Origin of the sequence: Fluoribacter gormanii (assembly GCF_900156395.1) — a bacterium.
In the GTDB taxonomy this organism is placed as follows: domain Bacteria; phylum Pseudomonadota; class Gammaproteobacteria; order Legionellales; family Legionellaceae; genus Legionella; species Legionella gormanii.
The window spans coordinates 81,732-129,752 of sequence record NZ_FTNL01000008.1; the positions used below are offsets into that span (position 1 = coordinate 81,732).

Here is a 48,021-nt window from a genome sequence, read left to right on the forward strand (position 1 = left end):
GTGTTGGTTATGATTCCACCATCCCAGTAATGCTTATTATTAATTGTTGTCCATGGAAATCCCGGAGGCAGGCTTCCACTGGCAAGTATATGATCGGGAGTGATGTCATCCGTATAACTGTCAAAGGTTTCAAATTCAGATGTTTCAACGTTAACTGCCATCACCAGCAGGCGGACGGGACTGTCTTTTAACTTATCAAAATCGATATATTTGCGTAAGAGATCTTTAACATATGAAGTATCGTAAAAACTTGTCCAGTGAATTGGTAATTGATCTGCACTAAAAACTGGCATAGCCCATCTTGGAAGGAAAAAGTTGGGCGCCCCCCAAATCATAGCATGCCAGGAAGAGAGAAGACGTCGAGCTTGTTCATCGGAGACACTAATATCCAGAGCGAGATCATTCCAAAAGCCCTCCAAGGCTTCGGTAGCATGTTTGGGATTTCCGGCAATAATTGCCGAATTAAATGCACCTATAGAAATTCCAGAAACAATATCCGGGTAAATTCCATGTTCCTCCATTGCTTTAACAACGCCGCACTCAAAAGCACCAAGAGCTCCCCCTCCTTGCAGGGTAAGGATGGTTTGAATTGCAATTTTTTCGAGAGAGAAGTTAATATCAACAAGCTTTTTCTTATGAGGTTCTATATTAACTCGGTTGATAATCAGTGATTCTGCCGCTTTAATTTCTTCTATAGGGCGTCCAGAAAAAAAGGCACCTTGCAACAATCCATCTTTTAGATAAAACAAGGCACAGTTTTTTTCTTCAATTGAACCTCTTACTATTCGTTCCGTGGCATCAACTGTATCACCGATTATTACAATGTAATTATCAAATGCGTGAAGATTAAAATAAGAGGCGCTGATGTAGCTTTTTCTCATTCCCATCATATTTAATGCTGCAATTTTTCCTTGTTTGATGGCGTTATCTACTCCTCCATTTCGGTGACATCTCCTAAATACTGGATCGTAAAAATTAGCAACATCACCGGCAGCGTAAATCCCTTCTTTATTGGTTTGCAGGTATTGATCGACAACAATGCCATCATCGATTTGAATTCCACTGTCTTGAAGGAATTCTGTAACAGGGAAGTATTTATCGGTAATGACTACAAAGTCACACGCTAGAATTTTTCCTGTATTTGTTTCTACGGATTGAACATGCTTTTTACCATTAAATTGTTTTATTGTTTCATGAAGAAGTACTTCAACCCCATTGTTGGATATAAAAGCAGCTACCTCAGCAGAAGAACTTACATTATACAAATGGAACTCTTCTGCGATGATGGTTACTTTTAGATTTTTTTTAATCAATAAAGATGCGATCTCAATGCCAATATAACTTCCTCCCACGATAACTGCATTTTTTGCATGTTCTATTTCATTAATAAGTGGCTGTGCATCAAGGAGCGTTTTAAGATAATAGATTTTATCGAGTTTGCTTCCAGGCAGGTCAACTCTTCTAGGGGCGCAGCCTGAAGCAATAAGCAATTGCTTAAAATAAAAATTTCCAGCATGGTCTGTTCTGACAATTTTGTTTTTGGGATCAACGGACAAAGCGTTTGTGTTGAGCAAAACATCAATATCATTTTTTTTATAGTAACTCTCATTGAATATAGTGAATTGTTCTTTTTTGCGCTTTCCAGTCAAGTATCCTCTGGCCAGCTGAGGGCGCAGGTAGGGAAGGTAAGGCTCATCTGATAGCATGGTAATGCTGCCAGTAGCGCCTTCTTTTCTCAACGTATCGGCGGTAAGTGCTGAAGCAAGGCCGCCACCAAGAAGTAAATAATCGACTGTTTTTGTCATCTGTTGTTTCCTTTTAGTCAATGACAAGTATGCGGTTTATGTCAGCGAAACTACCTGCTACCTGCTATTTTTTTTAAATATAATCAATAAGCTCTGAAATAAGTATTACCTTAAATTATATACCTTGGAAATATGAGTAAAGCGAATTCCAAGAGAATTTTTATTTTCAATTGATTAAGGAAATAAAGAAAATTCGATCATAGAAAAGTGAATGGAGCAACGTACTGTCTTTATGAGTAAATACCAGGATTACTCAAAAGACAGTATTAATGATGCGTTTTAGGCGTGTAAAGTAAGGCTCAAAAACAATCCCTGGAACGAGAAGTTATTTGTCTCATTACCTGCAATACGTTGAGGACCTAAATTGGCTACACCCGTTGGACCTGCTGTAAGACCAGTAAACCCTCTTAGCGTGTCCATTGCGCTTAGATATTCACTAATTTGATATCCGACTGCAGCAGTCCATGTTGCTGTATTCGTAAGTGCGTGGGTATAGTCCAATCCAATCTTGCCGGTGATGTTATTCACAACACGGTTACGTTTAGGCCAATTAAAACTAAAGTTATTGCCTAGAAAAACCTCTGAGAATGACTGCATGGAACCGGCCATAAGCGCGTAATCAAAATAACCAAGCAAACCAAAGCCATGGCCCAATTCGTAATGGCCATCAAGGCTGAATAAAGGACCAGCACCACTAAATTTGCTTGTAACCTGTCCTGGTGCTGCAAAAGATAAGTTATGCTTAATTTGTGCATAACGAACCCCTAGTGAGGGACGTATTTTAAACACCCCGGAGGTATCGCTGTATTTCCTGCCGGCACGAATATCGGCTTGATCTACTCTGTAAGTTAAATAAGCATCACTGACTAAGGTAGGAAGAAAGTCTCTAGGGATAAAAGCATCAGGGAATAAGATGCTTCCAAATAAAGCTGATCCGTTGGCAAAAGTATTTATTGCGTGTGTTTTATTCTTTAAATAGAGATAATTGACTTCAATATTATTTGCAGACATTGGTATATCATAACCAACAGATACGCTGCCAGCCCATTGATAATGGGGATCAAATGGTTTGCTTTCAGCTTGAGCGCCACCAGGGACATTAAATAACCAGCTGTCAGTGACTAATCCAAGGCCTGTTTCGCTTGGTTGCACGTAATAACCAGTACCGCTTACATAAAGACCACCAGGGTTTTTAAAAGCACAAAGCATACTGGTACAAACAGGTCCATCTTTATCAATGTATTTGGGAAGAGGGGCGGAAGTAGAATAAACTGTATTTACAACACAAAATCCGGCTAAAACTAATGGTAAAAACTTCAATGTCATAATTCACTCCTGTAAGATTGACGCAATACCTTACTTTTTTTATTCGCCAAACTCAAGAGGGATTTATTAATATAAATAAAAATTAATTGAAATCAATAGAATAAGAACTTGTGTTGGAGAAAATGGGGAAAAACAATCCACTTAATCGAGATGGTCTAGCGGAAGTGTAGTTGTTTCACAAATGGTTCTTAGTATAAAGCTTGATTGAACACTAGTAACCCCATTGATTCGTGTCAGTTTGTCTAATAAGAACAATTGGTATGCGTTTAGATCGGGCACGATTACTTTTAAAACGTAATCTGCAGATTGGCCTGTAATTAAATAACACTGAACTACTTCAGGAAGAAAACGAACTGCTTCTTCAAATTGACTCATGACTGCAGGCTGATGACTATTTAATCCAACTAAAACAATCACAGATAACTTTAAACCCAATTTTTCGGGTTCAAGAAGAGCAACTTTTTTCTTAATATAGCCATTATCTTCCAACAATTTGACGCGACGAAGGCAAGGAGAAGGGGATAACGCTACCATATCTGCAAGTTCTTGATTGTTAATTTGACAATTTGATTGAAGAATGTCTAATATTTTCTTGTCTGTACGGTCCATAATTTTTTAAAAATAACATGAATATTTTAAATATTAGCATTTTAATTCAAAAATTGTTATTAAATTAAAATTAAAATCTAAATAATTAAAATAAAACCCTATATTTGCAATAAAATTTCAAAACAAATGCATTAAAATGTTTTCTAATGCATAGGTTGTAATCAATATGCGTATATTAGCTGCTTGTTTTCGAGGATTTTTATGTCTACATCACGTGTTGTTGCCTGGTTTGTGTGGCTTATTGCATCAATATTTTACGCATACCAATATGTTCTAAGAGTGATGCCCAATATCATGATGGATGATATTACGTCGAAATTTCATATTGATGCGACGGAATTTGGGCAATTTTCTGGTGTTTATTATCTTGGCTACTCTTTAATGCATTTGCCAATTGGGATTATGTTGGATCGTTTTGGCCCAAGAAAAGTAATGACTTTATGCATTCTACTTCCTGTTCTTGGTTTGCTGCCGCTTATTTTTGCTGATCATTGGATGTATCCTCTCATAGGAAGGGCACTTATTGGCATTGGATCATCAGCTGCAATTTTGGGCACATTTAAAATTATACGTATGACATTTAAAGAGGAACACTTTTCTCGAATGCTTAGTTTTTCAGTGATGATAGGACTCATCGGTGCTGTTTATGGTGGCGGTCCAGTGAGTTATATGTGCAATGCGGTGGGTTATAAAATGGTCATTGAAGTATTTATCGCGATTGGCCTCGTGCTTGCATGCGTGACTTATTTTATTGTCCCAGATGAGAAGCCTACTTATCACACATCTGTCCTTGCCAATATCAAAACGGTTTTTACCAACAAGAAAGTCATTTTGATGTGCTGTTTTGCAGGATTAATGCTTGGTCCTCTGGAAGGTTTTTCTGATGTATGGGGTTCTGGCTTTTTAAAACAGGTATATGGTTTGAATACATCAACAGCAAACTACTTACCTTCAATGATTTTTATTGGTATGTGTTTTGGCTCCCCAGTTTTAAGTCTGATTGCAGAAAAATCAGGATATTACCTGGGAACAATCACCGCCGCAGGAATAACCATGTGTGTGGTTTTTACGGCACTTGTTGGAGGCATGTTAAACGTATCCAGTATCACGATATCTTTTATATTGGTCGGTATGTGTTGTGCTTATCAGATTCTGGCTATTTATAAAGTTTCTACTTATGTTCCAGAGCACCTTGCAGGCCTCACTACGGCAATTGCTAATATGATCATCATGATTTTTGGTTATGCGTTCCATACAATTATAGGCTTTGTAATCAATGTGAATGGCGGCATTCGTGAAGCCGGAGCTTTTGTATATGGAATTGGCGTTATCCCTGCGACCCTAGCTATAGGCGTTATCGGTTTTCTACTTCTAGCATATCGAGAAAAAAGCACTGTAAAAAAACTTTACCCTGTAGAATCCCTAAGTTAAGGTGATTATCCAATCCTCAAAATATCAAGATTTTGCAACTGCCATGAATTTTACTTCAAGGCAGTTGGTCAAATAGTTGGAAAATTTCTCGATATCAGCTACTATTTTAACAGTTAACAATCGATTACAAATGTTAACTGTTATCATTCAAATGGGCCGTTAGCTCAGCTGGTAGAGCAGGAGACTCTTAATCTCTTGGTCATAGGTTCGAACCCTATACGGCCTATCAACTTTTTACTAACTTGCTTTGATAATCTCAAGAAAAATTTAAGGATCATGGATTTTTATTTAACCAGACAGTTTTAAGACTGGCTGAACTGTTGTGCCTATTCATGTGAGTTATGCTTGCAGAAAATAATCATAAAAATTCTATGACTATCTACTGCAAAATCTTCGTTGTGAATTTTAATTTGTCTTTGATTTTAGAGGTAAAGACGTTTGAGAGGTTTCATTTATGGAAGATTGATCAATAGGCTCTCTGCCTAGATCATCTTGAGGAATCTCAGAAATGCATATTCGTATACTGTTTCCTTTAGATGATAGAGGTATCTGTAGGTCAATTTCAGGCAAATTATCAGCAGAAGTTGGTGCCATTGCAGGTGACATTTTCTGATCCCTATAAAGCGCATAAAGAGAACTAAGGACTCCATTAGTCAATGCCTCTTGATGTGATTTTAGATCGAGTTCAGCTCCATCTAAAGAAGCAAGAAGAGCTCGTGCTGCAGCAACTTTTTGATCTCTGTGGATGCCTAAATTTAAAAAATTCAAATATTCTGGACCTGATTTTCGATCATCAATATAGGTATTTAGAGCTTTTTTTAGAAAATCATTTTGAACATTTTTATTACAGCATGGGATTAATCGAGCTAACGGAGAATCAGGTTCAATTTCTTTTCTTGTTAGTTTTGTTCTGCCTAATAACGATGGGATTAATTCGTGGTGATCATTGAGGCAAGCTAAATCCAAGGGAGTAAAACCTCTCTCGGAGCGTATATTACAACTTGCAGAATGAGCAAGAAGTTTTTCCACGGCATCTTTTTTGCCGCTTAAGCAGGCGAAATGCAACGGAGTTTCATTACTGCTATTAGCCTGGTTACAATCTAATCCTTCATTCAAAAGCAATTCGATTAAGTCTGAATTGCCGCTTAATGCGGCTCCATGAAGCGCGCTGTGATTATTTGCATTGAGTTCGTCTATTTTCGCGCCATTTTCTATAAGCAGTTTTGCTAATTCAATGTTTCCTGTAACACAGGCCTCATAAAGCGGGGTATTACCCATACTATTTTTTTTGTTGATATCAACGTTGGGATAGTTTTGAAAAAAATCTTGCGCAAACAAAAGGGTTTCTGGAGTGGAATTTTGTACATTGGCAAGGCAGTGGAGTACATTTCCCAACGCAAAAGTATTATTCGGATCAAAAGATGGGTGTTGTGAAATGTCCTTGGCAAGGTCGAAATTTTTGTTCAAGATGGCGTTAAAAATTGCAGAGATTGGATGTTGGGGTTTATTCACATTCATTCCTGGGATTGTAAGCAAATATTTAGCCGCATCAACACTATCTATCGCTGCGGCGGTAGACAAAGCTTCGCCAAGGGCCAGATCCAGATTCAGATTGGAATGTTGGAAATCGATGCGCTTTATTACTGCTACATCGTTGGTTTGAGCCGCCGTTCTTAATAAAGAAAAGTTACTCTTGTCAGTGACTACATGGGTTATGGAGCTAGTAGCCCTTAATTCTTCGAGATCCAGAGGATTGTTTTGGTTAGTAAAAATTGAGGTAGAAAGAACAAGTGGTTCCGGTTCAGTGAACCAGTCCTGCCAAGAGTCATTTATAAAAGAACTATTTAATTCTTTTGCGAGTTCTTCGCTAGTATATTTTCTCCCCATCTTATCCAAATGATTGGTATCGATCAGTTGAAATTCATCATTTCCAAGGACACGAACAGCCACAGAGTGTGAATTTGCACCGAAATTAATTGCAACATCAGTTCGGTCTTTAAGTTTATCACTTATGTTTTTAAGGTAAGAGGTTAATTCTGCACGCGTATATTGGTCGGTAGTACGGAAAGCGAGATCAAGACCACCAAGATCTTCCAATTTTTTAGATTGTATATATTGACTTACTTCCATTTCATGATGCTGGCCCAGGAACTTACCTCCCAGTGCCTCCTTTGCCACATAGGGTTTTAAATAGAAGGTGATGTTATCGAATAATGCTGGAATCTCAACTAAAGCTTCTAGATTGTTATTGATTTGCACCCCTTGTTTTATCATATCACGTACTTGATTAATTCTCTTTAACAGATCATCTGGCATATCAGCATATGTTTGGAGAATTCCCAATCTTCGATTGAATGTGTTCAAATCTCCACAGCATACGGCCTGGGTCCACATTGCAGTAAAGCCCTTGCATAATCCTCTGTCGGAAATTGAGGTATAGCCGAGACGGTGGGCAATATTGATTAACTGAGAATGCTTCATTGAAACTTTTCCAGCTTAAGATATATTAATTATAGGAGATTATTGTCAAATTTTTTTATGTGAGTCATAGTAGTCCATGACTACCTATCGCCAAATAATCTTTGGTGAATCTTAATTAAATGTCTTTGGTTTAAAGACGATGGCATTGTGGCGTGTGCGGATCTCAGTTATAGGTTGCATACTAAAAAATGTGCTTTACATGATGTAACGGCTTATTTTATCTGTTATTTCATTATTTTCATCCAACCAACCCATTGTTTTCATGATTTCTTTACTACGTTTGCCATTACCATGCATAGAACGTCCTTGAGCATGTTCCACCAATTGTTTTAAACTCATATTTTTATTAACATAACTTTTAGCAAAAAACGAATAAATACCACACCAAGCGCTTTTGTCATCGGTCAGTTTTTCATCGTAGCATTGCAAAAAATCGTTCTTCAATTGTTCAGATTCTTTGCGGTGTTTTTCTTCTGCTTCTACTTTTTCTGCTTCATTTTTGGCTTTCTCTTGGGCAAGACGAATATTTCTTTCTGCTTCTCTATTTGCTTTTTCTTCAACAAGATGAATATTCAGATAGTCAATGATGGGTTGGGCCTTATATTTTTTGGCGATAGCTATAATTTTATCAACGTCTTCTTGAGGCATATCAGCAGGATGCTCAAATACTTGAAAGGCGCGTAGGAATAAATCAAATTCACCTATCGAAATAACAGATTGCATTAATAGAATAAAGTCTTCATTATCTATTTTATTATGCTCATTTTCTTTTAATAGGTTATTAATGAATTTGGAGGCTAATTTTCTTGCATGGACCAAGGCTTCATTGAGAATATCATCGTCGTTTAAAGCGGCGAGCAGATCTACTGCTAAAGAATCCACATTGAAATCTGCGATTTGAGGGGAGCTCATTTTAACTATGGGAGACGCAACCTGATAAGCAAGGTTGATTAATCCTTTAAGAGGAGCTTGAGAAGAACTGTTTGGATGTTCTTCTCTTGAACCGAACTTTAACTCATTTAATGTGGGAACTATAGGAATACCTACCCCATGAAAATCAGATAAAACATCCCAAAACATATATCGTGCAACGGGAGGTTCTGTAGCGTCCTTGGGTAATTCAAAACAAAAATGTTCACTGTCATCAAGAACATATAGAATGCTTGTTGGTAATGTGAATGTGAATGCAATTGCATATTCGGTTATAATTTTTTTTATTACTTTTTGAGCAAAATATTTCTCCTTGAATTGTTCTTTCATCGCAAAGAAATTAGGAGGATTACCAATGATTGTTTGCTCTCCTTTTCTATTATAAATGACAAGAGACTCTTCTTCGCATAGGCTATTAAAATCTTTTGTAACAAGAACATTAAGGGTATAGGTAGATTTTCCTGGATCTTCAATTTTTAGGGGTAAGATTTCGAATCGTTGTGTTTTTAAGCCTAATGCACTGATTTGATCGAGTAAAAACTTTTCCCCTTCAATTTTACTATTCCAAAAATCTTCACTCGTGTGTATTTTTTCACCCCATACTACCTCTCGATCAATTCTATGGGGAATAAAAAAACATTGGTTTGTCCCTTTAATTTGATACACATCTTTCTCAGCCCCACCACCTAACCATTGACAATCTGATTTTTTAAATGTTTTGCCATTTAGTGTTAAGAGTATAGCGTCATTTTTTGCAAAAAAGAGTTTTAACCAATCTTTCATTTTTTAATAGAATGGATCAATTAGTGTCTGCAATATTATCACTGTGTACATAATTGATCAATTATGACGAATATTGTCCATATTGGTTTTTTGAAATTTGATATCAATATCTTTGCTGGCAAAGAAGTGAGGGAACGTTGTCATTTTTTTTGTCTTTCATCTCATCTCTATTCTGTTCTTGATGGCTCGTCTTTATTTTCCTCATTTGCATCAATTGTTCATGATATGCTTTTTTTCTGCTTTGAAAGTAAGCATCAATGTGCTTTTGTTTGGCATCTGAAAAAAAATTATGCATCGTTAATGTCTTAATATCCATTTTCTCAACTGAATCGAGGTAGGTTTCCATGCGTAAGGTTTTTCGTACCCTTGAGCTTCTATACCATTGGCCATGATAAAGTGAATACTTTTTATTATTGTTTGAAGGACTAAAAACTGTCCCGGCATAGTAATTAATGGACGCATCAAATAAGACCAGATTTTTGTGGAACAGTTCTGCTATCGCTTTCTGATTTCCTTGATTATTGCAAAAATAAAGCTTTATATTTCTAACTCTAAAATGTAAATGGACAAAATCAGAGTTAAAACGATCTGCTATTTGATTAACACCAAGACAGGTCGTTTGACTGGTAACAGGATAATTGCTGGTCAGACGAAAATGTTCCAATAAATGATTAACACCATGAGCGAGGATATAGATGTTGAGGTGTTCCTGATTCAGTAAGTCATAATCAATTGGATTACCGTGTTGTAAGATGAGTATTTTTTGATCTTTAAGGGTATTTTTCCAATGGATTGCACGGACAATGAGATCATTATTCTCATGGAATGGGATATAGAGGATTATCATTTTATTTTCTCATTTTATTGGTACTGAACTAGGAGCCGTAACTATTTTTTCATTCAGCATTTCTAAGAAATGGTGATTGTACCATATTGAGTATAAATTGATCACAACGATCTAATTGTTCAAGCGTAACGAATTCATTAGCACGATGAGCTTGTTCAATACTACCTGGGCCACAAACAATAGTGGGTATTTCTGCTTGTTGGAATAATCCTGCTTCGGTGGCATAAGCGACTTTTAATTGTTTTTCATTCTGACAAATTGACTGGGCAGCACGCACAATTGGTTCAGATAACGGTGTATCCAATCCAGGTGCCTTAGCAAGTCGTTCCAGAATCACGTTTGTGTTTAATTGTTCCTTGTGCAGAGCAGGAAGTAGTTGGGCATCCAGGTAATCCAGTATTTTTTGATGTAGCTGTTCTGGGTTATCTGAAACTAAGTTTCTAATTTCAAATACAAATTCACACAAACTAGGAATTGTATTATACGCGATTCCCCCCTGAATGAGGTTGGTGGAAATTGTAGTGTAGGGCACATCATAAGATGCATCATGATGTCCTTGCAATTTAAACTGATGCGCCATGTTGCGCAGATAAGTAATAAATGATGCAGCATGTTCTATCGCATTACACCCTTGAGGCGTTAGTGATGAGTGAGCAGCGACTCCGTGAATTTGGCAGCGATAGCATTGTATGCCTTTATGCCCAATCACCGGCTGCATTGAGGTTGGTTCACCTACAATGCACGCCTTGGGTTTATAATTTAACTTCATCATTTTCTCAATAAGGCGTGGTGCACCAATGCAGCCGACTTCTTCATCATAAGAAAAAGCAAAATGTATTGGGAAATCGAGATTAAGTGCTTTCAGTTGTGGAACCAGGCTCATAACTACGGCAATGAAACCTTTCATATCACAAGTACCTCTGCCATATATTTTTTCGTCTTTAATCGTTGCTTGAAATGGATTACTGTCCCAGGCTTGTCCATCAATAGGTACTACATCCGTATGGCCGGATAAAATAAGACCACCATGGAGTTGCCCATGGCGATCTGGGATGGAAGCAAGTAAATTTGCTTTAAGGCCTTTATCGTCATGGATTAAAATGGAATCAATATGATAATCATTTAATGCATTAGCGATCGTTTCTATTAGCGATAAATTGGAATTGCGTGAGGTAGTATCAAATGCGATGAGTTTTGTTAGCCAATCCAGAGTATTCATAATATTCCTTTAATTCAAGTTAGGCTGCTGTTATCCCTGCAGCGGTTAAAAAATTATAATCGTTCTCAATGTGTAAAACATCTCAAAACATGCACTCAATTTTTTGTCAAATTCTGGGAATAATCGCAATTGCTATAATTAACAAAATAAATATTCACCGTGAAATCTTGCACGAATTGTCTAAAATCAGGATAGTGGATTGAACCAGTTGATTTTAGAGTATGTACGTTTCTACATCTATTATTGACTTACATAAGGATATGAGCAATGAAAACAATGAAGGCAGTACAAGTGAATAAATCAGGACAATGGGAAACTGTTGAAAAAAACTTGGTGATGCCGGCAGTAAATCAAGTACGAATTAAAGTTGAAGCATGTGGTGTATGTCATTCAGATGTATTTGTGAAAGAAAATTTATGGCCCAATCTTCAATTTCCAAGAATTCCAGGCCATGAAGTAGCTGGGGTAATCGATGAGGTTGGGACGAGTATTACAAAATGGAAACCAGGTCAGCGTGTTGGAGTAGGTTGGGCAGGGGCTCGTTGCGGACAATGTCTTCCTTGTCGACATGGCGACTTTATTCTATGTGAAAACCATCAAATTACAGGATTACATTATGATGGAGGATATGCACAATATATGATAGCTCCAGTTGAGGCTCTTGCTGCGATTCCCGATGAACTCTCTTTTGCCGAAGCTGCACCATTAATGTGTGCAGGTATAACAACTTTTAATGCGCTACGAAATAGCGTTGCCCGTGCCGGTGAATTAGTTGCAATACAGGGGGTAGGGGGCCTGGGGCATTTGGCGATTCAATTTGCAAACAAAATGGGATTTAAAACGGTTGCCCTTTCTTCGGGAGTTGACAAGGAATCACTGGCTAAAAAGTTAGGTGCTCATATTTATTTAAACTCTGATGTTCACGATGTCGTGGTCGAATTACAAAAATTAGGTGGTGCCCGAGTCATTTTGGCAACTGCTCCTAGTGGAAAATCAATTACCCCTTTAATTAATGCTCTGGGAAATAAGGGAGAACTTCTTATTGTAGGGGCTTCTAATGATCCAATAGAAGTCATATCAACTCAGCTTATTGGGGGTAATCGCTCGATTAAGGGCTGGTCATCTGGAAGTGCGATTGACATAGAGGAAACATTGCAATTTTGTGCATTAACAGGTATCCGTCCCATGATTCAACAGTATCCACTTGCTCAAGCGGAACAAGCCTTTGATGATATGATGTCTAATAAAGCTCGATTTCGCTCAGTAATCGTAATGCAATGAAATTAAGTGAATATTATTGTTCTATACTTAATCAGGATCGTTCAAATCATTTCAAGGAGCGAAATTATTATGAAAAAGTTATTATTAATTATTTTTTCGCTTACGATGCTCGATGCAGTTTCGTATGCTAACAAAATTGTAATTACCGGGACTCCAATTATCTTGGAAAAACAAGGAGATGTATACTTTGTACCTAATGATTATAAATCAACTACATCTTATTACTATGTGAGTTTAAATGGAGCGCGGCAGGTATGCTATATAGACAAGCAACCGGAGCTATCTGCTTTGAATACTACGACACTTGAAGTGAATTACAACGGCTCAACTTTGACTTGGGTTTGTTATCCTTTAGACACTAATTATTTTGAAACTCCATAAATATCGTACCCTGGGCGTCGCCCAGGGTACGATAAAAGATTTCTTGCCCAAAATTATTTTTCTTTTTTTGACGGTACTAAATTGAGTCCATCAACTACTTCCTGTAGCATTTTTAAATGAATGGGTTTTGTTAATATTTTATTCATTTCTGAGCGCATTGAGTTATTTTTAGCCGCAGAAGTATTGGTAGTTAGGCCGATAATCGGTACAGGAGTTTTCTGAGCTTGTTTTTCCATATCACGGACACACTGAACGAGGTTTTTATCTGAAATGCCGGCTATACCTATATCAGTAATGATTAAGTCAAAATCATTTGTTTCTAACAACTCTAAAGCATGTTCGCCATCGATTGCCGAATAAAATTGATATCCTGCTTGTTCTACAACATTTTCAATCATGTGAAGGGAAATGATGTTATCTTCTACGAGAAGAATAAGCGGCGCATGAGATCCTGTTTCTTTCTTCACTGCATTTGTTTCATTATAAGCGAGAGTATGGTTCTCGTTATACCCAATTTTCATTGTGAGGGTAAAATAGAAAGTAGAGCCTTTTCCTACTTCACTTTCTAGATTTATTTCTCCACCCAGAAGGCTTAAATATTTTTGTGCGACATGCAGGCCAACACCATAACCACCGTGCTGTCTTTTGTAAGAAGGTGTAGCGCGGAAGAATCGATCAAAAATTTTACCCTTTAACTCTGGAGGTATGCCAATTCCTGTATCTATCACACTGAATCGGAGTTGCGCATAGCTATTTTCATGTGAAAGTGTCTCCACTTTAATTGTTACAATACCCTTATCAGTGAATCTAATTGCATTTCCCACTAGATTTAATAAAACTCGATGTAATTTCGTACCATCAGTGATAAAGCTATTTGGTGCTGTATCATCAATTTCGATATTCAGTTTAATTTTTTTCATTTCCAGAGTAGGTTGTACAAGATACGCAATATCTTTAATATTTTTGCGTAATTCGAATAGTTCCTCATGGACATCATTCTCTCTGAGATTATCTGCAGCAACGATTTCCATTACACCATTTAATAAATCCAATAATTGTTCACCACTTTCATGAATCCAACGCGCATATTGTTTTCTTTCAGGATCTTCTGCTTTCTCTTCCAAAAGTCGTGACATCCCAACAATACCACTTAATGGGGTATGAATATCATGGCTCATATTTTCAATAAATTCAGTTTTCGCCTGGTTTGCAACTTCAGCATTTTCCTTGGCGCGACGCAAAGCAGCTTCCATTTTTTTGTGTTCTGTAATGTCCAGTGAGATACCCAAAACACCAATAATCTCATCCCTTTGATTGCGTAAAGGAACTTTTTGGGAATGGTAAATACCCATTCCTTCTGCTTTGACAGCATATTCTTCTGCAGTATGAGGTATGCCAGTTTCCATAACTAATTTATTAAGTTTATTTAATATTTCTGCTTGATCTTTCCATGGCATATCGTAGTTTGTTTTTCCAACAATTTCTTTTCTTGACTGTAAATGCGCGCTTTTTGCTTGCAGATCGTTACAACCCAAAAAAACATTATTCTTATCAAGCCAGTAAACATGTCCTGGCATTAAGGCAATTATATTTTCATAATAATCATGAGCAGCTTGTAATTCATTTTTAAATTTTAGTTTTTCATCTTCTAGAGATAGAGTTAATTGACGAATTTTTTCATTCTTTTGATTAATTATTTCGTGTAATTCTTTAATTTTTTCAGAATCCATTTTTCACCATATAAAATGACTTAATAACTGAGCTAATTCAGTAAAAATATTTTTTATCGACAGTATGTTAATGGACTGACACGTAAAGTGTATAGTAAACCATCCAAAAATTATCTGTCTTCTGTAGATAATTAGTAAAAATATTATAAACTATTTATAAAAAAAGTGGTTATTTTTTTTTCAAAATGAATTATACTATGTCTATATTTTTGATTGAACATTGAAAATTGGTTGATTTTTAAAATCAAAAAAATTAATTTAAGTGCGTAACGTTATGATTTAAATAACTTTTTATTAGTTGTGCGAATTGTTAACGTACAGAAGTAATAGAAAATAACGCTGAGGAAATATTAGATGCCAAAAGTCAGAGGTCCGAAAGACGGCAAAATTATTACCGCAAGTTTTGATTCAAAAGATAACAGTAAAAGTCGTTTTTCTTCATTGAAAACTACAAAAGATTTAATTCTTTTAAGTATTAAAGGAAATGAGTATTGTGCTGGTGAGTTTTTAGAAGCCATTGTGCAACAAGCTGTTGCTATGCATCAAACTGGTTCTGATTATGCTGGAGTTAAGGGGAAGGCCACATTTTTAGTTGCTGATGAAATTTATTGGCATAATCTTAAGGAAGGACCTTCATCCAATGAAAATGAGACGACTCTTAAAAGGCAGTCCATGGATTTGGGGGAATTATATTTAGAGGGTAATCTTGGTGCATTTTTAGCTCCTTTGGGATTGACTCGAGATAGTTTTAATAATAGTTATCCTACTGCGACAATGGATGAAAAAATTGAGATTATCAATAAATTAGCTGAGGACAAAGGAAAGAATTTTGAAATAGTGCGTTGGCATGATTGGGTGACTCAAAATAATTTTGATAAAGATTTAAAAGAAATAATACCACTTTATAGTTCGGTAGAGGGGCTTAGGGTAACAATTGACAAAACAAGCGCTGAGTTTATGGCTCGTCACTCCCACGATGGAGAGGATGCCAGGGTATGGCTTCATCGTTCTCAAGGTTACCTTACCGAGGAAAGTCCTTCTATTATGCTGTTAGCGGCTAGATTAGGCTATAATTTTATCATCTATCCAGGTACTATCTTACCTCCGTTTGAAGCAACAAGAGAATATTTTGTGGTTGAAAATCATATTGCTCGCATTGAAAAAGGTGAGAGTATTAAAAAAGAATGTACTCATAATAAATTTTGTCTTCATGTGGAAAATCCTTCTCGTTTGGTCAATTGGCTAGAAGTTAACTTTAAAAGAAGCCATGAAAACACGCCTATAAAAGAAACAATAGTTCGTAATAACATTGCTTTTTTCGCTTCTAAGAAAGGACCTATGGAACCATCACTTCATCGTGAGCATGAATTTATTAAAACAATATCATCAAGTAATGAAAAAGAAGAGGAGGGGAGTGCTTTGGCGGTTGTACCTCAAAGAGAGGCTATTTCTTCTTCGATAGTTCGTGGAATTAATCATGCTTTTCAGCAGGATACCCCCTCTAGGAAGTGTCAACCAAACTCAAATCCTTCTGCACCCCCGTTGACGCAAATATTTGCAGGTATCACAGAAGCGGTTTTAGCATCCGATTTGTCTATGTCTGAGAAGGTTGGTTTCTTGACTGAGCTTGTAGATGCCTATGCTAAGCGACCCGATCAAAACTATTCTAACCCTAAAAGTTTGTCTATGATGTAAAACATTATCAGCCCCGTATCGATGTCTGATAGGGGCTGTTGAATGTAATGAGGCAGAAATTATTCCAACATTGTGTAATTGAATGGCTGACCATTCACAGTAATCTTTTGGTTTTCTAATTTGAAGGTAAAGACATAATCGTTACCCTCAACCTTTAAAAAGCCTTTGCTGACAAGATTTTGTAATATTTTTTCTGCTTTGTTTGCAGCCTGATTGTCAGGATTAGATAAGATTTGTGTTGGGTTCGTTGAGCCGGGTGAAGTTACTTGGGTCTCTGGACTGGTTTCGGTATTGTTGGCGAGATCACTTTTTATCGATTCAGTCATCAGTTCCTTTATTGTAGCTATCGGTGCCCTAAAGTAGCCTTCACCTTGCATCTTTTGCATTACCTGAGATAGATCATTTGCTTCGCCTTTAGGTACTGATAGTTTAAAATTTCCTATAATTTTCCCGCCTGGTAAGTTCAGGGTCATTTCCGAAAGCTCTAATACCGCTCCTTTGGCAAGGAGTTGGGGTAATTCTGTTGCGAATGCAGCCATCGCCAGATTAGGGTCGCTATTATTTTGAATCATATTGAATTCTTGTTGATTGATTTTAGCTACAATTGCTGGATCCAGATTTCTAAAATTCAAGTGTAAAATGCCTGGTCCATAATTCTGATTATTAGTAAATAGTTTTTGCAATGACAGTTTAAAGTCGATGTTCAGCGCATTATCACTAACATCAGAGCGAGCCGAGAAATTAAATCCAGTAAGCTCAAAGTTTTTTGTACCAGCTAGATCGATAGCAACAGAAGGAATATCAAAACGAGTTTGTCCAAGCCATAACCATTCTTGGTGTCGTTTAAATTCATAATCATAGCCGACTTCTCCAATCTTGAAGGTTACTTTACTTTGAGTGCTAGTCGAATTATTGGCTTCGCCGTTTAATCCCCAAAGCCTTAAATTACCATCGATATGATTAAGATTAGAAGAAACGCAGAGCAAAGAAGTTAAACCTTGCCAATTGAGCTGAAAGTCTCCCTCATTTTGTCCAATCTTGCCTTCCAGAGAAAAGGAAGGAAGCGTGTATCTGAAAACAGTTTTATTCAGATAATTTATAAAGGCTTCATAATGTGTTTCAGGTTGCGTTGTAATCAGACCTAATCCAAAACGTACGCCATTAGGTGTCTTTATAAAAGGTCCGTGTTTGATGAGAATAGGTACATCCATATTCAAATCAACGGGGGGTTCTGTTTTAGTGACTCCATTCTTATCTGTTGTACTTTGAGCGGGAATATACATCTTGAGGGTTACTATTGCCTGAGATGAAAACCAGCCACGATGGTATTTATCAAGATGAACACTAAATGCAGAGGATTTAGGTATTGATTCTATATTTTTGTTTAGAGTGCTTTTGATTGCTAAACCAATGAAATAGTAAGCTGCGAGTATAAGCACTACCAAAGATATGATAAATCCAGACCATTTTTTCATAAGTACCTAAATTAAAATCCCTTTGTTAATATTATTTAGACTAAAATTTTTATTTTGTAAATTAAATAGATATGGAGCTTGGTTAGAATTGGAGTCAGTATTAAAACCTTTTGAAGGATTCAAAGACACTATGAGTAAAGACCAGAAAGTTCTGGTCTTTTCAAGTTAATGATTAAAATTTAAAAAGTTACAGAATGTATCTGGAGTTGATTTAGGAATTGGTGCAAAAAATGAATGATACATTGTCTTACGGATATAGTTCTGATAACCAATTGATTCGGATATATTTTTTTGAAAATCTTTTAAATTCATCAGTTTTACCTGCGAACCTTGCTCTAGCATATTGATGAATTCAACATCTTCTATGCTGGAATATAATCCTCCCAACTCCGTCCATACTTTTTGAGTAACTTCTTTTTTTATTGTTTGCCAGATGGGTAATAAATTCTTTTCAAGAAGCAAAAATAACCGCATTAACTCTTTATATTCATGTGCTGTCTGAGGATTGGTATAGGGTTCCAAATGTTTCATTGCCACCTGTTCAATAATTTTATCTCGACGTGTTGAAATGGCAAAAGCTAATGCTTTTTCAAGTGGAACAAAATCATTAAATCTAGACTCATAAACAAGTACTTCACCTGTTTCAAACTCATAGAACCATCCATGAAGAGTGAGTTCTCTACGTTTCAATTTTTCGGCAATTAATGGGTATGATTTTAGATGTTCCATCTGAGTTAAAATGTTTAGCTTGGTAGCTTGAAGTAATTTTAAAGTGAAGTCATCAAGATGAGATTCTTTAGAATCATTCATTTGTTTTAAGACAGAATGTGAATGATTAAGCCATGAGGCAACTTCAGGCAGGCGCTCATTGAGGTTGGGAGTTAATAAACCCTTCATGGCACCGCAGTGCGAATGGCCACAAATAATAATGTCTTTGATGCTATGAAGTTCACTTAAGGCAAACATAAGCCCTGCAGCTTCGCTTGAGGGGACATGAGATGGAGGAATAATATTTCCTACATTACGAATGACAAATAAATCGCCGGGTTTTGTTTGTGTCATAAGATTTGGCAGTAAACGTGAATCAGAACATGTGATGAATAGAATTTCAGGGTTTTGCCCTATACTCAATTGCTTGAACATGTCTTCCATTTGCTTAAATGATCCATCTTGGAACTGACGTACCCCAAGCATCAATTTAATCAACATAGGCGCTCCTTTTGTAATAGATATGAATTTGTTGTATGCACAGTAAGAATGAGCATCCTTTTCTTTTTTTATATCCAAGGTAAGGCATTATTTCATAATCGTCAATTTATATAACAAAATTGTAAAGATTTGTTTTTTTGGGGGGGGGAGTATTCTGGATATTCCACGAATAAATACTATTATCTTAATAAGCTGCCGAACTTTTCAGAAGGATTCTTTAATGGACTTTCCGGGTGTTACGAGCACTGAAATAGAAAATAAGCTTATAACCGAGTCATATAAAAAATTTTATGTTCTAGTTATTGCGGACTTTTTTGCAACCATCATTTTTGCTTCAATCATTTGGGGGCAGGTGAATAATAAACTTCTGCTCGCCTCATGGGTGTTATTGATGTTTGTGTTCAATCAATTATTAAGAGGGCTTTTTTTATTACGTTATTATAGGCAAAAAAAGGAAGATGGTTTATTTCGTCCCGCTTTTTGGAAAAAATATTTTATAATCAATAATTTCCTATCAGGTATTTTATGGGCTTTAGGAGGTTTGTTATTTCTCTATATAGATGATCCTCTTCATCGCATGGGTATTTTCGTCTATCTGATTGGACTGCTTGGAGCACCTGCGGCTAAATTACTAACCATTCACAACGCTTATATTGCGTTCATGGCGCCAATATGGTTGCTCCTGATTTTTTTATCAGTATCCATTACCCCTTCATTATCGTTAATTTTATTTATGGCGATTTTGCTTTATGCCTCTATCATGGTTTATAGCACCACATCAGTAAATCGTTTTTTAATGAAATCAATTTATCTGGAAATATATAGCTCGAATCTTTTATCCGATTTAAGGCGCAGCGAAGAGAGTTTTCGCAATACTATTGAAAATGCACCTATTGGAATGGCCATTGTTTCACCTGAAGGTAAATGCATCCATGCTAATCGTACACTGCAAGAGATTTTGGGGTTCAGTGGTGAGGAATTATTTTGTAAAAATATGCTCGAAATTACTTATGCTGATGATGTGTCTATGACTCAAGATGCCATGAATAAACTTCTGCAAGGCGAGTTGCGCATTTCACATATGGAAAAACGTTATATTCGAAAAGATGGAAGTATTATTTGGGTGATGGTCAGTGCAACGTTAATTCGTGATGAACATGGGGAGCCGATTAATTTTATTGTACAAATGAAAGACGTCAGTGATCGTATTCAAAATGAAGAAAAAATGAGAGAGCTGAATGAGAAAACGATGGAAACTTTAAATGAATTGAAGTTATTAGAGCATGATGAGAGTTTATTAAATAGATTGAATCGTTCGTTGCAAATTTGTATTACAGCAGAAGAAGCTTATCCACGAATCAGTTTAATTGCACAAGATTTATTTCCTGATTTAAGCGGCGGCTTGTCAGTTTACAATAAGGGAGTGAATCAAATGGAAACTGTAGTTCAATGGGGAAAAGAACAATTACTGCCAAAGACATTTCTTCCTATGGATTGTTTTTCAATTCGTGAAGCGACTACCAACGTGGTTGATGATCCAAATAAATCAGTTCCTTGCTCGCATTATAAGACTGCTCCTCAAGGAGGGTATATGGCATTACCACTCATGGTTCAAAATGAATTAATCGGTGTTATCCACCTACTTGCACCAAAAAGTAAAAAATTAACACAACACCAACAAGACATGGCAAATTCATTTGGTAATATTGTGAAGCTTGCCATTGCTAATATTAATTTGCGCGTATCATTGAGTGAATTATCATTACATGATCCATTAACTAATTTATATAATCGACGTTATTTAAATGATATTTTATCGCGGGAATTAATTCGAATTGCTCGGGATAAAAATACATTATGCGTTGCGATGCTGGATATCGATAACTTCAAGAAATTTAATGATACTTACAGTCATTTAGCTGGAGATGAGGTACTTAAATCGATCGGGAAATTATTGAAGGATAATTTCCGTGAAAGTGATATTTCTTTTCGCTTCGGGGGCGAAGAATTTGTTGTTGTATTGTTGAATGCAACTTTGAACAATGCTGTGAGTAAAATGGATGCACTTCGTGAAAAGATAAAAACTATATCTATATATTTTAAGGGCAATCCGCTGGATAACATTACTATTTCAATTGGTGTCGCAGAAGCACCAAAACATGGTGCTACTATTGATGAGATAATAAAGGCTGCTGACCATGCTCTTTACGCCGCGAAACAGGCCGGTAAAGATAAAGTAAAAGCCTACAGCCAAAATTCATAGTGATTCGTATTTTGGAGCTACACTCCAAAATATGAATGTAGAACAGCTCTAATAACTTTCTGGCCCGGATGCTGAGTGCATTGAATTCTTAAGCTCCTCTTCAAAAGCGTTCTTCAACATTTGGCCTATTTCAGGACAAGGGGTAGAGGTGATTGCGCCTTTAGATAGCTGCTCGCAAATAAAGCAGGCTAATTCATCTATTGTTATGCGAATTTTAGCCGGCTGATTCATTAATAGGCTTTCCAACTCAATTGTTAACTCTTCAAGTGCCTGATTAAAATAATGTTTCGCTTCTGAAATTCTAGCAGTAACAGTTGGTATAGGACTTTGAGGTCGATTACTAAAGAATTGATATGAGCCAATCAATCTTGGGTGTTGCGTGCGTATATCTTTCAATTTTTCCCTGGCTCTGTGATGCTGAGGGTCTATTTTGAATACTTTTTGATACAGATCATGTGCTAACACAATCGCATTTTGCTTTTGAACGTAATGCGCTTTGTATTTATGGAAGAAATCTGCTACCAGAGAGAGTAAATTTGCTAAAAATCTTGGATTTTCTGAGTGGGCGGTTATTTTTTCCAACCCCAGCTGAAGAGCTCTACTGTGAGGGAGTTCATCTTCTAATGATTGCGCTCGAGAAGGGGAGCTAAAAAAAGTTGGTTGTGGCGCGGGGCCAAAACCCTGAACACTAAATGGCAAGCTAAACGAAGGGCTATGCGTCATTACCTGATCAGCAGGCATCGTATCCATTGATGATGAGCTAAATGTACTCATCTCAGTGGTTTCAGAGCTTAAACTTTGAAAGTCCATCAACATATCGACAGGATAGACATCCTCATCGAGCTTATCTAATGTGATGGGATAATCCGAGAGTTCTTCTAAAAAACCTGATGTAGAATGTGTATCATCCATAACGTCTGGCTCGTCATTTTCTACTTCATATTCATCTTCCTCTCTCTCTTTTTGAGGAGCTAGATCAAGTAAACTCTGGAGGTCATCCAGGATGGGGTTGTCTCTTTCATCTTCAGGGACTAAATCATAGAGTGCCTTACATTCAAGAGTAAGTTCATGAATATCTTGATGATTAAAAAGTGCTACTCTTGCGACATAGCTGAGTAGCTCGAGTTTTCGCAACGGCGATTTAATTGTTCTTTCCAAAAGGTTATGTTCATTTATGTACTCGGACATGACTCGAATATGAGCTTCATCTTGTGTTTTTTTATAAAGGCGCTCAAGTAAATTTAAATATCCCAGACTGCTTGATAGCTTAGTAGTTCCCTCTGTTTTTACCTGAAAATGAATGCCTCGCTTCATCCACTCAATGGCTTGTTTAAGTAGCTCAAGATATACTTCAGCATCATCTTCTTCTAATTGATCCGCTAACGCGTCACTCACTTCTTCGCAAATTTTTGCGAGTAATAAGCGGACTTTCGAAATTACTTTCTCTTTATTACTAAAGGCGTGCTTGGATTTTTTAAGATGCTCTTTATGAGTAAGTTCCATTTCATGCAACAAACCGGGAATATCCTGCCAATGGTTTGCAACAACAGCAAAATTCGAATCTTGGGCTTCACGCTGAATAATGAACAATTTGGTTGTTAAAATTTCGGAGAGTACATAAACCAATGCATCATAAAAATCAGTGTGTCGGGCTTTTTGAGCAGCAGCATGCATATGCAATGTTTTTAGTGCTTCTGAGTAATGTGTGAGGGCATCTTCGTATCTTTGTTCGTTGTAAGCTTTATCACCTTCTTCTTGTCTGTATGTATTAAAGTAAAATCCCATGATGGTTATCCCGAAAAAATTGATATTGTAGCCAAGTAAAATTTTTATTCAACAAGCAAATATATAATTTCAATTGTTCATAATTGGAGAGATACTTTTATAGGTCATCGAGAAGAGATTTTTGCTAGTAGTTATAATTATTTAAGCGTATTCTCATTATGAACGGCAAAAATCATTATATTTAAACTCAAGGAATCGTGATGTTTTTTACCAATACTCTTAATAAAGAAAATGAATCAAATGCACAAGGACGAGTTTACTATCGATCGGATAAGCGACCACCAGAATTTATTTTTAAAGAAGGATTTTCTCCAAGAATTAAAGAGTTTGAAGCAGATTGGTGGAGAGAAGCAATTAAATATAGAGGGTATGTCAATGATCGAGGTATTGATGACCGTGCTGTGGATGCGGATCCCGCGGTCTGCGTCTGTATGAGTACCAAATTTGAGAGTGCGGCTATTTTTCCTCTCAATAATGAAGATACTTATATTTATGCAATTGCGCTTCCCGATCTTACGCAAATTGAATATGCCGGCTCAAAAGGGGAAGTCAGTTTATCAAGGAATCACAATACTCCAGCTGACAATAAAGAAATTGTTGTTGATTTAAATGGACTTCAAACGGTTCAGGCAAGAAATATCAATGAGTTTTTTAATTTTTCAATGCCCCGTGCAGGTTGGCCGCTTTATGCTTATGAAGCATTGGCATATCGTGTATTGCCCCGATCCGTTATTTGTGCCATTAAATGCTCTAGAAAAGATGCAACAGAGGAATTTAACAACTCAAGTTTAAATTTAAAAACGACTTCAGATAAGAAAATTATCCTTACAGGCCCGGTAATGAACAATTTAAATTTTTGTGAGGCACAATTAATGCGAATTGGTTCCGCAGATCAAGTATCGCTTAAGATAATGGACTATGGCCCACAAAAAATTCAGGCAATTCAACACCTCACTGACTTGAAACAGAAAAATGAGTTGCAAACACCTAATATTTATTATGGGTTAGGAGGAAAAACTTTTTAGCAGATCCCTGGTAATTAGGGAGCACTTACATATGGACTATGTTATTTATGAAGCATGATGAACTCCATTCTATTCGGAAAAAGTTCTTGCGCACATCGATTCATTAAATTTATTACGAGATAATCGTGTCGCTGCATTCATGATAAGCTTGAAAATACGTCTTGCAAATCTTGATGTAATGTAATTATCTTTAAACGGTTAAAAACATCTTTGATAAGAAGGATCTGTGAATCTAGAAGACATCTTGTTCTATTGAGCCTCATCTTAACAAAAGCAGCCAATCAGAGCGAAGAATAGAGCCCATCCTCGTGCAAATCATTTTTTGAGTTATTGTCTATATTCCAAACTCAAGTGATTAATAAGTGATCATAATGATAAAAAGTTGACTAAATTTGTCAGGCATATTAAAATATATCCACTTTGATTAAGAAAAGACCTTTTTTGGGAGAAATTTACTATGCAGGCCAAGTTATTAACGTTTTTTAAAACACAAAGCATTCCAAAAACCAGCCAAGAAGCTTATGAGATTTTGGCTAGTTTTGATGATTTATCCAATATTGAAAAAATTGTATTTCATTTTAAACAGTTGGTTAATATTGAAAAAAGCGTTCTCAATTCTCACACCCTTTCTAATGGAAGGATTGGTGATAATAAAGAATTCATCGATGGTCTAGAAGCGCGTTTGAAAAAACTGCAAGATGCTGTAAATGATGGTAAACCTTATCAGTCTTTATACGGTGATGTTTGTAGATTAAAAGAGGATCTACAGGTAATTATGGGATATTATCAATCACAGATTAAAAGAGATCAGCCAATAGTGAGAGATTATCTAAGAAAGACTCAATATAGAAACAGCGACCTTGCGATTTTAGCGTCTTCAATTGCAGCTGAAGATACATCGTTACTTGATGAACAAGACACAAAAGTCTTAACCAAGTACTCCATTAATTTTTGTGCACCTACAATCATGAAAGAAGATATAGAAAAGATTGGTGACATCGTTCAAAAATCATTTTTGGCTGATCATCGCCATGAACCAGAGTTTTCTTATATGTAGCAGGTGTGCTTTTCTTACATGTCGCGGCTTGTCTGCGACATTAAGAAATGCAAAATTTAAAATCAATTTAAATAAAAGATTACTATATAAATCTGTCTAGATCAAAACGATAGATGACTCCAAGATTACCCATATGTGCCTGGAGGGTTTTGCCCCAGTTGCCCTTATTGGTTGTTGCTGTATAGCGATAGGCCGCATTGATTGCAAAATGTTCCGTAAAATTATAAGTCAACCCAGCAGTTCCTTGATACGCAAAGGAGTCCAGGTCTGTGTTAAAATGAGGCTTTTTGAAACGGCTTGTACTGTTTAAAGTGGCATGCATAAAGGAGTAACCAATACCCACCCCAAGAAAGGGAGAAATTTTACCCAACAGTTCAGGAAAATCATAATAAATATTTGCCATAAGGATATTTGCTTTAGTACCACCATCGATATCCAATGCTTTTTTGTGATTTACACTATACTGATTTGTATCAACATATAAGTATGTATATTGAAATTCATAACGAACAGGATCACTTTGGTATCCAATGCCGCCACCAGCATTATAGCCCCAGCGATAATGCACATCAGAGAGCAAGTAACCATAGTAAAGTCTTTCAACATTAGAGGGGGCGTACGTGTAACCTCCAAAACCACTGGCATACCAGCCATTAACTGTAGTCGAGGCAGACACGGATCCAGCAGCTAATAAAGCGGTGGTAAATAGTGCAAGTTTCATGACACTCCTTTGTTATTATTTTTTGTAGATTATGTTATCGAGTTACCTAAATTTGCAATCCTTTTATGTCTAAAACCTTTGAGGCTATAGTTTTTGCAAACTATTGGTATTTTTCCTGGTTTTATTAATTTGAAGGTGCCTATTTGTTTGTTATGATTCATGTAATTATTGCCTCATTATCCTAATGAAACACATGATTAAATTTTCAACCCAATTAGATAAAGAATTTTTCGCAAGCCCTCCAGATCCAGCGCATATTTTTTATGCAGGAAAAACCGCCGTTCATTGTGACGCTGATTCTTTTTCTATAAAGTCTTTATCTACTTTAAAGCAACTACTGGAAAAAGAAGAAGAAACCATTTTTCGCTTTTTAGTCGATATGGAAGGTAAGCTGTGGTTTGCTTTTGAAACTCGTCCTCATAAGAAAGCACCGAAACATTTTCAAATGACCGGTGATCCTATAGAGACAGCATGCTGCTTGACTGCGGGAAATATAAAATTTACAGATAAAACAGGGACTGTTGTAAAAAATATCAGCCACCGCAGTGGTGATTTTTATCCTTCATTCCTGTCACTACGCTGGGTACTGGCAATACTTATTATCAATGAAGAATTCCTGCCCTTTAAGTTGCCTAAGTTTCTTGTTATTAAAGAGATAAAGAATAAGAAAATTTATAAACATATATGGCGTTTAAAAAGGATCAAAAAATGGGTGGACAGCTTTCGTCACAATGAAGCGCTTATAAATCAATTACGCCAGGCTGACCTAAGCAGCAAAACAGTACATTATGAAGTAACAAGACACTTCGTTGAAACCCAGTTTAACTCCATGAGTACTATAACGGCGTGAATTATTATTCGTGCCCCTATTTTAATTAAAGGTTATTTGGACATATCCTATTTATTCGACTAGATTTAATTTAAAAATCATATTAATTCAGTACGGTTACATATATCTATTTATGACATTTGATTAGAGAACAATAATATCAAAGGAGAATGGGATGTTTCCTGTAAGTTGGTGTAGATTAGCAATAGTAACTTTTGGGCTTATTGGTTCTATGGCTCCCACTCTCGGTTTTTCAGGAAGTGGTCGTGGAGACTTTCATACGGTATATCACGGACAATCTGTAGATGATCTGGTGATTCAATTTATGAGAGAGCATAATATCCCTGGTATGTCACTAGCGATTGTACAAGCACCTTATATTACCCGTGTGGTGGGATATGGACTGGCTGATACTCAAACCAAACGTTTGGCATCTACGAACACAGTGTTTAATATTGGCCAATTGACTAATGCTTACACAGCTGTTGCGATTATGCAATTAAAAGAAGACGGAAAACTGCAATTAGATCAGGGCTTAGGCACTTACCTTACTGATGATTATATCCCTAAAAAGTGGAGAACTATAACCATTCGGGATTTATTAACCCATAGTTCTGGTTTACCGGACTATACCGAGGCCAGTGATTTTGATTTTAGTAAGGAATACACTCCTGCACAAATTAGTGCGCTGATAAAAGATAAAGAGCTGTCATTCACCCCTGGAACACAAACATTTAATAGTGCGACCGACTTTTTTCTGCTGGGATTAATCATTGAAAAAACAAGTGGTATGTCCTATCAAGATTATGTAACTAAAAATCAAATTGAAAGGGTAGGTCTGCATCATACGTTTTTTATTTCAAATATAAGCACAGTGAACAATGAAGTTAATAATGGAACTAATCCTTTCAAACATAGCCAGTTTTTAAATAATCCTGTGATGATTAATCCCACTGAATGGGCTTCGGGCTATTCAGATGAAAATGGAACGAATGTTCCAGCTAAACCACTGAGTTGGACTGCAACATTCTCCAATAGCGGCCTCATTGCTTCTGCTGAGGACATTAGTATCTGGGATATTGCTTTAGCGGGCAATATTTTAGTTAAAGATCCCAAGGATAGAGAGTTTTTATATCATCCTGTCACATTAAAGAATGGCAAAGTGATACCAGGAAATAGCGGTTGGTTCTTCCCAGGTCATCCAGGTATGATGGAAATAAAAGGTAATGTACCTGGTTACTCTGCATTTTTAAGTCGATTTACCGCACCCACAGAATTAGTATGCGTCACCTTGTTAGCCAATAAAGGCGATATCACTGATTTGGATGTTTTGGGGCGCAAAGTAGCTGGCGCTTTTGATACTAAACTTGCTGCACCTATCGGTGCTTCATGGTCTGACACCATCCAAAGTCCTTATTCAGCTCAAGAAACATTAGATAGGGTTGAAGCGATTATTAAATCTCAAGGCGGTACAGTGTTTGCTCGTATCGATCACAGCGGCGAAGCTGCGAAGGCAGGGCAAAAGTTACAAGCTACACAAGTACTGATTATAGGAAATCCTGCTAAAGGTACGAGTATTATGGAAGCCAAGCCTGCAATGGCATTGGATTTGCCATTACGCATTATGGCAACTACAGATCCTGATGGCCAAACCTGGTTAAGTTTTACTAATCCTGTAGTACTTGCTAATGCTTATGATCTCCATGATCCACGAGCAAATGTTATCTTAAAACAAATGGAGGCCGCTTTGAATAAAGTGTGTCAAAAAGCAGTTTCTCCTTATTGAGAGTGTGTTGCAGGGGAATGAGCATGCACTTACGAAAACTATATGATTTGAAAGGGGCATTATTATGAGCATCAGAAAAAAAATAGGAATCCTGTTTACTGCAGTCACTTTATTATTACTTAATGTTCAAGCTTGGGCCGATTTTGCAACCCAGAGTTTTGGTGCTAATGGTTACGATGTTGTGGCTTACCATACTCAAAATAAACCGGTAAAAGGAAGTCGGGATTTTTATAGCTTTGTTAATGGAGTCACTTATTTATTTGTTGATAAAGGAAATAAGAAGTTATTTGACGCTAATCCAGAACAATACCTCCCTGCTTATGGTGGTTATTGCGCAATGGCTATGACTCTTGGCAAAAAACATCTTACCAATCCCGAAGCTTTTTTAGTTTATAAGGGTAAACTTTATCTGAATAAAGCCGATGTGCGACCACTATGGCTGAAAGATGTACCAGGAAATATTGAAAAAGCTGATAAAATATGGAAAGAGATAAAAGATACTGATCCTGCAAAACTATAATGTGTGTTAATAATTATCGTGCTAGCTATAGGAGTAATCTCAGCTTACGGTGAAATAATTTTGAACCAAAATCCTCATGACAAAGAAATCAAACTACTTTGTCATGAGCAATTGAAGGCAGACTAGTAATTACAAGGATCCGATGCAGGAAAACTCTGAGTCATCTAAATGATCAACTGAAAGAGACTGTTGGACAATTTCTTGTATTGATGTCATATCCTGTTCCATAACATCTTGAGCTGTGACATTAATGATGTGTTTTTTTATGATTTTTGATTCATTTTGGTGAAACGCATATTTTTTTTCTGTATAAGCAATTTTATGTAATAAAGTTGCAACGTCACTATCTTCGCTTCGAATTTTTCTTAGATAATCTTTTGCAATGGGCTGACAAAGTTCAATCTGAGTTTGATAATATCCAAAAATTACTTCAAGCCCTTCTTTTAATTTACAAACGTCGCTAAATAAAGATCGATAAGGTTTTCCGTGATCAAGAGCTTTTCGCATCTTATTAAAACGTGCTTTCAAATCCTTAAGGAACTCTTGATTATCTGATATTGCCGAATGTGGATGAGTCAAAACACTTTTTTCAATATCAATCAGATGTATAAAATTAGAGAGAATTTTTTCAATAGAGCTCAGAGTATCTGAGTTTAATAATGCAAAAGCATTTTGGCTGGTTTGGGGAATAGTTTTTTTGTTAAAAAATTTGGCTCTCATAATATTATCTCAGGTGTAAATGCTGCTTATTTGTTCAAAGTGAGCTAATAATATAATATTTTGTGTTGTTCGGTCAAATATTAACTCACAGTGGCATCATTTTAATCATTCAGTGGATTGATAGATTTCGTTAAAAGACAATTTAGAATGAAACGAAAGACTATGTTCGAATGGCTTGGTTGGGCCATTGGCCCAACCTTTTATTGCAAAAACAAAAAATATATTTTTGGTCTGAATATCTTTAAAAAGGATTCGATAATTGGCAACCTAGACCAAAACATCCGATACTGCTTGGGGGGGGATTTTTACACGTTACTGAGCCAAAAGTGATTGAGGCAGGAGATGGAGTAACTTCGAGAGCTGTAGTGGTGCAGGATTGAGTAGTGGTAGTCGAAGAAACAGTAATCTTGGCTCCTTTATAAATTAAAAACTGTGGCCATGGTGTCACTGCACTGATATTGGGGGCAGAACCTGAATTAGCAGGTATCGTTACGTTTATCGTTGGATGTTGTCCTGATGGATAAGTAATTTGCACCTTAAACGATGCTTGGATTGGGGGAGTAGTACCAAATATGGTTAATAGTGTGCCATTAGTAAAACCTTGGCACCCTTTTGCGGACACTATGGCATTGTTAGGGACAAATCCAGCTCCTTTTTGAACACAATTCGAATTAAAAAGACCGTAATTTTGTTCTGCTGTAGGACCTGATTTTGTTGGCTCATCATAAGCTTCGAATGCAAGAACCCCGATGTTATATCCAGATGATTTTACAAAATTACTTGTATTCAATTGATAAAGGGTTTTGAAGTATGCAGTAGCATTTGCTACGGAAGGTTGACATGGTCCTGGGGAGTTACATGCATATCCTGTAGTAGTTCCTGCTGTGGCCCATCCTGTTTCTGCTGACAACAAAACACGCCCCGGGGTATAAAATGGCTTTGGATTAGCTTTGGGCAATGCAGGTGGGGTGGTTGAACCTACAACTTGAATGTAATCCCATGCTAGGGAATTTATATGTTGTACTGTTGAACTTAATGGGGGCGTCCATACGGCTGTAGTTGCTGGTAATACTCCAAATTGAAAAGGATATGGATCAAAAGCTAAGGGAGCAGTTGAGGAATAGGAATTAATTAATTTTTTCATATCTGCAGAAATTGCAGGGCTTGGGGTAACAAAATTTCCACTGACGACTGCAGAGCCTACAGGAGTTGTCAAACTATGTGTCGCTAATGTTGTTTTCAAAGCTGAAACAGCACTTGTTAAATAATTAACATTCGAAGTTCCGGTACACGGAGGAATGGTATCACCTGCACTACAATAATTTTCGTGTCCTGCAAAAACAAGAACGACGGTTTTATTAAATACCGAAGGAGTAACTGCTTGAATCACAGAGTTTAATGTGGCTTGCGCACATGGAATATAATCCTGAGCGCCAAATGGACATCCTGGATAAACAGTGTCGCTTGGGAGTTGAGGGATGTCTGCCTCATAAATAACTTTCATTCCTAAAATATTGGCTTGTTTAATAATATCTATCCAACTATACGGTTCAGTTTGATAGGAGCGAACTGTTGTGAATCCTGCGTTCTGTAATTGTTGTAGTTCTGCGTAGACATTGGTAGCTGCTGCGTTATTGGGTGTTCCCGTATAAAACACATCGTGAAAATTGAAGGGATAATTATTCGCATAATGATTAGGATTATAATCAACACCAAGCAGTTTATTGAATGAAAAAGATTGTACTGTGGTTGAGGTAGTGAGTTTATTCGAACTTAGATTTCCAATTAATTCAGCTGCTAGAGTAAACGTGCCATTCGTAGGTGAACTGAATGTTCCGGCAATACTGCATTGTTCGCCGCTTGCCAAGGTTCCTGTTGTGCCCGATGGAACACAGCTATTACTCGTGATTGAGAAATTAGGATGGAGCGAATTATTATTTTGAGTGATCTTTTGTGTAAAACTGGTTGCCGAAGCATCATAGTTTGTGAACGTAAACGTTACAGCATAATTGGAGTTTGTAAATGCTTGACTTGGTAATGGATGTGCTGAAGGAAAATCGGCTGTGCCAAGAAGGCCTGCTGGTGTTGCCGTCGCGGTCGTTGTTAACGCGGGTTGAACATGAACTACGTTATTGTCATATCCACTGTAAGCCACCAAAACAGTTTTTCGGCCAATACTATTGGGGGTTAGGGTAATGCTATAGGTGCAGCTTTCTTTAGGCAGTAGTTTTTTACCAGAACATCGATCATTATATTTAAATTCTGCCTCAGAAGCGGTGCATGCTTGATTAGGAGATGGGCACAGTATTGGTATTACTCTGAATGGCTTTGTAAAAGCAAAGGGAAGATTATTGGTAAAAATATAGGTAGAAGTAACACTTCCTCCCAAGGTGGAACTCTTTTTGGGGAATGGTTGATCTAAAGAATGAAGGACAGGATTACTTGCAAAGACCGGACTCATCATTAAAAACAAAGTGCTTGCTAATTGGAATTGATTCATTTTCACTCTAATGTTCCCTTTTAGTAGTAATAAACGCAACAATAAGAAATGCCATTCTAAACAATAGGCTGAGTTGCTCAATTGGTACGGCAATTATGGCACCGTATTCATTTTATATAACGCGATGCAGCGTTTCTAATTTCATTTTATTTTAAAGCAGAGACACAATACTAAATAATGCAATGCAAATTTGCTACATTTAATTATTTAAATAATTAATAGAATCAATGAAATTCCACCTCGAAACACAGGCACGTAGTTCTACCGTACATGCCCTGGCTTTGTCTTAGAAGGCAATCGCAATATTTCATAAGTGAGCATCAAAAGGTTTTGAATAAAAATCCCTCTCTTATGTATGAGTCAAATAAAATGGTCATGAATTGAATTAAATTTCTCACAGAAAAACTTAGTGATTTTAAAATGATCACCATGGTAATATTTGCGCTTTTTATTAAGAGGGCATGGATTTATGGGACAAGAAAAAAAAGAGAAAAAGACACTTTGGGATGCTTATATTTTTAGTGTGACTTACACTGGAGTTACAACGTTGATAGGACATCCAGCAGAACGACTCAAGGTTGCAATTCAAACAAATCTTTTCCAAAGTTCTTATTCAGTTACAAAACAATTCATAGGTGTTAATTTAAAGCATTTTTCTACCGGATTTTTGTCGTGCATGATACGTCAACAAGGCAAAGTGGCCTACCGACCGTTATTGATTACTCATATGCCAAAAGAAATTGACAAATTACAGTTTCCTCTGGTGGTTGGTGGTGTATTTAAAGCTGCGCTTTCTTCTACTTTTGATACTTTAGTGCTCAGTCCTATTGAGAATATTAAAACGGTACAAATGAGAGCTATAGCAAGTCAGGATAAACCTATAAAACCTGTCCAGGCAATGCATACCATTTATCAACAAAAAGGATTGCCAGGTTTTTTTGCGGGGAGTGCTGCAACACTTGGAAAATCATTTCCGAGTTGGCTTTATTTATACATGACTTATCAGGCAATTAAAACGAAACGGGAAAAACAAAATTTTCTATCAACGATTCTTTGGGCAACAACAGCGTCAATCCCAGTTGCTTTTACAACAACCCCGCTGGATGTAATAAAGAGTCAGCAACAGGCTTGTATTGATTCATTCAAGCCAACAATAAGAGGCATTGCATCAGAAATTTATAAGAATCATGGTATCAGTGCATTTTTTAAAGGATTTAATTGTCGATTGATGCATAAATCATTGTCTACAGCAGGAGCTTATATGATATTGGATATCGGAAGTAAAATGTAATTTCTCATGAATAGCGATACGAAAAAGAGGACCGAATAATCTGTCCTCTTTTTGCAGTATGAATGTTTCTTGCGCTATATTTTATTTTCAGACATCATTAAATTAGAAAAGTAGAAAAATACAATCTTACCCTTTTATAGTTTCTTAATATCAGTATTTGTTCTCTGGAAAAGTGTTTGTCATATATCTAGAGTAGCCCATGTTAAAATAAAACTAAAAAGTCGATGAATTTATGAATAAAATTACACATAATGAACAAGATGCATTCCAGGTTGTGACGCTATTTAATCATTTAAATGCTTCACGAGCACCAATATCAGATTTTTTACCCATCGTTGATCCAGAACATTTAATTATTACGCTTCGTGATAGTGATATCGTTTTTAAGGGAATCGCTGGTTTTGCTGATCATCAGATAGGTAAATTAATATATTTCGATCAAAAGTTTGAATGTGAACTTGTTAAAAGTGAAACGCACGATGAGCAAATTACTCTTAGTACCAAAGGAGCTTGGTATGCACGAGTTTGGCAGTCCCCAGCGGCTTACAGTCAACAGTTGATTGCCGATTTAAGCCATACCTGGATTTTAAAAAAAACCAAACAATCAGCCTATATTATTCTCGTCCATATTTGTGAACATTTTAAATATAGAGATGGTTTTTCTCCTCACGATATAGTTGAAGACTTCCATCTGAACTTAAAATAATTTGAGACTATTTCTTCATGGTAAATTTAACTCGTATTAGTTACGATCGTAATCCGGTTTTCTTTATAAAAAAAATTGCTTTGAACGTTGACCAATTAGGAACTAGTTATTTTAACCACCGATCATTTCTTAATTTCAATTGTCCCTAATTTTAATAATTGATACTTTATTTGCAAGGAGCATTAATTGAAAAGATATCCTCTTTTTCTCATTTTATTCTCAAGTTTTCCTAACCATAATGCCATCGCGGATGCCCGTTTTAACACTATCGAACAGGCTTCTAGTCCTTTATGGACATTTATCTCTGATGCAAATTTTCCTCCTAAAGTCACTGTAAGTCCAACAAGAACTGCTACGGTAAAATATACGGTGACCAATCAGTCAAAAAAAACAAAGAGTTTGGTTATGAGTCCTATTATTGGAATCAATCAAGTGACCTCGGGAGCTGGGAACTGCAAGAATCCTTTTTCATTGGGCTATAAGCAAGCTTGTACTTTAACCTTGGAAGTGATTGGTGCCCAATTAGTGAAGGACATATCAGGTGGTCCTGTGGTTTGCAATCAAGGCAATCGCTTGCAATGTTATCAACCTGGCTCTACCAACAGCTTGAATATCACTAAGGCGGAAGTGACGCGGTTTTATGTCAACGGCAGGGGGCTTGCAAATGGCAATGGAAGCAGTTGGGGCAATGCATTTAATAATTTAGAGTCTGCACTGGAAGCTGCGAATGCAGATCCTGGTTCTGTTGAAATCTGGGTAGCGCAAGGCGTTTATAAACCCACTCGAGTTTATGCGCCACAAGGAGTTGTTGGGGGAGCATATGGAATTAACACATCTAAACTAAGAACTTTTAATCTACCAAGTGATACAGCTATATACGGAGGATTTTCCGGAAAGGAAACGAGTCGTGGACAAAGAAATGGTCAGCTGTTCCCCACTATTTTATGTGGTGACATGACTTCAACTTGTCTTACTCCCTATGTAGTTAATAGTAATAATGACAGGGTTTGGCATGTGCTTATGGCTGGAAGTGATGTTCCTCCAGGAGCGGGGGTTAAAAATATAAAACTTGATAGTCTCATTGTCAGAGGAGGATATGCAGTTGGTCCAGATAGTGGAGTTTTAGGACCTAGAAATATACTCGAGAGTTTGGATTACGAACATGCAGCAGGGGGAGGGCTATTGGCACGCTATGGTTCAACAATTGAGCTTAGTAATATGCTTTTTGAGCAAAATATAAGTGACGGTTCCAATGCAACAGTGACTGAAATTCTCGATGGAGAATTCCTTTCATTAGCTTCAGGTGGAGGTGCTGTTGCAGCAATAGATACTGATACATCAGTTACTATAAAGCATTCAAAATTTATTAATAACCTCGCTGTATTTCCAGGTGGGAGTGGTGGAGCTTTAGAAAATTTGATTGATGCTGCATATACTATTACTGCAAGTCAATTTGAACAAAATATTGCTTTTCGTAATGGTGGAGCAATTCGTGGTAAAGATGGTGGCGATATCAACATCGCATCAAGTAATTTCAAAGGCAATGTTTTGAATGGTCCAGTACCCGATTCAAGCGGTGGTGCTCTTGGGGTGATTAATACCAATTTATCAGTATCCGATTCATCGTTTACACAAAATCAAACTACGCTTACCGGTTTTGGTGGTGGTGCGATTTTTTTCCACATCCCTTTTAATGATGGCACTCCTTATTTTTTAACAGTTGTAAACTCAAAATTTATCGATAATGTAGCTGCAGCATTTGGCGGCGGTGGTATTAATGTTTTTGGAATACTTCCTAATCCAGGTTCGCGAGCCAAGATCATGAATTCTGAATTTAACAACAATTCTGGTGGTGTTGGTGGGGCAATTTACCTAGACTCAATAGCGACAACAGTAACACAATCTATTTTCACGAATAACAAAGCAGAATTGGAAGGAGGGGGTATTTTTGTTTCTAACTATGCGAATGCTGTATTTGCCTCACCTATAAAAACCTTGGCACAAATTTCAAATAATAGGTTTTTACATAATACAATTGAGGGAGTACCAGCCGGTACTGTGTCACCGCTGTTCTTCTTTAATTCAATCGCCAATTTCTTTAGTGGAGGCAGTTCTTCAGTAACTACTATGGCACCAGGAGGAGGTGCAATTGCTGTTGAGTTTTCTGGGAATGCCAAGCTTGTTGATAATATCTTTGAAAAAAATACTGCATTGAAAAAACCATTGGGAGAGGATAATCGAGGTGGTGCGATATTGGTAGGAGGCTCTGCAGGAATTCCGCTTGCTATGAATTTGGCTCATGCATGTGTTGCTTCGAATAAGTTCTTTGGAAACCAGGCAAATATAGATAATGATATTGCGCTATATAATCCAGGAAACATACCTGGTGGTGTAACAATAGATGCATGTGTTCCCCCTATAAAAAAATAGCTGTAGACCGACAACTCGGATGAGACAAAGTTCTAATCCGAGTTTTATAAATTTGATAGGGAGCAGAACCTCTAGATTTTGTTACGTGATTTCTGGGACTGGTGATTTGACTTCAATTGGCTATTTACAAAAAGATTTTTGATTTCATTCTATGAATAAATTAGCGAATATTGGTTTGTGAGTAATGGGGCGGAAATTCTTTATGAGTTAATTCGAACTAAAAACGACAACTTGACCAATAGCTTTTTTTTGAATAATATGCTGCAAAATAAATCAAAGCGGGAAGGTAAATTATGCAAGGCAAACAAGAATTAAGCATTGATGACTATATAGAGATTGGTAACAATTTATTCTCTGATGACAGTGAGAAGAAAAGGTTAGCATGGGAGCAAGTGAATGAAGCTAGAAAACAGGCACCAGGATTTTTCACCCCTTACAAAAAATTCGGGGATTTTGGTTCTTCATTAGCAGCTCCAATTGTTACTCCATTAGTTTTAGGCCTTTTGGCTGGCCTTTCCACAATCGCTGCTGCTGTAGGCGCAATTACTACGGCTGGAAGTTTGCTGGTTGCAAGTGGTGCTGCTCCCATTGGTCTTTTCAATAAAAATGCAAAAGAAACAGCAAAAAATGCGCTTTCTGTTGCAGGAGTCTCGGCAATTGTTGCTGTTGCTTGTGCAGCAATTACAGTTGCGTTAGCAGTAATCACTGCTGTTTTAACTCCTTTATTAGTTGCGCAAATCTTTACTCGCACGGGAGCTACTGTTATTTCTGCTGTCTCTGAGGGCTTCTCTTCCTGCTGCGGTAAGACAGAAGAGGATGAATCATTAAAGCATGCTCGTTTAGTTCCCTAAGCTACTTGTTTAAGCTAGGCTATTTAGCCTAGCTTATTTGAGCTACAGCATTGAGCTCATAGGATTTAAGCGTGTAGGCTTCTAAAAATTATTCAAAAGATGAAGGTTTTTTCCTCAGTACCTTTATGTCACTTTGTCTCGCTTTTTCATCCAAAATCTTTTGCTTTGCTCGCCTGGAACGTCTTTTCTTTTGGCGTTTTAATTTCTCAATTTTTTGCTGTTCCTTTGTTTTTTCATTACTCACTATTGATTGTACTTTGTCACAAAGTCGCATTCTTGCGAAGTACCGATTGTCTTCACGACTTCTAGATTCCTGACATTTTATTTCCAATCCTGAAGGCATATGCTTCAAATAAACTGTTGAAGCAGTTTTGTGTAATTTTTGGCCTCCTTTGCCACTACCTATGATAAATTTTTCAATGAGATCCGCTTCATTGATATGAAGTTGAACCATTAAATCGCTTAACTTATCCCATTTTTCTTTGTTAATCATAGTGATTATGTATTTTCTTGTGAAAACTCATCCGCAGAGCCAACATTTTTGAGGTTTCTAACCGGCGCGTAAAATTGATTATTTGATATTAAAATGAAAAACATTATGGAATCCAGAATAAAAATCATTTCTTATATTTGACCTTACTTGTTTATGTAAGAGGAAAAGAGCATATGCAGAAATCTATATTTGGAATCAGGATTGATTTCAAAAATCACTAAATATCATAATTAATACTTTTTGATCTGATAATGATTCAAAAGCATTGATTATGGCATATTGATCGTATAGATTACAGGTTAAGCGAAATAAAATCTAAAGGATTAATGTTATGTCAAAGTGTTTCGTTCTCCCCGGAAAAAAAGATAATTTGCCAAATCAAAAGACTAATGTCTATTTTGTTCAGATTTTTAAAAAAGCAATGAGTAATAAAAATAGTTTTTAGGTTTTAACCAACTCTTGCTAATTCAACGATTCGTACATTTTTTATTAATATGCCCAATCATAAAGAATTTTATGAGGGGAAGTTATCGCTGCCAATATGAGTTCACATAAGAAAACGTGAAGGAAAATAAAAATATAAAAAGGAGTCAATATGTTTCTTGTAGATAATAGTGGTAAAGGCAATTGTATGTATTATGCTTATAGCATTTCTTTAATGTATTATTTACGAGCTCAAAATGCTCCTGAACGTACTGAAAATGTTTTTAACAAGTTAAAACTTAAAGAAGATGATAAAATTCAATTGCGAAAATTATTATCCAAGAATCCAAACTATCAATTTACATCTCGTGAAATCAAAACCATTATAGAACCCATTCTCGGAAGAGCAACAAGGGTTTTGGCGGCGGAACATGCAAAATTAGAGTTTAAATTGTCTCCTCATGATACCCCCTTATTTTCTTCAGCGAAATACGGCTTGGAGTTTTGTTTCAAACACTCATTGTTGGCTAATGGTTCAGAATTATCAGCATTAATTGACCATGAATTTACTAACCCGGATTTTACCGAGGCTGAAATATACAAGATTCGTAGTACAGATATTGCAATGACGGAATATTCACTGCTAAGAGTCCCACACGTGTTAGAAGAATTTAATCGCCTGTGGTTAATCAAAGAAAGTGAATTAAAAAAGGAAGAAAAACAGTTTACTGAACATGAAATTAAAGTTCAGAAAGAGAACCTCTTAGATAACATTCTAAGGGATGAAACAGTGAATTTCTTTTTGACAGAAGATGAAAAATATCTAAATCTCTATAAAGATCATCTGCAAAAAGAATATGTATGGGGATCAGAAGAAACACTTCTGGTTTTACATCGTGCCATACAGGGGGAGCGTATGGAACGGAATTTAAATGGAAAGATGGAGACGTTTTATGATACTGAAATCGTGCTGCATCTTTACAGAGATGGCATCGCTCCTTTTTATCAGTCCAGTAATCCAGAGATGATTTTGAATAATCAAAATAATTCTCATTGGACTTCTCTAATGCCTGAATCAGTTTTTGCCCCAAAATTAACAGCCAAGGAGCAAATGATATTTGAACTGCTTGATGAAATGCAAACAATGCATCCCAAGATATCTGTTTTATTTGGAGAAGATAGAGTCGAGCGTGATTGGCTATCCATTTTAATGAAACAGATGGATATTATCTATACTAATCCATCTTATGCTATTAAGGAAAAAACACTGGAGTCCGTTTTTCAGCTTATTGGCAAAGTGATGCCTATATTAGGATTAGAGCCTTCTTGGCGGCCGTTACTGAGTAATTTTCTTTCGGGATTTGTTGATTGCTCTCCAATTTTTTTGGCCGATAAGCCAAAGAGTTTAATATTGGATCACCAAACGGCTCAACATCAAGAAAGCAAAGAATTATCTGGCCCTAAACGAGTTCAAGCGAAAGAACTAAGCCAATTTTCTCGACATACTTTGTTTAAATCTGAGAGACCTCTGCAAAAAACATACCCTCAAGAAATTTCTCGTTATGTTTCTGAGGGCAAACAGTCCGGCCCAAGAGTGGCGAAAGCGCTCAGACAAATGTATCAAGAAGGCACTTACTCTCCTGAAGAATGTAGAGAACTAGCTTTACAGTATTTGAGTTATGTAAAATATAAGAGGCGCCATTTTGTTCTGACTGATGTGAACCACTTTATAAAAGAAATGAATGAAGTTATAAAAGGGAATCATGAACAGGATATAAGGTTTTTAGATGTCAGGGATAGGAACACAGCAAGAGATGCTTTAACATTATAAATTATTTAATGCATGTTGGATGACGGTCCGAAATGTCTAAAAGGTTGGGTAATTACCCCAACCTTAGACAATTTTAATGAGCAGATTGATTTGCAATATAATCATCATCTGAGTCATCTGAATCGTCAGGACCTGCTAGAAACTTATCTTCATAATCAATCACAAAGCCGGCAAAAATACGAATGATACGATCATCAATTTTTTCAGGGTAGTGTACTGAGACCTCCCAGGTTTTGTCACCGATGTTGCGATTTAATTCAGCGATTGGATGAGGATTGCTTGTTGATGATAAAATGACAAATCGGTCAAAGCTTGGATTAGCATAGGCATAGCCAATTTCTGTTGATTTTCCTGACTCGTCATAGTCATAAATAGTGAACTTTGCTGATTCGAGTGTGGCTAAATTTCCATCAATAAAGCCAATTTGCACCCCTCGGGTATCATAAATATCAATTTCTTTAGCCCACGGATAGAGAGAGCCTAAGGAAATGATTCGTGTAATTCCTGTTGCTTGCCATCCATCTTTATTGGATAAATCATAGTTTGTTCGGATACGAAATGCACTCTTTTTTACTGAGCCAGGATATGTATCTTTTTGAGGGGATTTAATCTGATAAATCTCAGAAAATTTATAAATATCTTTCGTAACTACAAAATCATAAGGATGGTCTTCATGAACACCATAACTATTAGCAAGAGTTGCATAGGATATTGTAATCAGGAAAAACAAGTACGACACCAATGATTTACGCATTATATGACCCCTTTGATTTAAATAATTTGGAAAATACCAATTTAGTAACAATGAAAAATTAATAAAAATATAAATAATTCAATGTTCTTCATACACCTCATGGGAGGCTGGGGTATAGTAAATCAAATTGATTAAAGAATAAATTGTTTCTAGTCGTTCGATGATTTATTTTAATGTAGATTGGAAGTCAAAAATCAGGTAGGGCAATAGATTATCAGTTGTTTGAAGTTTAAACTATGGTTAGATTGGCTCTTAATCAAGAGAAGCGGCCCAGGTTTCGCTGCCCTGTACCCAGGCTTTTTATCAAAAGATCGGACGTAATTCTTAAAAGTACCCAATGATAATAAAGAGCCTACTTCGGACCATCTAGACTGGTAGTTTGCAGATCGTCATAATCGATTATCTCGTGTTTGTCTTCTGGATTTGGGAGTAAAAAAGTAGGCGCAGCAATGTTATTATTATCAGGTTCAAAAATGCTAAATTGAGCTAGATTTGAAGCACTAGATTTATTTCCATGATGATTTTTTACTGACGTTACTCTATTTTCTGAAAGAGATATAAGATTGATTTCTTCCTGTACTGTTCGATGTCCTTGATTCACCATAGACATTTGGGAACTTAATTCAGAAACCTTGGCGTTGAGTACGTTCAGCTCGTCTTTTAATTGCTTCAGTTGCTTGCTTAATTCTTTCCGCACTTTTCGTTTAATTGAATGATCTTGCTGTTGTTTTTCTATAATGTCGATCTGATTCTTAAGCATCCATGCTTGTAGCATCAAACTTTTCATAGGAATTGTTACTGCTTTTTTGGAGGCTTCTTTCATATGTTCCAGTTGTTCAAGTATCGAATGTCTCGTGTATGCTAAATGCTCCAATTTATCAGCATGACGTTCTTTGAAATCATAATTCCATTTTTCGTCTGTGATGTAATCCTCTAATACAGGAGTTAACTGACTTATAAATCCACTTAGACCAAAAAAATCTGTTGCAGGGAATAGAGCTAAATCTTGAGTCAAACGGGGAGCCATAATAATCGCGAGATTGTTGTAAGTCATGCGATTGATATCTTGAAATCTACCGACTTGGTGCATTAAATAGCAGTAATGATCGAGGATCTCTCCTGCTCGTTGATGATCCACTCTCTTTGAAAGCAAGAGATCACAAATAAAATCATCAAATAATTGAGCTGCATCGACATGATTTTTTCCATCTTGTGAGTCCATTAGCGATTTTAATTCTTTAGAGAAGGTGAGTAGTAATTTGTCTTCTGAATCTAATATCCGGGTGTCTTTGAACATGGCGGGTATCATTCCTAAGATGTTATGGAGATGCTCGCTATCTATTTCATTTTTTTTCATTACATAGTGACTTAGAGTATCCACATTAAATTGTTCGCTGATAAGCAGATCAAGTAATCTCTGGGTCTCTTCTTTTGCCCCTGAAACTCGAAAAACTCCAGGGACATTTAATAATTTTGGATTTTGCGCTACTAATTGCACAATGCTTCGAAATACATTCACTATTATATGGGTATTGTAGGGGCCAGGCATGTAAATTCTCCAGATAAGAATAAAATGAACGACAAAGTTTCGTTTTTTAATATGTTTATTAAAAAACAGGCAAGAGGTAATTACTTCTATTTCATTGAATTCAGACTAGAACATCTACAACAAATCCATCAAAATAATTCATAAACAATCTCCCTTTGATTTATGAAATATAACCGTTTACTAATATGGCACATTTAACTCATCTATTCCAAGTACCGAATAATGATTTCTGTTTTTCGACCAAAAAGGCGTGGGATAAAAATAAACCTCCTAAAATCATCTAACAATCTATAATTATGGTAGGGGCAGAACAATTGATAAGCAGGAGACAAACACTATGTTTAAACGAATTGCTTTATTTCTTGCTACGAACTTGGCCATACTCTTAGTTATTTCTTTGATACTAAGTTTATTCAACATTAGTCCTTACCTGACGCAATATGGTTTAAATTATAAAGCCCTTTTAATTTACGCCGCGATTGTGGGGTTTACAGGTTCATTTATTTCACTTTTTATTTCCAAATGGATGGCAATCCATGCGTTTAATGTCCAGTTAATTGAGAGACCAACGACTGAAGCGGAATCTTGGTTAATGAATGAAGTAAGCAATTTAGCCAAGAAAAGAAACATTGGTATGCCTGACGTCGGAATCTACGACAGTCCGGAACCTAATGCGTTTGCAACAGGATGGAATAAAAACAATGCTCTTGTTGCTGTTTCGACTGGATTACTCAATGCAATGCAAAAAGATGAGGTACAAGCTGTATTAGGGCATGAAATTTCTCATGTTGCAAATGGTGACATGGTAACTCTCACTTTAATTCAGGGTGTAGTCAACACATTCGTCATATTTTTTGCTCGTATTGCCGCTTTTCTTGTGATGCAGTTTTTCAGAAGAGGCAGTGATGAGGAGATACAAGGTGGTTTCGTTTATTATGGGGTGGCTCTAATATTTGAATTACTGTTTGGAATTTTAGCCTCCCTGATCGTCATGTGGTTCTCTCGCTATCGCGAATTTCGAGCGGACAGAGGTTCAGCGTTATATGTTGGTAAAGACAAGATGATCAAGGCGTTACAACGTCTGCAACAACTTATGGATCAAACACCAACAGACGATCGTGCACCGGCGTTTAATACCATGAAAATATCGAGTCACGGAAGTTGGCTTGCTCTTTTCTCAAGCCATCCTCCGCTTGAAAAACGAATTGAAGCATTGCAAAAATATAGATAGTACTTTTTTACTTTGGGGTCATTTTAAAATTTATAACCATTTTTTCTTTTTAAAATATCTAAATGGCAACCATGCAGAAATGACCATCATCAGTATCGCCAATGGATAGCCTACATGCCAACGTAACTCAGGCATGTCATTAAAGTTCATTCCGTAAACACTTGCTATAAGGGTTGGTGGCAGGAAAATAACCGCGGCGACTGAGAAAATCTTAATTATACTATTTTGCTCTATGTTTATCATACCTAAAGTAGCATCAAGTAAGAAGCTAAATTTGGTAGAGAGAAAACTTGCATGTTCTCGAAGCGCATTAATATCTTTTTGAATTATGTGGATCTCTTTGGGAATATCTGAGCCACCTATCTGTTCTAAGTAAGAAATTAAGCGAGTGAATGATATGAGACTTTCACTGGCTTTAGTACCAAGGTCTCCATTCGCTCCTATGTATTGTAATATATGCTTATAGTTTGTTTCAGCTGTTGTATGATTATTTTCTTTTGGATGAAAAATAATTTTTGATATTTCATCAAATTTATCGCTTATTTTTTCTAAAATATCAGCAAGCCTGTCAACGACGGCATCTAATAATTCTATTAGTATTGCTTTTGCGTTGTAATCTTTTGTTGTAGAGCGCACTAATTTTTTAATAAATAATTTAAATGGATGCAGCTCGACATAGCGCAAGGTAATCAAGCATTTTTCGGCAAGCATAAAAGTGACTACATCCGTTTTAACTTCAGGTAAATCGGATAGCGCAACCATTGTTGCTGTCATATATAAGACATTATTTTCAGTATACAATCTGCTGGAAGGCTCGATTTCTTCAACTTCTTCTTTAGTCGGGATTTCAATTTTTAATTGCTCTTCGACAAGTTGTTCTTCTTCTTTTGTAGGGCACAGTAAATCAATCCAAAGTGCATTTTGAAGTAGATCTTTATTCTCATCGTTAAGAATCTTGGACTGTATGCGAGAATCAGTTTGGTAATAAATGACTACCATGTAATTTATCCTTTTCGGTTTATAAAAACGCTGCAGCCGTACTCTTATCTTATCTTGTTTTATGATAAATAAGTAGCGCTCTTCCACGGGTCTTTCAGTGCCCATCTTATGTGGGATTATGTTTCATGATTCATTTCAATGTATCGATAAACAGTAAAACCTGGATTTCTCGATTTTTTTGCCACCATGACCCATAAGTTAACTCAATGCTTAATATTTAGTTAAGTTGTGTTGTGTAATATATAGGTATCCAGGATATACGATACTTTAAAATTGTGAGTTAAATGATGTTATCTAAAGTTACTAGTGCATCGAAACATCTTAAATCAACGGTAAAAAAAGCTATAAATTTAGGCGGTAATACACAAGTTGTTCGATTTTATTCTCATAAAAGTTGGAAGAAATTTAATGAAGGATCTTGTGACATTGAGGGAGTGCTCCAATCTGGTAAGGAAGCATTTCCAGATATTTTTACAGATGCAACTGTTGAATTCACGGCATTAAAAAATTCGATACATAAGAAAGAAGAATTAAAGTTAATGCTAAGAAGTTTTGGACGCTTTCAAGGGTATATTGGTGCATCCATTGGTGATTTAATCCTGTATGAAAGCCATCGGCGTTCATTACAAATAACAGGAGCTTTAATCCCTTTATTAGTAAAAACACCACCTAAAAATATAGAGTTTGGATGCTTTGTGCGTGATTTCCACTCAAAACATATTATCCCAGCGATACCTGAAATAAATATGGTATCTGAGCGTCAGAAATATCTTGATTGGGTCTATCGTGAGTTACATGATGCGGGTTTACAGCAACAGCATCCACAGCTTCATAAGCATTTTCATAAATTGAAAGCAGAACTCCTAAAACGAAGAGAAGACGGAATTATTGATGCATCTGATTTTGGGATCAGTGAATTGGCTATGATTCGAGTAGCAGATGAACTACTTAAAAAGGAAGTTGATGAACGAATATATACTGTTTCAGAGTCTGTCATTGAGTTACTTCTTAAGCAAGGCAAATATGAGGCTTTACCTTTACTCTCTGCAGTACATGCAAATACATTTATTGGGGTGCCAGAGAACGCACCTACCAGCTATCCTGACCGGTTTACAGTTTTGATGGCTGGTGGGCCAGGCAGCGGTAAATCAATTACAACAGAAAGTTTTGCATTACAATTGCAACAACAAACTGGATACTCATTAGATGAACTTGCTCTACTTACTGTTGATAGAAAACGAACAATTTATTATGAAGATGAGTGTGTTAAAGGTGCTCATAAAAAGCATATTGGTACATTAACACATGCAGAAGCAGTAGTGACTTATAATATGAGCGGCGAATTTTTAACCCGCCGTATGGATCAAAATAAAAAAGTGCCAAACGTATTTAAAGAAATGTGTAATGTTTGGCCTAAGTGGCTTGATATAGGTTTAAAAAAAGATGGAACTTATTTAATAACCGTTTCGACAAGAAAACCAGAGAAAGCGGTGGATGGTGTGATTCAAAGAGGTATTGCGAATAACGATTTTATTACGCCTCCCGAGTATGTATTAAATTCATATCGTAGTGTTAGTGAACGTTTTCCATCAGTTATTCAGGAAAACCGGTCTAAAAAAGTAATTATCAGTGTAGTGAATAATGAGTTGGCGATTGAGAGAAAATTTAGTCGCCAACAAGATCAAGAGTCTGATTTAGAAGATAACAAACCTGCTGTTGTTGTAGATTGTGAGACGAACACAATATATGTAATAAGTCTTCCGCAATACATGGATTTTATCAATCAAAGCCAACTTAATACCAAGGCTACATCTGCACAAGAACTTTTTGACAATGCTGATATTTCAATTGGTGCGGGCACGGCAAGAGTAATCGATCCAACTAAATTTAAATCGGTTAAAATTGTATTTGTACGTCAGGACATCAGTTCAACTGCGATTAATAACCTTGAAAAAAATGGGGTAGCAAGTGTCGAAGATGGTGTGCTCAGTGTTTCAGACGAAGAAGGATTTGAAGAGTTAAAATCTAATGCACCAGAACATTTTGAAGCATTAGAACGCGAGACTCATCAAAGCGTACTGCGAGTAAAGTAAACGCCTAATGGCACCTGGGAAATTAGCCCTCGTAGCCTCAGTGCAGCGCAAGCCGTAACCTGGTTACGTGTTTAGGCTACAATTTAAGTTGACGCCATTGTGTGAATGCCCACTTCGCTTACTTTAATTTCGGAGCTGGCCCTTGTGCATCAGCAGACGAAGAGTTTTCGATCTCCTTCACAATGACCTTCGTAGATTCATTTAATTGTGTTTTGGCTCCCTTTTCTTTGACTATTGACCAATTTACTTCTTTAAATAAACTGCTGGAAGTAGAGCCGTTCTTAATTACTTTCTGAGAGCAGGAAGTAGCAAATTTTCTAAAAAACATCATCATCTATAAAATCCTTTTTTAATAAAACATGCCCTAACTATGATAGGTTTTTATAAAAAATATGCAAGTTTTATTTCTTTACCAATAACAAAAGCTAATTTATTGTTTTTTTGTTGGATTTAACTCACTTTTATCTGGTAAGGGATTATTATCTAACTCTTGGGCAATCGTTCGCGTATCTTTATTGAGGGAATTTATTTGTTTCTTATCTGCAGTAACAGTCCAGTCGATCGATTTTCCAAAATTTTTGGGAGTTTTTTTAGACATTCTGGTTGTCTCCTAAATTACCAAACTACTTTATGTATATATTAGCAAAATATCAAACGGCGATCAGTCCAAAGATAGGTAACTTTATATTTAAGCCCTATTTTAGTTGGCATCTATCAAACAATTTTTGTAACTCCCCACGTCATCCCGAACCCGATCGCAGCGAGGGTGAGGGAGCTCCTGCGGTGTATCTCGGATACAGTCATGTAAAAAAACATTTGAAAAATTATGTGGTTGTGATCAAATAGCTGCATGAAATACTACGAACAAATCATCAGCACACTATTGCACTTATTACCATGTGTCACCAAAGCGAAAATCCTTGATTGATGGTGTCAAAGGTATTGCTGTTCATGACCACTGG

At 36.5% G+C, this 48,021-nt stretch carries 37 protein-coding genes and 1 tRNA gene (1 of these 38 cut by a window edge); 18 read left to right on the forward strand and 20 right to left on the reverse strand.

Going from position 1 to position 48,021, the window contains the following annotated elements; all coding sequences use genetic code 11:
* The 3 genes from BW930_RS06855 to BW930_RS06865 form a co-directional block, all read right to left on the reverse strand.
* Positions 1–1,805 carry the 5' portion of an FAD-dependent oxidoreductase gene (locus BW930_RS06855; RefSeq protein WP_058468674.1) on the reverse strand. Its footprint begins 445 nt before the window's first position, so only the first 1,805 of its 2,250 coding nucleotides appear in the window; it begins with the start codon at positions 1,803–1,805; its stop codon lies beyond the left edge, outside the window.
* Between the two features lie 279 nt (positions 1,806–2,084).
* Entirely contained in the window at positions 2,085–3,131 is a 1,047-nt protein-coding gene (locus BW930_RS06860; protein ID WP_058468675.1) for an Lpg1974 family pore-forming outer membrane protein, read from the reverse strand.
* A gap of 141 nt (positions 3,132–3,272) precedes the next feature.
* Positions 3,273–3,740, reverse strand: a complete 468-nt coding sequence (locus BW930_RS06865) for an Lrp/AsnC family transcriptional regulator (protein ID WP_058468676.1) — start codon at positions 3,738–3,740, stop codon at positions 3,273–3,275.
* Positions 3,741–3,941: 201 nt separating this feature from the next.
* On the opposite strand from BW930_RS06865, the gene BW930_RS06870 reads away from it, so the two are divergent.
* Together BW930_RS06870 and BW930_RS06875 are read left to right on the forward strand one after the other, a co-directional pair.
* Positions 3,942–5,171: an MFS transporter gene (locus BW930_RS06870; RefSeq protein WP_058468677.1), complete on the forward strand. Its 1,230-nt coding sequence runs from the start codon at positions 3,942–3,944 to the stop codon at positions 5,169–5,171.
* A gap of 153 nt (positions 5,172–5,324) precedes the next feature.
* A tRNA-Lys gene (locus BW930_RS06875) sits at positions 5,325–5,397 on the forward strand.
* 179 nt (positions 5,398–5,576) lie between these two features.
* On the opposite strand, the gene BW930_RS06880 is transcribed toward BW930_RS06875, so the two are convergent.
* From BW930_RS06880 to argE, 4 genes are all read right to left on the reverse strand, one after another.
* Positions 5,577–7,652 (reverse strand): ankyrin repeat domain-containing protein, encoded by a 2,076-nt coding sequence (locus tag BW930_RS06880; protein ID WP_058468678.1) that lies wholly within the window; start codon positions 7,650–7,652, stop codon positions 5,577–5,579.
* 195 nt (positions 7,653–7,847) lie between these two features.
* Complete coding sequence (locus BW930_RS06885; RefSeq protein WP_058468679.1) at positions 7,848–9,365, reverse strand: hypothetical protein; 1,518 nt, start codon at positions 9,363–9,365, stop codon at positions 7,848–7,850.
* Between the two features lie 103 nt (positions 9,366–9,468).
* Positions 9,469–10,212, reverse strand: coding sequence for a hypothetical protein (locus BW930_RS06890; RefSeq protein ID WP_058468680.1), 744 nt, complete (start codon positions 10,210–10,212; stop codon positions 9,469–9,471).
* A 49-nt stretch (positions 10,213–10,261) separates the two neighbouring features.
* On the reverse strand, positions 10,262–11,431 hold the full coding sequence (argE, locus tag BW930_RS06895; protein ID WP_058468681.1) for an acetylornithine deacetylase: 1,170 nt from the start codon (positions 11,429–11,431) through the stop codon (positions 10,262–10,264).
* Between the two features lie 267 nt (positions 11,432–11,698).
* On the opposite strand from argE, the gene BW930_RS06900 reads away from it, so the two are divergent.
* Complete coding sequence (locus BW930_RS06900; RefSeq protein WP_058468682.1) at positions 11,699–12,712, forward strand: alcohol dehydrogenase; 1,014 nt, start codon at positions 11,699–11,701, stop codon at positions 12,710–12,712.
* Positions 12,713–12,781: 69 nt separating this feature from the next.
* A complete protein-coding gene (locus BW930_RS06905; protein ID WP_058468683.1) occupies positions 12,782–13,093 on the forward strand; it encodes a hypothetical protein in 312 nt (103 codons plus the stop codon).
* Positions 13,094–13,146: 53 nt separating this feature from the next.
* Here the strand turns inward: BW930_RS06905 and BW930_RS06910 are convergent, their stop codons facing one another.
* On the reverse strand, positions 13,147–14,823 hold the full coding sequence (locus tag BW930_RS06910; RefSeq protein WP_058468684.1) for an ATP-binding protein: 1,677 nt from the start codon (positions 14,821–14,823) through the stop codon (positions 13,147–13,149).
* A gap of 441 nt (positions 14,824–15,264) precedes the next feature.
* Between BW930_RS06910 and BW930_RS06915 the strand changes: the two genes are divergently transcribed.
* Positions 15,265–16,518: a hypothetical protein gene (locus BW930_RS06915; protein WP_131756855.1), complete on the forward strand. Its 1,254-nt coding sequence runs from the start codon at positions 15,265–15,267 to the stop codon at positions 16,516–16,518.
* A 59-nt stretch (positions 16,519–16,577) separates the two neighbouring features.
* On the opposite strand, the gene BW930_RS06920 is transcribed toward BW930_RS06915, so the two are convergent.
* On the reverse strand, positions 16,578–17,993 hold the full coding sequence (locus BW930_RS06920) for a YdgA family protein (protein WP_058468686.1): 1,416 nt from the start codon (positions 17,991–17,993) through the stop codon (positions 16,578–16,580).
* A 165-nt stretch (positions 17,994–18,158) separates the two neighbouring features.
* Positions 18,159–19,202: a carbonic anhydrase gene (locus BW930_RS06925; protein ID WP_058468687.1), complete on the reverse strand. Its 1,044-nt coding sequence runs from the start codon at positions 19,200–19,202 to the stop codon at positions 18,159–18,161.
* A gap of 220 nt (positions 19,203–19,422) precedes the next feature.
* Between BW930_RS06925 and BW930_RS06930 the strand changes: the two genes are divergently transcribed.
* Positions 19,423–21,465, forward strand: coding sequence for a GGDEF domain-containing protein (locus BW930_RS06930; protein WP_058468688.1), 2,043 nt, complete (start codon positions 19,423–19,425; stop codon positions 21,463–21,465).
* 48 nt (positions 21,466–21,513) lie between these two features.
* On the opposite strand, the gene BW930_RS06935 is transcribed toward BW930_RS06930, so the two are convergent.
* Positions 21,514–23,250: a hypothetical protein gene (locus BW930_RS06935; protein WP_058468689.1), complete on the reverse strand. Its 1,737-nt coding sequence runs from the start codon at positions 23,248–23,250 to the stop codon at positions 21,514–21,516.
* 200 nt (positions 23,251–23,450) lie between these two features.
* Between BW930_RS06935 and BW930_RS06940 the strand changes: the two genes are divergently transcribed.
* Both BW930_RS06940 and BW930_RS06945 read left to right on the forward strand, forming a co-directional pair.
* On the forward strand, positions 23,451–24,275 hold the full coding sequence (locus tag BW930_RS06940; protein ID WP_058468690.1) for a hypothetical protein: 825 nt from the start codon (positions 23,451–23,453) through the stop codon (positions 24,273–24,275).
* A gap of 457 nt (positions 24,276–24,732) precedes the next feature.
* Positions 24,733–25,332: a hypothetical protein gene (locus BW930_RS06945; RefSeq protein WP_058468691.1), complete on the forward strand. Its 600-nt coding sequence runs from the start codon at positions 24,733–24,735 to the stop codon at positions 25,330–25,332.
* An 82-nt stretch (positions 25,333–25,414) separates the two neighbouring features.
* Here BW930_RS06945 and BW930_RS06950 read toward each other — a convergent pair whose 3' ends face one another.
* Positions 25,415–26,053 carry an outer membrane protein gene (locus tag BW930_RS06950; protein WP_058468692.1) on the reverse strand — a complete coding sequence of 213 codons (639 nt, stop codon included), beginning with the start codon at positions 26,051–26,053 and terminating at the stop codon, positions 25,415–25,417.
* Between the two features lie 193 nt (positions 26,054–26,246).
* Here BW930_RS06950 and BW930_RS06955 point away from each other — a divergent pair, with 193 nt between their 5' ends.
* The 3 genes from BW930_RS06955 (at position 26,247) to BW930_RS06965 (ending at position 29,188) form a co-directional block, all read left to right on the forward strand.
* Complete coding sequence (locus BW930_RS06955; protein ID WP_058468693.1) at positions 26,247–26,903, forward strand: hypothetical protein; 657 nt, start codon at positions 26,247–26,249, stop codon at positions 26,901–26,903.
* 154 nt (positions 26,904–27,057) lie between these two features.
* Positions 27,058–28,668 (forward strand): serine hydrolase, encoded by a 1,611-nt coding sequence (locus BW930_RS06960; protein ID WP_238587888.1) that lies wholly within the window; start codon positions 27,058–27,060, stop codon positions 28,666–28,668.
* A 64-nt stretch (positions 28,669–28,732) separates the two neighbouring features.
* Positions 28,733–29,188 carry a YHS domain-containing (seleno)protein gene (locus BW930_RS06965; RefSeq protein ID WP_058468694.1) on the forward strand — a complete coding sequence of 152 codons (456 nt, stop codon included), beginning with the start codon at positions 28,733–28,735 and terminating at the stop codon, positions 29,186–29,188.
* Positions 29,189–29,317: 129 nt separating this feature from the next.
* On the opposite strand, the gene BW930_RS06970 is transcribed toward BW930_RS06965, so the two are convergent.
* Together BW930_RS06970 and BW930_RS06975 are read right to left on the reverse strand one after the other, a co-directional pair.
* A complete protein-coding gene (locus BW930_RS06970) occupies positions 29,318–29,908 on the reverse strand; it encodes a hypothetical protein (RefSeq protein WP_058468695.1) in 591 nt (196 codons plus the stop codon).
* 241 nt (positions 29,909–30,149) lie between these two features.
* Positions 30,150–32,408, reverse strand: a complete 2,259-nt coding sequence (locus BW930_RS06975) for a glycosyl hydrolase family 17 protein (RefSeq protein ID WP_058468696.1) — start codon at positions 32,406–32,408, stop codon at positions 30,150–30,152.
* Positions 32,409–32,877: 469 nt separating this feature from the next.
* Between BW930_RS06975 and BW930_RS06980 the strand changes: the two genes are divergently transcribed.
* The 4 genes from BW930_RS06980 (at position 32,878) to BW930_RS06995 (ending at position 37,686) form a co-directional block, all read left to right on the forward strand.
* Positions 32,878–33,699, forward strand: a complete 822-nt coding sequence (locus BW930_RS06980) for an MC/SLC25 family protein (protein WP_058468697.1) — start codon at positions 32,878–32,880, stop codon at positions 33,697–33,699.
* Between the two features lie 232 nt (positions 33,700–33,931).
* Positions 33,932–34,405: a hypothetical protein gene (locus tag BW930_RS06985; protein WP_058468698.1), complete on the forward strand. Its 474-nt coding sequence runs from the start codon at positions 33,932–33,934 to the stop codon at positions 34,403–34,405.
* Between the two features lie 186 nt (positions 34,406–34,591).
* Positions 34,592–36,835 carry a hypothetical protein gene (locus tag BW930_RS06990; protein ID WP_058468699.1) on the forward strand — a complete coding sequence of 748 codons (2,244 nt, stop codon included), beginning with the start codon at positions 34,592–34,594 and terminating at the stop codon, positions 36,833–36,835.
* A gap of 293 nt (positions 36,836–37,128) precedes the next feature.
* A complete protein-coding gene (locus BW930_RS06995; RefSeq protein ID WP_058468700.1) occupies positions 37,129–37,686 on the forward strand; it encodes a hypothetical protein in 558 nt (185 codons plus the stop codon).
* Between the two features lie 88 nt (positions 37,687–37,774).
* On the opposite strand, the gene BW930_RS07000 is transcribed toward BW930_RS06995, so the two are convergent.
* Positions 37,775–38,179, reverse strand: a complete 405-nt coding sequence (locus BW930_RS07000; protein WP_058468701.1) for a peptide chain release factor family protein — start codon at positions 38,177–38,179, stop codon at positions 37,775–37,777.
* A 595-nt stretch (positions 38,180–38,774) separates the two neighbouring features.
* Here BW930_RS07000 and BW930_RS07005 point away from each other — a divergent pair.
* Entirely contained in the window at positions 38,775–40,433 is a 1,659-nt protein-coding gene (locus BW930_RS07005; protein WP_058468702.1) for a hypothetical protein, read from the forward strand.
* A gap of 73 nt (positions 40,434–40,506) precedes the next feature.
* Here BW930_RS07005 and BW930_RS07010 read toward each other — a convergent pair whose 3' ends face one another.
* Together BW930_RS07010 and BW930_RS07015 are read right to left on the reverse strand one after the other, a co-directional pair.
* Positions 40,507–41,187, reverse strand: a complete 681-nt coding sequence (locus BW930_RS07010; protein ID WP_058468703.1) for a hypothetical protein — start codon at positions 41,185–41,187, stop codon at positions 40,507–40,509.
* Between the two features lie 352 nt (positions 41,188–41,539).
* Complete coding sequence (locus BW930_RS07015) at positions 41,540–42,736, reverse strand: RhoGAP domain-containing protein (protein WP_058468704.1); 1,197 nt, start codon at positions 42,734–42,736, stop codon at positions 41,540–41,542.
* Between the two features lie 337 nt (positions 42,737–43,073).
* Between BW930_RS07015 and htpX the strand changes: the two genes are divergently transcribed.
* Positions 43,074–43,967, forward strand: coding sequence for a protease HtpX (htpX, locus tag BW930_RS07020; RefSeq protein WP_058468705.1), 894 nt, complete (start codon positions 43,074–43,076; stop codon positions 43,965–43,967).
* Between the two features lie 30 nt (positions 43,968–43,997).
* On the opposite strand, the gene BW930_RS07025 is transcribed toward htpX, so the two are convergent.
* Complete coding sequence (locus BW930_RS07025) at positions 43,998–44,966, reverse strand: magnesium transporter CorA family protein (protein ID WP_058468706.1); 969 nt, start codon at positions 44,964–44,966, stop codon at positions 43,998–44,000.
* A gap of 284 nt (positions 44,967–45,250) precedes the next feature.
* Between BW930_RS07025 and BW930_RS07030 the strand changes: the two genes are divergently transcribed.
* The gene (locus tag BW930_RS07030; RefSeq protein WP_238587889.1) at positions 45,251–47,059 is read left to right on the forward strand and encodes a hypothetical protein; all 1,809 of its coding nucleotides are present in this window, start codon (positions 45,251–45,253) and stop codon (positions 47,057–47,059) included.
* A 118-nt stretch (positions 47,060–47,177) separates the two neighbouring features.
* Here the strand turns inward: BW930_RS07030 and BW930_RS07035 are convergent, their stop codons facing one another.
* The gene (locus BW930_RS07035; RefSeq protein ID WP_058468708.1) at positions 47,178–47,393 is read right to left on the reverse strand and encodes a hypothetical protein; all 216 of its coding nucleotides are present in this window, start codon (positions 47,391–47,393) and stop codon (positions 47,178–47,180) included.
* Between the two features lie 96 nt (positions 47,394–47,489).
* Positions 47,490–47,657, reverse strand: a complete 168-nt coding sequence (locus tag BW930_RS17120) for a hypothetical protein (RefSeq protein ID WP_165481616.1) — start codon at positions 47,655–47,657, stop codon at positions 47,490–47,492.
* Positions 47,658–48,021: the final 364 nt, after the last annotated feature.

What these genes read in the sequence shown, in the direction of transcription:
- BW930_RS06930 (WP_058468688.1), top strand. Translation starts at nt 19,423, where the DNA reads ATGGACTTTCCGGGTGTTACGAGCACTGAAATAGAAAATAAGCTTATA.
- BW930_RS06870 (WP_058468677.1), top strand. Translation starts at nt 3,942, where the DNA reads ATGTCTACATCACGTGTTGTTGCCTGGTTTGTGTGGCTTATTGCATCA.
- BW930_RS06925 (WP_058468687.1), bottom strand. Translation starts at nt 19,202, where the DNA reads ATGTTGATTAAATTGATGCTTGGGGTACGTCAGTTCCAAGATGGATCA.
- BW930_RS07030 (WP_238587889.1), top strand. Translation starts at nt 45,251, where the DNA reads ATGATGTTATCTAAAGTTACTAGTGCATCGAAACATCTTAAATCAACG.
- BW930_RS06880 (WP_058468678.1), bottom strand. Translation starts at nt 7,652, where the DNA reads ATGAAGCATTCTCAGTTAATCAATATTGCCCACCGTCTCGGCTATACC.
- BW930_RS06910 (WP_058468684.1), bottom strand. Translation starts at nt 14,823, where the DNA reads ATGGATTCTGAAAAAATTAAAGAATTACACGAAATAATTAATCAAAAG.
- BW930_RS06885 (WP_058468679.1), bottom strand. Translation starts at nt 9,365, where the DNA reads ATGAAAGATTGGTTAAAACTCTTTTTTGCAAAAAATGACGCTATACTC.
- BW930_RS06905 (WP_058468683.1), top strand. Translation starts at nt 12,782, where the DNA reads ATGAAAAAGTTATTATTAATTATTTTTTCGCTTACGATGCTCGATGCA.
- BW930_RS17120 (WP_165481616.1), bottom strand. Translation starts at nt 47,657, where the DNA reads ATGTCTAAAAAAACTCCCAAAAATTTTGGAAAATCGATCGACTGGACT.
- BW930_RS06950 (WP_058468692.1), bottom strand. Translation starts at nt 26,053, where the DNA reads ATGAAACTTGCACTATTTACCACCGCTTTATTAGCTGCTGGATCCGTG.
- BW930_RS07025 (WP_058468706.1), bottom strand. Translation starts at nt 44,966, where the DNA reads ATGGTAGTCATTTATTACCAAACTGATTCTCGCATACAGTCCAAGATT.
- BW930_RS06920 (WP_058468686.1), bottom strand. Translation starts at nt 17,993, where the DNA reads ATGAAAAAATGGTCTGGATTTATCATATCTTTGGTAGTGCTTATACTC.
- BW930_RS07035 (WP_058468708.1), bottom strand. Translation starts at nt 47,393, where the DNA reads ATGATGATGTTTTTTAGAAAATTTGCTACTTCCTGCTCTCAGAAAGTA.
- BW930_RS06935 (WP_058468689.1), bottom strand. Translation starts at nt 23,250, where the DNA reads ATGGGATTTTACTTTAATACATACAGACAAGAAGAAGGTGATAAAGCT.
- BW930_RS06940 (WP_058468690.1), top strand. Translation starts at nt 23,451, where the DNA reads ATGTTTTTTACCAATACTCTTAATAAAGAAAATGAATCAAATGCACAA.
- argE (WP_058468681.1), bottom strand. Translation starts at nt 11,431, where the DNA reads ATGAATACTCTGGATTGGCTAACAAAACTCATCGCATTTGATACTACC.
- BW930_RS07010 (WP_058468703.1), bottom strand. Translation starts at nt 41,187, where the DNA reads ATGCGTAAATCATTGGTGTCGTACTTGTTTTTCCTGATTACAATATCC.
- BW930_RS06985 (WP_058468698.1), top strand. Translation starts at nt 33,932, where the DNA reads ATGAATAAAATTACACATAATGAACAAGATGCATTCCAGGTTGTGACG.
- BW930_RS06980 (WP_058468697.1), top strand. Translation starts at nt 32,878, where the DNA reads ATGGGACAAGAAAAAAAAGAGAAAAAGACACTTTGGGATGCTTATATT.
- BW930_RS07000 (WP_058468701.1), bottom strand. Translation starts at nt 38,179, where the DNA reads ATGATTAACAAAGAAAAATGGGATAAGTTAAGCGATTTAATGGTTCAA.
- BW930_RS06955 (WP_058468693.1), top strand. Translation starts at nt 26,247, where the DNA reads ATGATTAAATTTTCAACCCAATTAGATAAAGAATTTTTCGCAAGCCCT.
- BW930_RS06960 (WP_238587888.1), top strand. Translation starts at nt 27,058, where the DNA reads ATGTTTCCTGTAAGTTGGTGTAGATTAGCAATAGTAACTTTTGGGCTT.
- BW930_RS07005 (WP_058468702.1), top strand. Translation starts at nt 38,775, where the DNA reads ATGTTTCTTGTAGATAATAGTGGTAAAGGCAATTGTATGTATTATGCT.
- BW930_RS06890 (WP_058468680.1), bottom strand. Translation starts at nt 10,212, where the DNA reads ATGATAATCCTCTATATCCCATTCCATGAGAATAATGATCTCATTGTC.
- BW930_RS06970 (WP_058468695.1), bottom strand. Translation starts at nt 29,908, where the DNA reads ATGAGAGCCAAATTTTTTAACAAAAAAACTATTCCCCAAACCAGCCAA.
- BW930_RS06975 (WP_058468696.1), bottom strand. Translation starts at nt 32,408, where the DNA reads ATGAATCAATTCCAATTAGCAAGCACTTTGTTTTTAATGATGAGTCCG.
- BW930_RS07015 (WP_058468704.1), bottom strand. Translation starts at nt 42,736, where the DNA reads ATGCCTGGCCCCTACAATACCCATATAATAGTGAATGTATTTCGAAGC.
- BW930_RS06865 (WP_058468676.1), bottom strand. Translation starts at nt 3,740, where the DNA reads ATGGACCGTACAGACAAGAAAATATTAGACATTCTTCAATCAAATTGT.
- BW930_RS06860 (WP_058468675.1), bottom strand. Translation starts at nt 3,131, where the DNA reads ATGACATTGAAGTTTTTACCATTAGTTTTAGCCGGATTTTGTGTTGTA.
- BW930_RS06945 (WP_058468691.1), top strand. Translation starts at nt 24,733, where the DNA reads ATGCAGGCCAAGTTATTAACGTTTTTTAAAACACAAAGCATTCCAAAA.
- BW930_RS06995 (WP_058468700.1), top strand. Translation starts at nt 37,129, where the DNA reads ATGCAAGGCAAACAAGAATTAAGCATTGATGACTATATAGAGATTGGT.
- BW930_RS06900 (WP_058468682.1), top strand. Translation starts at nt 11,699, where the DNA reads ATGAAAACAATGAAGGCAGTACAAGTGAATAAATCAGGACAATGGGAA.
- htpX (WP_058468705.1), top strand. Translation starts at nt 43,074, where the DNA reads ATGTTTAAACGAATTGCTTTATTTCTTGCTACGAACTTGGCCATACTC.
- BW930_RS06965 (WP_058468694.1), top strand. Translation starts at nt 28,733, where the DNA reads ATGAGCATCAGAAAAAAAATAGGAATCCTGTTTACTGCAGTCACTTTA.